At 31.3% G+C, this 57,671-nt stretch carries 53 protein-coding genes and 2 pseudogenes (2 of these 55 only partly in view); 11 read left to right on the forward strand and 44 right to left on the reverse strand.

The features are described 5' to 3' along the window. The 6 genes from QMG30_RS01135 to QMG30_RS01160 form a co-directional block, all read right to left on the reverse strand. Positions 1–369, reverse strand: partial view of a DUF4236 domain-containing protein gene (locus QMG30_RS01135; RefSeq protein WP_281811368.1) — the 5' portion only. The gene continues 576 nt to the left of window position 1, outside the view; the window shows 369 of its 945 coding nt (coding positions 1–369); its start codon is at positions 367–369; its stop codon lies off the left edge, out of view. A 346-nt stretch (positions 370–715) separates the two neighbouring features. After that, positions 716–1,903, reverse strand: coding sequence for a 4Fe-4S dicluster domain-containing protein (locus tag QMG30_RS01140; protein WP_281811370.1), 1,188 nt, complete (start codon positions 1,901–1,903; stop codon positions 716–718). 24 nt (positions 1,904–1,927) lie between these two features. After that, entirely contained in the window at positions 1,928–2,377 is a 450-nt protein-coding gene (locus QMG30_RS01145) for a MarR family winged helix-turn-helix transcriptional regulator (RefSeq protein ID WP_281811372.1), read from the reverse strand. Between the two features lie 267 nt (positions 2,378–2,644). Then, positions 2,645–3,196: a flavodoxin family protein gene (locus QMG30_RS01150; protein ID WP_281811374.1), complete on the reverse strand. Its 552-nt coding sequence runs from the start codon at positions 3,194–3,196 to the stop codon at positions 2,645–2,647. A 264-nt stretch (positions 3,197–3,460) separates the two neighbouring features. Next, a complete protein-coding gene (locus tag QMG30_RS01155; protein ID WP_281811376.1) occupies positions 3,461–4,411 on the reverse strand; it encodes a 2-hydroxyacid dehydrogenase in 951 nt (316 codons plus the stop codon). A gap of 187 nt (positions 4,412–4,598) precedes the next feature. After that, positions 4,599–5,150: a TetR/AcrR family transcriptional regulator gene (locus QMG30_RS01160; protein WP_281811378.1), complete on the reverse strand. Its 552-nt coding sequence runs from the start codon at positions 5,148–5,150 to the stop codon at positions 4,599–4,601. 156 nt (positions 5,151–5,306) lie between these two features. Between QMG30_RS01160 and QMG30_RS01165 the strand changes: the two genes are divergently transcribed. Beyond that, on the forward strand, positions 5,307–6,197 hold the full coding sequence (locus tag QMG30_RS01165; protein WP_281811381.1) for an alpha/beta hydrolase: 891 nt from the start codon (positions 5,307–5,309) through the stop codon (positions 6,195–6,197). A 160-nt stretch (positions 6,198–6,357) separates the two neighbouring features. Here QMG30_RS01165 and QMG30_RS01170 read toward each other — a convergent pair whose 3' ends face one another. Both QMG30_RS01170 and QMG30_RS01175 read right to left on the reverse strand, forming a co-directional pair. Continuing rightward, positions 6,358–7,344 carry a serine hydrolase domain-containing protein gene (locus QMG30_RS01170; protein ID WP_281811382.1) on the reverse strand — a complete coding sequence of 329 codons (987 nt, stop codon included), beginning with the start codon at positions 7,342–7,344 and terminating at the stop codon, positions 6,358–6,360. A 96-nt stretch (positions 7,345–7,440) separates the two neighbouring features. Beyond that, entirely contained in the window at positions 7,441–8,274 is an 834-nt protein-coding gene (locus QMG30_RS01175) for a MerR family transcriptional regulator (RefSeq protein ID WP_281811384.1), read from the reverse strand. Between the two features lie 261 nt (positions 8,275–8,535). On the opposite strand from QMG30_RS01175, the gene QMG30_RS01180 reads away from it, so the two are divergent. After that, positions 8,536–10,488, forward strand: a complete 1,953-nt coding sequence (locus tag QMG30_RS01180) for an oxidoreductase (RefSeq protein WP_281811386.1) — start codon at positions 8,536–8,538, stop codon at positions 10,486–10,488. A gap of 43 nt (positions 10,489–10,531) precedes the next feature. Here the strand turns inward: QMG30_RS01180 and QMG30_RS01185 are convergent, their stop codons facing one another. From QMG30_RS01185 to pcp, 4 genes are all read right to left on the reverse strand, one after another. After that, positions 10,532–11,410, reverse strand: coding sequence for a LysR family transcriptional regulator (locus QMG30_RS01185; RefSeq protein WP_281811388.1), 879 nt, complete (start codon positions 11,408–11,410; stop codon positions 10,532–10,534). A 162-nt stretch (positions 11,411–11,572) separates the two neighbouring features. Then, positions 11,573–12,325, reverse strand: a complete 753-nt coding sequence (locus QMG30_RS01190) for an EFR1 family ferrodoxin (RefSeq protein ID WP_281811390.1) — start codon at positions 12,323–12,325, stop codon at positions 11,573–11,575. Positions 12,326–12,524: 199 nt separating this feature from the next. Beyond that, positions 12,525–13,256, reverse strand: coding sequence for a helix-turn-helix domain-containing protein (locus QMG30_RS01195; protein ID WP_281811392.1), 732 nt, complete (start codon positions 13,254–13,256; stop codon positions 12,525–12,527). 24 nt (positions 13,257–13,280) lie between these two features. Continuing rightward, positions 13,281–13,922 (reverse strand): pyroglutamyl-peptidase I, encoded by a 642-nt coding sequence (gene pcp, locus QMG30_RS01200; RefSeq protein ID WP_281811394.1) that lies wholly within the window; start codon positions 13,920–13,922, stop codon positions 13,281–13,283. A 241-nt stretch (positions 13,923–14,163) separates the two neighbouring features. On the opposite strand from pcp, the gene QMG30_RS01205 reads away from it, so the two are divergent. Beyond that, a complete protein-coding gene (locus QMG30_RS01205) occupies positions 14,164–15,345 on the forward strand; it encodes a S8/S53 family peptidase (RefSeq protein WP_281811396.1) in 1,182 nt (393 codons plus the stop codon). A 194-nt stretch (positions 15,346–15,539) separates the two neighbouring features. Here QMG30_RS01205 and QMG30_RS01210 read toward each other — a convergent pair. From QMG30_RS01210 to QMG30_RS01250, 9 genes and pseudogenes are all read right to left on the reverse strand, one after another. Then, positions 15,540–16,130 (reverse strand): annotated as a pseudogene (locus QMG30_RS01210) (ATP-binding cassette domain-containing protein); the annotation flags it as partial. Positions 16,131–16,219: 89 nt separating this feature from the next. Further along, positions 16,220–16,825, reverse strand: a complete 606-nt coding sequence (locus tag QMG30_RS01215) for an MptD family putative ECF transporter S component (protein WP_281811398.1) — start codon at positions 16,823–16,825, stop codon at positions 16,220–16,222. Further along, positions 16,822–18,318 (reverse strand): ABC transporter ATP-binding protein, encoded by a 1,497-nt coding sequence (locus QMG30_RS01220; RefSeq protein ID WP_281811400.1) that lies wholly within the window; start codon positions 18,316–18,318, stop codon positions 16,822–16,824. Before QMG30_RS01220 ends, QMG30_RS01215 begins: the two co-directional genes overlap by 4 nt. A 26-nt stretch (positions 18,319–18,344) precedes the next feature. Then, complete coding sequence (locus QMG30_RS01225; protein ID WP_281811402.1) at positions 18,345–19,073, reverse strand: energy-coupling factor transporter transmembrane component T family protein; 729 nt, start codon at positions 19,071–19,073, stop codon at positions 18,345–18,347. A gap of 88 nt (positions 19,074–19,161) precedes the next feature. Continuing rightward, positions 19,162–20,910 (reverse strand): ABC transporter ATP-binding protein, encoded by a 1,749-nt coding sequence (locus QMG30_RS01230; protein WP_281811404.1) that lies wholly within the window; start codon positions 20,908–20,910, stop codon positions 19,162–19,164. After that, positions 20,903–22,705, reverse strand: a complete 1,803-nt coding sequence (locus QMG30_RS01235; protein ID WP_281811406.1) for an ABC transporter ATP-binding protein — start codon at positions 22,703–22,705, stop codon at positions 20,903–20,905. Before QMG30_RS01235 ends, QMG30_RS01230 begins: the two co-directional genes overlap by 8 nt. Positions 22,706–23,103: 398 nt before the next feature. Continuing rightward, complete coding sequence (locus QMG30_RS01240; RefSeq protein ID WP_281811408.1) at positions 23,104–24,654, reverse strand: ABC-F family ATP-binding cassette domain-containing protein; 1,551 nt, start codon at positions 24,652–24,654, stop codon at positions 23,104–23,106. Between the two features lie 446 nt (positions 24,655–25,100). After that, positions 25,101–25,649, reverse strand: a complete 549-nt coding sequence (locus QMG30_RS01245; protein WP_281811410.1) for a TetR/AcrR family transcriptional regulator — start codon at positions 25,647–25,649, stop codon at positions 25,101–25,103. A gap of 13 nt (positions 25,650–25,662) precedes the next feature. Next, on the reverse strand, positions 25,663–26,865 hold the full coding sequence (locus QMG30_RS01250; RefSeq protein WP_281811412.1) for an MFS transporter: 1,203 nt from the start codon (positions 26,863–26,865) through the stop codon (positions 25,663–25,665). A 241-nt stretch (positions 26,866–27,106) separates the two neighbouring features. Here QMG30_RS01250 and QMG30_RS01255 point away from each other — a divergent pair, with 241 nt between their 5' ends. Both QMG30_RS01255 and QMG30_RS01260 read left to right on the forward strand, forming a co-directional pair. Beyond that, positions 27,107–27,673 (forward strand): biotin transporter BioY, encoded by a 567-nt coding sequence (locus QMG30_RS01255; RefSeq protein WP_281811414.1) that lies wholly within the window; start codon positions 27,107–27,109, stop codon positions 27,671–27,673. A 2-nt stretch (positions 27,674–27,675) separates the two neighbouring features. Continuing rightward, positions 27,676–28,101 carry a DUF1284 domain-containing protein gene (locus QMG30_RS01260; RefSeq protein WP_281811416.1) on the forward strand — a complete coding sequence of 142 codons (426 nt, stop codon included), beginning with the start codon at positions 27,676–27,678 and terminating at the stop codon, positions 28,099–28,101. A 75-nt stretch (positions 28,102–28,176) separates the two neighbouring features. Here QMG30_RS01260 and QMG30_RS01265 read toward each other — a convergent pair whose 3' ends face one another. The 3 genes from QMG30_RS01265 to QMG30_RS01275 form a co-directional block, all read right to left on the reverse strand. Beyond that, positions 28,177–28,965 carry an alpha/beta fold hydrolase gene (locus QMG30_RS01265; RefSeq protein ID WP_281811418.1) on the reverse strand — a complete coding sequence of 263 codons (789 nt, stop codon included), beginning with the start codon at positions 28,963–28,965 and terminating at the stop codon, positions 28,177–28,179. A 38-nt stretch (positions 28,966–29,003) separates the two neighbouring features. After that, a complete protein-coding gene (locus tag QMG30_RS01270; RefSeq protein WP_281811420.1) occupies positions 29,004–29,528 on the reverse strand; it encodes a helix-turn-helix domain-containing protein in 525 nt (174 codons plus the stop codon). A gap of 213 nt (positions 29,529–29,741) precedes the next feature. After that, on the reverse strand, positions 29,742–30,611 hold the full coding sequence (locus QMG30_RS01275) for an AraC family transcriptional regulator (RefSeq protein WP_281811423.1): 870 nt from the start codon (positions 30,609–30,611) through the stop codon (positions 29,742–29,744). 306 nt (positions 30,612–30,917) lie between these two features. Here QMG30_RS01275 and QMG30_RS01280 point away from each other — a divergent pair, with 306 nt between their 5' ends. The 6 genes from QMG30_RS01280 to QMG30_RS01305 all read left to right on the forward strand — a co-directional run bounded on the left by QMG30_RS01280 (position 30,918) and on the right by QMG30_RS01305 (position 37,552). Then, entirely contained in the window at positions 30,918–31,040 is a 123-nt protein-coding gene (locus QMG30_RS01280; protein WP_281811425.1) for a hypothetical protein, read from the forward strand. Beyond that, positions 31,037–31,720: a response regulator transcription factor gene (locus tag QMG30_RS01285; RefSeq protein WP_281811427.1), complete on the forward strand. Its 684-nt coding sequence runs from the start codon at positions 31,037–31,039 to the stop codon at positions 31,718–31,720. Before QMG30_RS01280 ends, QMG30_RS01285 begins: the two co-directional genes overlap by 4 nt. After that, on the forward strand, positions 31,710–32,738 hold the full coding sequence (locus QMG30_RS01290) for a sensor histidine kinase (RefSeq protein WP_281811429.1): 1,029 nt from the start codon (positions 31,710–31,712) through the stop codon (positions 32,736–32,738). Before QMG30_RS01285 ends, QMG30_RS01290 begins: the two co-directional genes overlap by 11 nt. A gap of 44 nt (positions 32,739–32,782) precedes the next feature. Beyond that, positions 32,783–33,469 carry an ABC transporter ATP-binding protein gene (locus tag QMG30_RS01295; protein WP_281811431.1) on the forward strand — a complete coding sequence of 229 codons (687 nt, stop codon included), beginning with the start codon at positions 32,783–32,785 and terminating at the stop codon, positions 33,467–33,469. Then, positions 33,466–36,054, forward strand: a complete 2,589-nt coding sequence (locus QMG30_RS01300) for an ABC transporter permease (RefSeq protein ID WP_281811433.1) — start codon at positions 33,466–33,468, stop codon at positions 36,052–36,054. The genes QMG30_RS01295 and QMG30_RS01300 overlap by 4 nt, the downstream gene beginning before the upstream one ends. Before the next feature lie 736 nt (positions 36,055–36,790). After that, on the forward strand, positions 36,791–37,552 hold the full coding sequence (locus QMG30_RS01305) for a carbohydrate-binding protein (RefSeq protein WP_281811435.1): 762 nt from the start codon (positions 36,791–36,793) through the stop codon (positions 37,550–37,552). 350 nt (positions 37,553–37,902) lie between these two features. Here the strand turns inward: QMG30_RS01305 and QMG30_RS01310 are convergent, their stop codons facing one another. The 20 genes and pseudogenes from QMG30_RS01310 to QMG30_RS01400 all read right to left on the reverse strand — a co-directional run. Then, positions 37,903–38,532, reverse strand: a complete 630-nt coding sequence (locus QMG30_RS01310) for an ATP-binding protein (RefSeq protein ID WP_281811437.1) — start codon at positions 38,530–38,532, stop codon at positions 37,903–37,905. A 505-nt stretch (positions 38,533–39,037) separates the two neighbouring features. Beyond that, positions 39,038–41,158, reverse strand: coding sequence for a M56 family metallopeptidase (locus tag QMG30_RS01315; RefSeq protein WP_281811439.1), 2,121 nt, complete (start codon positions 41,156–41,158; stop codon positions 39,038–39,040). Between the two features lie 29 nt (positions 41,159–41,187). Then, positions 41,188–41,574 (reverse strand): BlaI/MecI/CopY family transcriptional regulator, encoded by a 387-nt coding sequence (locus QMG30_RS01320; protein WP_281811441.1) that lies wholly within the window; start codon positions 41,572–41,574, stop codon positions 41,188–41,190. Between the two features lie 350 nt (positions 41,575–41,924). Next, entirely contained in the window at positions 41,925–46,766 is a 4,842-nt protein-coding gene (locus QMG30_RS01325) for a DUF4132 domain-containing protein (protein WP_281811444.1), read from the reverse strand. After that, the gene (locus tag QMG30_RS01330) at positions 46,766–47,173 is read right to left on the reverse strand and encodes a hypothetical protein (protein ID WP_281811446.1); all 408 of its coding nucleotides are present in this window, start codon (positions 47,171–47,173) and stop codon (positions 46,766–46,768) included. The genes QMG30_RS01325 and QMG30_RS01330 overlap by 1 nt, the downstream gene beginning before the upstream one ends. A gap of 210 nt (positions 47,174–47,383) precedes the next feature. Next, positions 47,384–47,618: pseudogene (locus tag QMG30_RS25135) on the reverse strand (recombinase family protein); the annotation flags it as partial. A 195-nt stretch (positions 47,619–47,813) separates the two neighbouring features. Next, positions 47,814–47,954 (reverse strand): hypothetical protein, encoded by a 141-nt coding sequence (locus tag QMG30_RS01340; RefSeq protein ID WP_281811448.1) that lies wholly within the window; start codon positions 47,952–47,954, stop codon positions 47,814–47,816. 154 nt (positions 47,955–48,108) lie between these two features. Further along, the gene (locus QMG30_RS01345) at positions 48,109–49,818 is read right to left on the reverse strand and encodes an ABC transporter ATP-binding protein (protein ID WP_281811450.1); all 1,710 of its coding nucleotides are present in this window, start codon (positions 49,816–49,818) and stop codon (positions 48,109–48,111) included. Further along, complete coding sequence (locus tag QMG30_RS01350) at positions 49,811–51,550, reverse strand: ABC transporter ATP-binding protein (RefSeq protein WP_281811453.1); 1,740 nt, start codon at positions 51,548–51,550, stop codon at positions 49,811–49,813. Before QMG30_RS01350 ends, QMG30_RS01345 begins: the two co-directional genes overlap by 8 nt. Positions 51,551–51,701: 151 nt before the next feature. Beyond that, complete coding sequence (locus QMG30_RS01355) at positions 51,702–52,274, reverse strand: TetR/AcrR family transcriptional regulator (RefSeq protein WP_281811455.1); 573 nt, start codon at positions 52,272–52,274, stop codon at positions 51,702–51,704. 709 nt (positions 52,275–52,983) lie between these two features. Then, complete coding sequence (locus tag QMG30_RS01360; RefSeq protein WP_281811457.1) at positions 52,984–53,349, reverse strand: hypothetical protein; 366 nt, start codon at positions 53,347–53,349, stop codon at positions 52,984–52,986. A 186-nt stretch (positions 53,350–53,535) separates the two neighbouring features. After that, on the reverse strand, positions 53,536–53,673 hold the full coding sequence (locus QMG30_RS01365) for a hypothetical protein (RefSeq protein WP_281811459.1): 138 nt from the start codon (positions 53,671–53,673) through the stop codon (positions 53,536–53,538). A 131-nt stretch (positions 53,674–53,804) separates the two neighbouring features. Then, positions 53,805–54,053 (reverse strand): TIGR04076 family protein, encoded by a 249-nt coding sequence (locus QMG30_RS01370; protein WP_281811461.1) that lies wholly within the window; start codon positions 54,051–54,053, stop codon positions 53,805–53,807. 111 nt (positions 54,054–54,164) lie between these two features. After that, on the reverse strand, positions 54,165–54,662 hold the full coding sequence (locus QMG30_RS01375) for a DUF2569 family protein (RefSeq protein ID WP_281811463.1): 498 nt from the start codon (positions 54,660–54,662) through the stop codon (positions 54,165–54,167). 164 nt (positions 54,663–54,826) lie between these two features. After that, the gene (locus QMG30_RS25025; protein ID WP_330680626.1) at positions 54,827–55,114 is read right to left on the reverse strand and encodes a DNA adenine methylase; all 288 of its coding nucleotides are present in this window, start codon (positions 55,112–55,114) and stop codon (positions 54,827–54,829) included. Positions 55,115–55,118: 4 nt separating this feature from the next. Continuing rightward, positions 55,119–55,583 carry a DNA adenine methylase gene (locus tag QMG30_RS25030; protein ID WP_330680627.1) on the reverse strand — a complete coding sequence of 155 codons (465 nt, stop codon included), beginning with the start codon at positions 55,581–55,583 and terminating at the stop codon, positions 55,119–55,121. A 78-nt stretch (positions 55,584–55,661) separates the two neighbouring features. Beyond that, positions 55,662–55,976: a hypothetical protein gene (locus tag QMG30_RS01385; protein ID WP_281811465.1), complete on the reverse strand. Its 315-nt coding sequence runs from the start codon at positions 55,974–55,976 to the stop codon at positions 55,662–55,664. A gap of 1 nt (position 55,977) precedes the next feature. Beyond that, positions 55,978–56,823, reverse strand: coding sequence for an ORF6N domain-containing protein (locus QMG30_RS01390; protein WP_281811467.1), 846 nt, complete (start codon positions 56,821–56,823; stop codon positions 55,978–55,980). Between the two features lie 290 nt (positions 56,824–57,113). After that, entirely contained in the window at positions 57,114–57,419 is a 306-nt protein-coding gene (locus tag QMG30_RS01395) for a phage holin family protein (RefSeq protein ID WP_281811469.1), read from the reverse strand. Between the two features lie 65 nt (positions 57,420–57,484). Further along, positions 57,485–57,671 carry the end of a hypothetical protein gene (locus tag QMG30_RS01400; RefSeq protein ID WP_281811471.1) on the reverse strand. Its footprint extends 638 nt past the window's final position, so 187 of the gene's 825 nt are visible here — the last part of the coding sequence; its start codon lies off the right edge, out of view; its stop codon occupies positions 57,485–57,487.

The raw sequence follows: 57,671 nt of genomic DNA on the forward strand, positions 1-57,671 counted from the left end.
ATATATATGGATAAGAATTTTAATTAGAATCCCAATCAAAGGTGCTATAATAAATACTGGTTGTATAATTAAAACAATAAAAAGCAATAAAAAATTACTTAATCTATTTAATCTTAGAATTCTACTTATTTTATCTATTAATTCTTGATATTCCTTATCATTGAATTGTTTAATATTAGCACTATTTATATCAACAATCTCACCAGCTAAAATATTGGTATTGTATCTATAATTTTTTTTTAGTTTATTCCTATTTTCTTCATTATATGAAACCCCTGAAATTGCCCAACTATATCCAACACCTGACTTGCTCATATTAATATGAAAACCACCCCCTAAATCTATATTTTTTCTATGTTTAGATAACATAAAGCTCTCTCCTTTGATTATTAATTATTTAATGCAATAAACATAATTAATATATAATTATTACATTTATTATAAATAAATCCATTTATAATTTTATACTTGTTTTCTACAATTTTCAACAAAATATTATTATATGTTATAAAAATCTATTAATTATAATATTTTGAAATTATTTATAGTTTAGTTGAATCAAAAATAGCCTCCTATATCTAACTATAGAAAGCTTTTTTTACATTTTATAAGTTTATAAATTCTTAGAAAGTAATATCTGACAAACTATATTCATACATTATATCTTTGTATTCATAATACTGCATAAGATAATATAAGATAATATTAAACAAATTTATTTCACAGGATAAGTTTTATAATAATTCCTTTTCCCATATTTTTCTCTATGCTGTCTCAAGATTTCATCCATCACATCTGGATTACCTTTCATTTCATTTACTAAATCCTGATTAACACCTTGTGAAAAAGGACAAGCACTCATACATACTCCACAGTCATTTTTTACTTTCATCCACATTCCCATGCATTTTGCTTCATCATGTTTCCAATATGTACCTTCCTCCGTAATTGTAGCATCAGTTCTGCAAATAGCCTTACTTGGACAATTATCTGCACAGATACCACAACGTCCGCAAAACTCTTGCAAACCAAAACCCATTGGACCATCTTCAATTAAAGGCATATTTGTCCATACAGCAGCAAGTTTCATTCTATTGCCGTATTTTGGGTTGACTACCATATTGCTTCTTCCCAGTTCACCGATACCAGCTTCCAGAGATAACTGGGTGATTGGAGAATAATACTTCAAATAGTTGTCAGGTAAAGCATGATAACCTAATGATTTCAGATATGATGTTAATTGTGCGCTTACCATTGTTGATTTTGCATATGTTTGTGTAGAAGCAATCATCCCATGAAACTTTGGAGAGTTATTCAACAAATTCAGATTCATGGCACTTCCCAATACGATGGCATACTTATAGTCATCTCTTATTTCAGAATCGTCGCCATTAGGAATTCCCATCATATTCCCACGTTGTGAATAAGAAGAATTTTTGCCTATTTGGGCTATTCCAACAACGTCTGCACCATATTGAATTGCTACGTCTTTTAATAATATACTTGCGATTGCTGGTTCTAATTCGACTTTTTCTTTAGCTACCTTCTTTTTTATAGCAGCTTTATTTGCTTTAGCCGAATCTCTGAATAGAGGATTATTTATTTTTGAAGTTGCTATTTCTATGGGAATAGTCTTTTTATCACCAAAATCACCATTTTCCATACTCATAGTATTGATACCGAATTTTGATGCCAATTTCATTAGTGTCCTCATTCTTTTCATTTTTTTCTTGTTTTTTTCATCATTACTTCCCATTCCCATGTTCTTGTTCATTTCACTTCTTAGATGAGTATCAACTTCTTCATATTGAGGAAATTCTTTATAGAAATCTTCATATTCTTTTGTTCCTTCTATTAATCCTACTCTAGAGAATATTGTTTCTCTTTCATCAAATGCAACCATTCAATCACCATCCTTAATTGACCATTAATCATTTTCTGATACTTGCTCATGTTCTAATGTTATATGATATATTCTTTTCATGATTCTTATATGTTCTTTCGCGTCATGTTCTCCCAATTCAGCTAATACCTTAGAAATATGTTCTACAGCATATTCCTTGGCTCTAAGCCCTGTCTTTCTGCCTTTTTCCGTAATATAAACAATAATTCTACGACGGTCTTTAGTATCCATTTTACGGATAATACAACCTTTATCCTCAAGTTTGTTCAATATATTTGCCACCCTAGCTGTTGATACACCAATGAATTGTGCCAACTTACTTGGGGTAACACCATCTTCAACTTCAATCAAATAACCTATTACACTTTTTTCACCACGTATTTGATCTGTATTGATGTTGTTTATGTGTTTAGGTACTCTAGATAACTTAAACTGATACTCTACCAACTTCTCAGCATATTTTTTGTAATCCATAATATAATCAGCTCCTGTCCACATTCTCTAACATTATTAATAATTAACACTGTTAGCTTTAATTATAATTAACACTGTCATTAATGTCAAGAATTTAAATTAAGACAGCAAAAAAACATAGCACCTCTTATTGAATAAAAGTACTATGTTTATAATTAATTGTAAAAGTGCTATATGGATTTCTATATTTTATAGATAGTAATGTTTAATATTTTATTATATAAAATATAATGATTTCTTGTAAATTATAAATTTAATGTATAATAACTACACATGTAATATTCCCTTAACCATACTATCGACTCTCTTGAGATCATCTTCATTTGGTCTTCCTGTAATATCTCCCATGCGTCCCATTTTGTTGAACTTAGTATAGAAGCTGTTCTCACTGTTGAACTGTCCTTCAAAAAACCATTCGGTGATAACTTCATATCCCAGATGGTCAAGTAATTGCCCAAGAAATTCGGGTACAGAAGTAGCTTCATTTTTACCAGTGTGAGGACCAGCGAATGTGCAATATGTCACAGCTTTTTTATTGACTCTCCTTGGTGCATAAGGCTTGATGTCTCCACTTTTTACATATTTCTTTTGCATTTCCTTCCATAAATCAATCATATCTTGAGGTGGTAACCATATGTAGACACCTGTGCCGATAAATACAAAATCATACTTTAAAAAATCTATAGTATCTTTGTCTATATTTTTAGTCACTTCAATGGTATCAATCTCATGACCTTCATCTTTAACTGTTTTATCAATTTGTAAGGCTATCTTTTTAGTATTTCCTGTAACTGAGAAAAATAAATTTAACACCTTCATATTATCATACTCCTTCTTGATATATATAGGTTCATATGGAACCTATAAACCTATATTAATGAATTATACGTTGAAGTGTATTATATCACTATTTAATTGTGTAAAATGTATCCTCAGATACTTAATTGAAAATATAATAAAATATTATGACCCAACTTTAATAAAGTTGTCTATCTAATTATTATTCCTTAGTGCTATTGGAATCATTTAATATCTCAATACCATTTCTAATTTTATCTAATGATGAGTCCATGTAACATCTCCTTACATTATATTTTGTGGTTGCCCCTTCATCCAAGATTCGATATTATCAAAACAGATTATCGCTCTCTTTACCAATGCTTCCTTTGTAGCAAAAGCAACATGTGGAGTGACTATGGTATTAGGTGTGTCAAATAAAGGGTAATTACTAGGAATTGGTGGCTCAACTTCAAATACGTCAATTCCTGCTCCAGCAATTTTCTCTTCCTTTAATGCCTTAGCTAATGCAGTATTATCAATAATTGGTCCTCTCGCTGTATTGATGAAAATAGCATCTGGTTTCATCATATCAAAATGCTTCTTACTAATCATTCCTTTTGTATTTTCATTAAGAGGTAAATGTAAAGATACTATATCACTCTTGCTCATTACTTCTTCCAATGACATGTACCTAACGCCTTTTTCTTTCAAATGCTCTTTTTCCGTTCTGCTATAAGCCAAAACATCACAACCAAAAGCCATACCTATTTCAATAACCTTTTCCCCAATGGCTCCAGTACCTATAATACCTAATTTTTTTCCTGCCAGTTCAAATCCAATTAATCCCGCTTTGGTTCCAGCTACTCTAGTAACTTTGTCACAGGTGACTATGCGTCGATATAATCCCAACATTAAGCCATAAGCTAATTCTGCAACAGCATCCGTAGAATATCCTGCACAATTAGACACCAGAATGTTATTATTCTTACAATAATCCATATCCACATGATCTACACCCGTAAAAGCTACAGAGATCATTTTTAGATTCTTACACTCCCTTAGAACTGATTCACGAAAAGGCAAGTTGGTCAATATAACAACATCTGCATCTCTAGCCCTTTCAATTAGAACTTCTGTCTCTTCCCTTCTATCATGGTACTGAATAAACTCATGTCCTCCATCTTCAATGAATTTTGATAGACCTTCCAATTTTTCCTGTACAACTCCCAATGGTTCAATTAATACTATTTTCACTTTTTTATCCTCACTTTCATATCTTTTTAATATAAGTTATAATACTTTGCTAATACCAACATTTTCAAATTATTTCTCTAGAATATTTTCTCAATTGTTTTCGTTCTCTATATTATAACATCTCTATTGCAATCTTTTGAATAGATATATGTAAATGCCTCTTCTCCACCTCCATATGCCCATTATATTATAGTTTTCTATATATTATTTTTTCCACTATTGTCGCCATTTGTTCTGGAGTTTCACGTTGTTCTTTTTCCATCCATATAGTCGTAATGCTCCAGTATCCACCCATATTGAAATGATGAGCATAATATAAACTGTCCTGTCGCTTCATGGTATCCTCTATTTCTTCTAGTAATACATGGTCTACCAAAATAGCTACATATGCTAAGAATTCAGGCAATCTATCTCCAACAAAATATAGCATATCAGATTTTCGTAGCAGCTTAAGAAAATCCAAATGCTGGTTCCAGAATTCAAAATAAGATACACTAACAGAATATAGCGTCATCTCATCTTTTTCACGTATCTTTTGAGCAAAATCTTTTAATATTACATTACAATAAAGAATTAATATATCATCTTTATTTCTGAAATGCCTATAAAACGTTCTACGTCCTATATGTGCTTTTGAAGCAATATCAACAATAGTTATTTTCCTATATTTTCTCTTATACATTAAAGTTAGTAACGCATTCATAATCCACTCTTGTGTTTGAGTGACTGTAATCTCCATCATATCTACTCCTCATGGCACATTTTTTGAATAATGTGCCTATATTTACTGATTTATTGTAAAAAATATCTTTTAGTATTATACTACATTAAAAGCATATGGCACAAGTGTGTCATAGATATTATGTTGCTATAAAAAATCGTAGGAGGTTCATCTATGTTAAAAACAAATATGAAGGAAGAATTTGAAAAATACAATACTCTGATGCCAATAAAACATGCACATATTGATAACGAAGATTTTCCCTATCGCTATTATAGAAATGTTAACCCAGCAAAGGATATTACGTTAGTTTTTCTAGCTGGTGGAACTGGTCTAGCTGATTCATTCTTTTTATTGTTCAGTTCATTTGCAGATAAATATAATTTACTGATATTCAATTATCCGAAAGCATTTAATACCAATGCCAAACTAGCTGATGCTTTTGCAGAGTTACTCATGCAATTGGATATACATAATGTTTACTTAGTAGGACAATCCTATGGTGGACTATTTGCTCAAGTAATGGCAAAAAGACATCCTGAATCATTGAAGGGTCTGATTTTATCTGGTACATGCTCTATGTATAATGACCTGACATACAAAGGAATTGCTAATATAATTAAATTCATCAGTCCAAAAAAACTTAAGAAAAACCTAAGAAAAGACAGACTCGTTCCTAATATATTGCTACCACCGTTTTTAAAACTAGTATTCAAGAAAGTATCTTCTCAATACAAAACTGCCCAAAACTTTAACCCTGTTATTGATTTATTAAGAGACTCTATCAATAAAGAATATTGGTATCACATGGATTTATTACTAGGAGACTTGATGAATGTATATGGTACACATAAACCAGCTGACTTCAAATCTTTTCAAAATGAAGTAATGCTTATTTTTTCAGAACAGGATACTTTCTTCTGTGACGAGCTTAGAGAGGCTTTGATACGATTGATGCCAAAATCTACAGTTGTTAATAATATAGATGGCGGGCACCTTGCTTTAATGATCAACCCAGAAAACTATATTGATATGATTAATACATTTATCTATGAGAGAAATTAGTTCTATATATGAGTTTGTGTTTATGCTAGCTATAGATTAAAAAAGTAAAGGTGTAATTGTGTAATCAATACCTTTACTTTAAATATGTAGAATATCTGTTTTCAAACAATATTTCTTATGCATTTTCTTGATGATAGAGTATATATAACCTTATTCACTATTAACGATTTTCAAATATGGGTTCAATATGTTCTTTTATAAGTTCTAAACTATCTTTTACATCTTGTCTAAAAAATGCAGCAATAGAAACCACTATTTTTTTCTTGGCATTGAAATAAATCACATTTCCTCCATCTCCCATAGCTGCACAGGCATGTTCATCATCATCAATAATCCACCATAAATATCCATAGGAAAGATTCATTTCTTCCCATCGGCTATGCTCCTTCATACTCTCGTCGATCCATGCTACCGATACAATTTGCCTTCCATTCCACATTCCCCTATTTTGATACAATTGCCCTATCTTAGCCATATCCAAAGGAGAAAGAGTAAGTCCCCATCCTCCTGTATTCACTCCATTTGAATCAGCAACCCAGCCACTGATGTCATTAGCTTGATTAAATGCTAGTTGTTCTTCTTTGCTATGAAAAACCACATTATCCTCAACAGTTATTCCCAGTGGTGAAAATAAATTTTCTGTTGCGAAATCAAGCACAGATTGCCCAGTTGATTTTATAAGGATGCCCGATAGAATATCTGGTCCAATGAGAGGAGTATATTTAAATTTTCCTATCTCTCCCTTACCTCCTAATAGATCAAGAGTAAATTTTACCCAATCATCACTAGTGAAATATTTTATGTAGGGTACAGAAGAATTATATTTGTAAGGAGCTGTCATTGTCATCAGATTCTTAAGTGTAACATTCTGTATTGTTTTTTCTCCTCTTTTGACTATGTAATCAGGAAAGAAATCCAATACTTTCTGGTTGATACTTTTGATATACCCTTTATCCATGGCAATCCCCATCAATATTGAAACGATGCTTTTTGTTACTGAGTAAACATGTAACCGGCTAGTATTATTACAGTCATTAAAGTACTTCTCATACAGTGTTTTACCATCTTTTAGTACAACCATACCTGCAATATTATTATGCTCATTGTTTATTTTCTTTTCCAACTCTTTTACTATTTCTTGATTCATATAATCTTCTCCTTTATAAGTTATTGTCTTTTCAACTCCATCATATTTCTTAGTTCCTATTCTAATATGAAAGTTGAGTAATCGTAGCTTATTAGTCTAGTTATTTGACACTTTCTTTTTGACAGGATAGTATATTTCAGTTATGAGTTCACTCTCTTTTTGAACTTGTGAAGGGTCAGTTACATACACTTCATAGAGGGCGTTGTCAGATTCATATCCTTCCTTTTCTGCCCATTCACGTTGTTTAGTATATACAGAAGATAAGTTAGAATAAGAGCCATACAGAACTGTCTTCAAACATAGTCCTGGGTTAAAATCTCTTGTACCTGTAACATACTCTTTTACCGGAATGGCAAATTCTGTGTCCAAACCGAATGGAGTAAATTCTGGGCTATGAAAAAGTACCATTGGTGGGGCAAACATGGTTAGTTTATCATTATTAATTTTTTTGAATAAATCAGTAAAACAATTACCATATTCTTCAGCAAATTCATATTCAAGAACCATTTTTCGGATAGATAAAAGATACATCTTAGGTACTTCCACAAGCCTAACATCGATATCCTCAAGATATGACATCATTGATTTTCCTTGTTTCAGATTTGATATATCATCATTCAGTTGGTCTAGATTTCTTTTAATATCCTGTACTTGTTTCTCCATTTCTTTTCTCTTCTTGGTAAGAACTAAATAAAGCTTTTCATCCATTGATTCTTCGGATTCCAGGATTGTTTTGATTTCTTCCAAAGAAAATTTGTATGATTTTAGTCGGTTGATAAACAACATGGTTTCTAATTGTTCAATGGAATAATATCTATAGCCATTTTCAGGATTGATTTCAACAGGCATGATTAACCCTATTTCTGCATAATAACGAAGGGTTTTAGTAGATACCTTGCATATATTCGAAAACTCTCCAATAGATAACATAGATTATCCTCCTTTCAGCGTATCCTGTATGTTTACCATTATCTTACACCTTGCCCTAAGGGTAAAGTCAAGGGAGGATTTTATCTTTTAAAATCTGCAACTACTTATGCTAGGTGGACACTACAAATTTTAGTTGTGGACTGAACAAATTTTTTCTGTTTTATTAAGGCTTTTAAATCAAGTATAATTTAGTTAATGATTTGTGTCAAAAATTTAACAAACTATTTATAGGTGTAAAATAACTTAAAGGAGATGCTAAGTATGCCTAAATTCAATAATTATCCAAATATATTCAAACCATTACAAGTCGGTAATATGACAATTAAAAATCGTATTACATTCACTCCACTTGTTTCTTGTCATGCGGATGCGGAAGGAAGAGTTACAACAGAACTCGTTGATTTTCTTGGAGCTCAAGCTAGAACTGGTGCTTCCGTTGTAACAATTGGAGCCACAGCAATTGATGCTGAAAAAGCAGAAGATTTTCTAGGTGCATTATCAATTACAAGAGATAAAGATATCATGGGACTTTCGCGACTTGCAGAAGAAGTGCATAGATTTGGCTGTAAATTATCAGTAGAGCTCAATCATGCTGGACGTGCTGCACATACAGATTTGCTTGTAGGAGATGCCTTAGCACCATCAAATATTCCTCTTCAAGGAAAAGCTAGATATATAAAAGAGTTAACTCAAAGAGACATTGATGACATTATTAATAAATTCTCTGACTGTGCATACAGATGTATGGTTTCAGGATTTGATATGGTAATGCTACATGGTGCACATGGTAATCTTATTGCTCAATTCCTCTCACCATTAAGCAATAAACGTACTGACTGGTATGGAGGCAGTCTTGAAAATCGTATGAGATTCCCACTCGAAATAATCAAAGCCATCAGAGCAAAATGTGGAAACAAGATTGCAATAGATTTTCGTATTAGTGCAGATGAATGTACACCTGGTGGTATGAAGGTTGACGAAGTTATTGAATTTCTTAAGGTAGCTCAAGAAGATCTAGATATGGTTCATATATCAAGAGGATTAATTGTAGACTTGAACTATGCTAAGTATACGTTACCAACTTACTTATCTGAGCATTGTGTAAATGCTGAAAACTCAGCTAAGGTAAAGGCTGCTCTTGATATACCAGTATGTGTAGTTGGAGCTGTCACTACTCTTGAAGAAGCTGAAGAAATTCTAGAAAAGGGACAGGCTGATGTTATTGGTATGGCACGTGCACTTTTAGTTGATGGTGAAACTGTAACCAAAGGCTATAGAGGTGAAAGTAATAAAATCAGACCTTGTATGCGTTGCTACAATTGTATAAAATCAATTTTTCCAGGTTGGCCAGTCCGTTGTAGTCTAAATCCAGTTGTAGGTCGTGAAACAAAATACAGGACAATCCAAAAATCAGATAAGAAAAAAAATGTTATGATTGTTGGAGGTGGTGTGGCAGGAATGATGGCTGCGGAAACTGCTGTAAAACGTGGACATGATGTTACTATTTATGATAAAGCTAATCGTCTTGGCGGGCTACTTCATGAGGCAAGCATATTACCATTCAAGAGAGATTTAAAGAGATATCTTGATTGGCAAGTAAAGAATATAGAGAACTGTGGTGCCAAGATAATTTTAAATACAGAAGTAACTAAAGAAATAGTTGAACAGGTTAACCCTGATGCCCTTGTAGTATGTACAGGATCTACACCAATAATTCCACCAATAGATGGAATTGATGGAAAAAATGTAATTTCAGTGTTTGAAGCTGATAAAGGTAATGTAGAAATAGGAGAAGAAGTAGTTATCTGTGGTGGTGGACTTTCTGGATGTGAAAGCGCATTAGCTCTAGCACAAAAAGGTAAAAAAGTAACTGTTGTTGATATGATGCCAGTTGAATCATTGTGTAGCGAAAACTTTATAGTTAACAAAATAGACTTATTTGATTTACTAAAAGAACACAATGTTAAATTGATCGGTAATGTTAAAGTTGAGAAAATCAATGAAAACGGTGTTGATATAATTGATAGAAATTGGAAGAGAAGCATGGTAAAGGCCGATACTGTAGTAATTGCTCTAGGAATGAAACCTACAGTTGAATCAGTAAATGAATTAAATTCATTAATTCCTGAAACATATGTTGTTGGCGATTGTGCCACTGTTAAGGATATTCACAATGCTATTCACTCAGCTTTCAATGTTGCAGTAGAGATTTAACCACAATTGAAGGAACCAAGAATACTATAGAATTCTTGGTCCTTCAACCTTTTTTTATTATATAGTCTATCAATTTTTTCACAATCTTAGATACTGGTTTATCTTTCTTCAACAAGAAACCATATTCCCAAATGAAAGTCTTATCTTCAAAAGGTATTGCTACAACATTATTGTATCTAGTTTCTAACCAAACGTGTTCTGCACAAATCAGCATACCTCTATTCTCACTTACAAGAGCTGTCATAACTTCAATTTCATTAGTCTTAAAGATAAAATTTGGTGAAATATTGTGCTGTCTGAATTTTTCAACCTGATAGTGATATAATTGCAATCTTTCATCACATGTAATTAATGGCTCGTTTTTTAATTTCTTGATATTGACTGTTTTCAATTTGGCAAAATCATTATCTTTATTTACCAACAGCATAAGTGGTTCTGATTTGATAGATATAAAATCAATATTATTTGAGTAAACTGGTTTAATGCTAATTGCAGTATCTATGTTTTCATTTAAAACCATATCTTTGCATAATTCATCAAGATAATCCATTGTTTCAACCTTGATATCAGTATAATCATTCATGAAATCTATAAATATCATCGGTGACAATGAGCGCAATACCCCTAAAGATATACCAATAGAGATTGTCCCCTTATTGATATCAAAATGTGAGTAAATATCATCGCAAACGGAATCATATTGCTTTAAGAGAGTATCTACTTTTTCATATAAGTACAATCCGTCATTAGTTAGTTCTACACCCGTAGGTGTTCTATTGAAAAGCTTGGTCTTTAATCTCTTTTCAAGGTTTTTGATTGAGGTACTTAACGCTTGTTGAGAGATATATAAGGATTTTGCTGCTTTTGATATATTCTTATATTTACATACGGACGTAAAATATTTAAAATCTTTGATTTCCAATAGTATACCCCTTTCCATTGCACTTATTATAATACATTCAATACAGTATTATTTTCATATCTCTACTGATTTATAATACCATCAATCCAGTTTTATTTACACATATTTTTTCTACATTAATTATCCCTAGCTTAAGTATATTACAACTTTTATATTCATCAACTACAATTTCACATTAGGATTCAAGTATCGTTTTCTTTTTTTCGTCTTACCTTTGTAATCAATTGCTTTGTTTGGACAACTTTGAATACAGGACGCACATAATTCACAATGATGATTCCAACTTGGTTTACCCTTGACCATTGTGATATTATCTACTGGACATCTCTCTGCACACAAACCACATCCAATGCAATTGTTATCCACTGTAAAATATTTATCTGCTTCATGGAACTCATTGATATGTTTGTAAAAACTATTATAAAACAGACGGTCTATAACGGCATGACTTTTCTCTATCTTAGATTCTTTTCTTGTTTTTACACAATCATATATGTCAACAATTCTCTTAGACTCTTTTTCAAATAACTTCTCCTGCACTTTTTTGCTCTTAGCTCCGTAACCAAAGATATAATTGCCAGGCATATTAATTAAAAATCCTGCTGATAGTTTCAATCCCTTTTCTTTCAATATATGCTCACACTGGTCAAGTGCTTTACCTGGAAGTCCTCCATAATTAGCAATAGCATATATATACGTATTCTCCGAAACATCCAACTTACATAAAAAATCACAGATAACCAGTGGTAGCCCCCAATAATATACTGGGAAAACAATTCCTAGTGTTTTTGTATCAATTTTTTCTCCTGAATATTTTGCAATCTTATGTACTGAACATTGACTGAGCTTCTCGTTCAAATCATTGGCAATCTGCAAACTGTTACCAGTACCTGTAAAATAATATATCTTATTCATATTATACCTCCAACATTTCTTTCACTATTATCCTTAGATTTTATTGGTTGAATCATTGTTATTATAGTATCTGTTTTCTATCCTTAAACCATCCTGCATTACATTTTTAACTCATAGCTTTTTGATTCTATTAATATAAAATCTGCTTGGACATGTTTATTCTAATACAAATAGATATATAATTACTTTCAATTAGTTGCTATTTTTTCATTGTCTTATACACATCTCTTAGAGATATACCAAACATTCTCTTACAAGTTGATGCACAATGTGATGAGCCGCCAAATCCTGCTAACATACATGCTTCAGTGATATTCATACCTTCACAATAGTATTTATAAGTTTTACGAAACTTTTCAAATGCCAGATAACTATGTAATGTCATACCTGTCTGTTCCCTGAATAGGTGGGATAACCTACTCTTTGACAAATATACCTTATTGCTCAAATCTTCAACTATTGTTTTTTCAATAGTTTCTAATCCATTAATGTAAGATATGATTTTCTTAACTCTTTCTTCATAACAATAATCATATGAATTATCTATCCCACAGTAATGGAGCAATATTGAATCAAGTTTTTGTGTATTGTCCTTATTGTTTACATATTCCTTTATTACTCTATCTACAATATCATCATCTATGACCTCATAAGGATTTCCCTTAAGATATTTTTCCTTTATAGGTACAGCATATCTGCTTATATCAGTAAATATAAATACAATTGAACCTTCCTCATTTGTTTTTCCTGTATGTATAACATTTGAATCAATACAGATTCCACGACACTTGACATTTTCATTTTCAATCAACCATTCCATCTCATCACCTAAAGAAATGATTATATGTGAAGCAAGATGTTTGTGGCGTTCTGGATTTTTATAATCTGCTAATATTATCATAGGATTACAGAATTTAATGATTTCTGACATTCTTTTATCCCCTTAATTATCATTTTAATGTAATGTTCCAGCTGTATATATTATATCCCTATCATTTTCTATGATTATTTTAATTGCGAGTTCTATAGACTTAATCATCATATCCAAACTCATAGATGGCATATTTTTCTTATCCAACACTTGTTCAGGCAAATACGGTACATGTATAAATCCTCCTCTGATATTTGGATATTTAGTATCTATCAAATACATAAGACCATACATTAGATTGTTACATACGAATGTTCCTGCTGTATATGAGAGTGTTGCTGGTATATTGTTTTCCTTCAATCCTTTTAAAATAGCTTTTACTGGCAATGTTGAAAAATATCCAATTTTGCCATCTACTTTTATAGGCTCATCAATTGGTTGCTTTCCTTCGTTATCTTGAATTCTAGCTTCGTTCAAGTTAAGGGCAAAACGTTCAATTCTTATGGCACATTCACCACCAGCCTGTCCAATACAGATTACGATATCTGGTTGCTCTTTTTCTATAATACTTTCTAGAATGTCTATTGATTTATTGAAAACAGTAGGTATCTCTTTTTTTATAATCTCACATTCACATATAACATCAGACATCTGTCTTATTAGTTCATAAGATGGATTAATACTCTCTTCTCCAAATGGATCAAACCCTGTGATTAATACTTTCATAGTTCATCTCCTTTACGTAGTTATTCTATCATATAATTATAAAACTGTGTTGAAATTCATTTATTTAAGAGTTCTGTTTTGTTACATCAACTAATAAAATAGAATAAGCAAAATTCATCTCTAATATTTTTATTATCTCAAGACATTTCAATGTTTTATATTCAATTGACAGTATATACTTATAAATGTATAATTTAATTAATAAAAATTAGCAATATTGCTAATATAAGGGAGGTTAAATATGAAGAAATACATATCCATTTTATTAGTTCTATGTATGAGTTTTTGTTTTGGATGCACACCCGTCCAAGAATCTTCTGAACATGGACAAGATGAAAAGGTGATAATTTGCCCTAATTTACCTGAACCTTTAATTTATGACAGAGAAAATATTGATAGCATTGAAGAAGTGAGAGATGAAATTTCAGGCAGATATGAATTCAGAGGATATGATTTATCTAAACTTGCTGTTAGCTACAATAATATTTTGTTTTCTGTATTTGATACTAATACAAAATGGCCTGAAGATTTTCAAACGAATGTAGATATAGATAAAATAATAGAATATGGCAAAAATCCTGGTTTAGATATCAAAAAACTACATGAAAAAGGTCTAACTGGAAAAGATATCAATGTTGCCGTTATAGATACTAGACTTCTCCTAGATCATTGTGAATATGAAGACCGATTAGTATATTATGAAGAAATGTATAAAATGAGTGGTCCTGCACATTATCATGGTACACCAATAACATCTATTCTAGCTGGTAAAAATGTAGGAATTCTTCCAGAAGCTAACATATATTATTTCGCTTATACTGATGGTATTATTGATTATGAAGAAGCTTATTTACATCTAAGTAATGCCATAAGAAAAATTATAGAAATCAATACCAACCTACCTGATGAACAGAAAATAAAAGTAGTTTCCATTTCTTCCGGATGGGATAACGAAACTGAGAATGGTAAAAAAGTTACTGAAGCTATTGAATTGGCAAAGAAAGAGGGACTATTCGTAATATCTGCAAAATTATTAGATACTCATAATTATTATTATGACGGTGCTCTAAGAGAACCTTTATCAAATCCTGATTCATTTGATTCATATAAATTAAAAGATTATATATTTCCATTTTATCAAGATAAAAAAGGTATATTGTTGATACCAATGGATGCCAGATATGTTGCAAGTGCCACAGGTAATGAAGATTATGTTATGTATACTAGAGGTGCATGGAGTATGGTTGTACCTTATATTAGCGGATTATATGCATTGGCATGTCAAGTCAACGAAAACATTACACCTGATGAATTCTGGACACAAGCAATTCTAACTGGTGATCTTATGGATGGAGGGAAAGCTAATAACCAGGTTCTAGTTAATCCTACTAAGCTATTTGAGGCTATTAAAAAATTGAATTAATATATAAATATAACAAAAGTAAAGGTAAAAAATAATACCTTTACTTTTTTACGTAGCATATTCTAACTGTTTATTAAGATGAATATCATTATTATATCTAATTAACATTTCTTATTTATAACTTTTTGATTTACCCTTTATTCTTTCTCTAATTCTTTTCTTTTATCAGCTAACTGACTTAAGTAATTTGAGATTTATTTTTCAACTAACACTCTTGAACAATTTATTATAAAGTGAATTCCTTTCTGATTTTTATTATGCTTTCCACTGTCCACAACTTTTCCAGAATCAATTAAATATATTTCATCACTTTCTACAATTGAAGCTATTTTATGACTGATGAAAATTACTATTGCATTTTTACTAACTTCTTTAAAAATAGATACTACATTTTTTTCAGATTGTCCGTCCAAATTTGCTGTCACTTCATCACATACATATATTTTAGTATTTCTTAGTAATGCACGAACAAGACTCAGTTTTTGCTTTTGCCCACTAGAAAGAGTAAAAGCTCCTTCTCCAATTACTGTTTCATATTTTTCAGGAAGTGTATTTATATAATCGTCTATACCAACTTTTTTGCACAAATCAATGATTTCTTCATCGGTTGCATTTTCATTCCCCAATTTCATGTTATTGAATATAGTATCATCAAAGAAAAAATCTTCTTTTTGAATGTAAGTTATATTCTCTCTTAAATATTCTTTTGATACATCCTTATAATCTCTCTGATTTATTTTCAATTCTACAGCATCAATATCATACAATTTTATCAATAATTTGGCAAAAGTACTTTTCTAAAATGAAAGTTGCTTCTTTTTAACACAATAAGTAAACTAAAAATCATCAATTCCAAGCTTATGTAAGAAATCGATTACCTAGCAATACCTGCTTTCAGAAAATGCTTATGCAACATTTTTCTACCCCACAAGCAACCTAATACAGATGTAATTATAGTTAACACACTTAATATTATCATTAACTCTGGAGTCATGATTTCTATACATTTTTGTGCGACTGGTAGAGATTGACTGCCTTTCTGTGCATATAATTTAATGTATTCTTCTTGCATATATAGGAAAGGATAATATTCACCAAGTGCCAATCCCAACATATAGCATGAATATCCTATCGCAATAGATACGAATTTCTTTCTACCTAATATGTTATAGATTATCTCTCCTATTATTCCTCCTGCTAAAGTTGTTATAAACATACTACCACCAGGTGCCATATTAAATAGTACAAGTCCTAACAGTGCACTACTTATTATGAATATACCTCTCATGGGTGCTTTAGTTATCATCAACATGAAAATCAATCCACCAATGGTAGATAGAATTAGAGGCAGTATTATTAAAATAGGTGGGAAAAATCCTACTGTACACGCTATAGCTCCAAACACTACTATAAGTAGAGCATTAAATATACCTATTGTTATCAAATCTTTTACTTTACTATTGTTTTTGGTATTACTCATGCCAAATTCTCCTTTATGTAATTATTTTTTTCGTTATTCATATTACGAAAGGTAATAGTTTTATCTTCGTTCAATCTGAGTATCTTATTGAATGTAATGCTTGCGAATTCTTCATCGTGGGTAATAACAAATATGCATCTATTACCATTTGATATTTTTTTTATTGCACTACTAACTTGTTTCATGTTAGCTGCGTCTAATCCACTTGTTGGTTCATCAAAAAATAGTAATCTTGAATCTTTCATACACGCCATAGCTATCGCTAATCTTTGTTTTTGCCCACCTGAAAGTGATGCTGGATGTCTATCAATGTATTTTAATAGATTAAAAAACTCCAAGTATTTTCTTGCTTTATCTCTTATTTCTTCTGAATCTTTTAATCCGATGATCATTTCCTCCAATACACTAGGAGCGAATAGCTGATAATCTACATCCTGCATTACATAAGTTGAATTCTTGATTCTTACACGTTTTGATGTCTTCTTATTATCTATGTATATTTCACCTTTATTAGGTTTTTCAAGTCCCATCAGAATTTTTAATAATGTACTTTTACCAGCTCCATTTTTACCTATTATTCCTATAATATCCCCGCCATAAGTATTAAATGAGATATTATCTAATATGTTCTTTCCTCCTCTATATTTAAAAGATAAATTCATTGCTTTCAGTATAGGAGGATTAGTATTTCTTGTATCTTGACTATTTCTATATTTAATTATATCTATAGGGCTTATATTTAATTGTCTAAGATCATTTTTAGCGAGCCATAGTGGTGATTTTTTTATAAAATCTTTCCCATCTATTATTTCCTTAATCTTACCCTCTTCCATATATACAACTCTATCAGCTAGGTTTTTAAGATAATTAAGTCTATGTTCTGATATTATTATAGTGTGTCCTTTTTCTTTTAATTTCTTCAATATCTCGCCTAGTTGCTTAGTCCCTTCGTAATCTAGATTAGAAGAAGGTTCATCAAGTACATATATAAAAGCTCCAAGAGTATATACAGATGCAATAGCAATTTTTTGTTTTTCACCACTTGATAAATTAAGTAGACTCTTATTGATTAAATTATTAAGCTTAAGATCATAAACTGATTTCTTTATGTTCTCTTGAATGATCTCACAATCAATTCCATAATTCTCACTTGAAAATGGAATTTCGGTTTTAACATGCAAAGTAAAAAATTGTGAGCGAGGATCTTGGAAAACGGATCCTACTTCACGGGATATCTCTCTTATTGAGTCCTTAATTAAATCATGTTCCCATACCTTAGCGTTACCTTGAAATTCTCCTTTATAGAAATTAGAAATCAACCCATTAACACATCTTGTTAAGGTAGTTTTTCCACATCCACTTTTTCCTGTAAGTACAATGAATTCTCCTTCTTCTATTGTAAGATTAATATCTGATAATGCTTTTTCGTTACTACCTTCATATTTGAAATACAAATGTCTATAGTCAATAACTGTTTTTGTATTTTTTAACATAATATACTCCTTAATAATTTCATTCTTTAATTGAAAAACAAATAATTCTTATCAATAAAAACAATTAAAGCCGCTAAACATATGAAAGCGATACAATAACATCCATCAATAAAATCAAATCTTACTTTTGTAGTGCAAGTACGTTTATTATTGAGGTCTAATCCTTTGCAAAGAGTGGCTGCTGATAATTCATCAGCAATCTTAGCACTTCTAATCAATAATGGCATCATAAAATTTTCAATCATTTTGACTGGATGCATTATAAACCCTATAACAGAAGTATTTAGTCCTCTCATTTTAAGACTAATTCTTACATTACTTATCTCTTCAGTAATCGTTGGTATATACCTATACACAACTGCTAATGGAATAATAAATATTTTTGGTATTTTCATATGTTCTAATGCAGTAATCATTTCATTCATATGATTTTTATTAAACATAACAAAGCAAACCATATATATAGGTATTACATGTAATAATAAGATAATTATCATTGATATAATCATACTAATATAATAGGTCGAGATTAAGGTTAATGCTTTTCTTGCAACTATTAATACATTATAGACCACAAAAAAACGAATAGCTTTCTTCTGCATTTTCTGGCATAACATTAATATATCCACAATAAGGAAAAGTACATATAGCATTGTTAATTGAAAAAGCATACAACTTAATACAGATACCACGATAACCAAAAATATTAAAACACGAGGGTCCGGTTTTGATGTCTTAAAGTCTAATATATTCATTGAATCAACCTTTATCTATTATTTTTAGTCTCAACTTTCCTTAATGGATATTGGGAAAGTTAAGATTAATTAATATATTATTATCTAGTTAAACAATACTCCATCCTTCTGCTTTCTCACGTATTGACAAGAAATTTTTATATATACCCTCCTCTTTTAATAATTGGTCGTGACTTCCTTTTTGTACTATTTCTCCATTATCTACAACTAAAATCTGATCTGCATTTTGAATTGTTGCTAATCTATGAGCTATTGTAATCATAGTTTTCCCTTCTACAAGTGAACTTATCGCTCTTTGAATTTCATATTCGTTTTCCGGGTCGACACTTGCAGTGGCTTCATCTAATATTACTATAGGAGCATCTTTCAATATAGCTCTTGCAATGGAAATCCTTTGCTTTTCTCCACCTGATAATGTTGAACCAGCATCCCCTATCATTGTGTCATATTTGTCTGGTAAACTCATAATAAAATCATGGCACCTAGCTTTTTTAGCAGCTTTTATGATATCTTTTTTACTTGCATTCGGATTACCGAATCTAATATTGTTATATATTGTGTCATGGAACAAATACACGTTTTGAAATACCATGCTAATATTTTCTAAAAGACCGTCACACTTCATGTTTTTAATGTTTTGTCCACCTATCAATATTTTCCCATCATTAACATCATAAAATCTTGCTATTAAATTACATATGGTCGTTTTACCACTACCAGAAGCTCCTATAATAGCTGTAGTAGATTTCTGAGGAATATTAAAAGAAACATTCTTTAATATCTCATTTTTATCATAAGCGAAACTAACATTCTCAAATTCTATATCATATGAGGATAGTTCTTTATTTACTCCCTTCTCATCTATATATTCAGCACTGTTGATTTTATCTAGTTTATCCATTGTCTCATCAATAAGTTCTAATACATGTGTAGCATTATTGATTACTTCAACATTACCAAAAATAACAAAGGAGAACATAATCATCATAATCATTGTTGGCATATCCATTGTTCCCTTATTAGCCATTAAAGCTGATACACAGATAATAGCTATAGAGGCAATCTTTAGAGATAAAACATGAAAACTATTGAATACAATGAATTCTTTCTCTATTTTAATATTGATATCTTTACTTTTTTTATAAGCATCTTCTATACCTTTTCTTGAAACACCTTCTTGCTTAAAAGCTTTTACAATTGGTATTCCTCTCAGATATTCTATTGTAGAAGCAATCATTGATTCTTGAGCATATTGATGCTCTGGTGCATTTTTATCACTTTTATTTCCTAATAGTTTCAAGAAGAATGCTGATAGCAAAACACCAGCAAAACATATTAATCCAATCTCAACCTTATAGAATAATAAACACAATATCATAGTAAAAACACAAATGTATCCGTTAACTACAGTATCAATCATTTTCATTCCGTACATTTCTACAAACGAAAGATCTGTCGTTACAGATGCTGCTATTTCTCCCGCATTATGATTGTCAAAAAATCCTAATGATACTCTTTTTAATATATTACCTATCTCTATCCTTTGGTCTGCTGTAACTTCATATGCAACACTTTCTTGAGATTTTGCCTTTAGATAAGAAAACAAAAATCTCCCTAGTAGAGCAATAATCATGAAGCCTAATAAATACAGAACATAATCTGTTGTCAATTTTTTTGTTCCATTCATATCTTCAATAACAAGATTTAATCCAATGGCAGTTCCCATAATTGGCATTGCTATGAATAATGAGTTGAAGAAAGAATATACAAATCCTTTATATATACGTTTTTTTCTGTCTCCTGTCCATCTAATTATTCTTTTTATTGTTCTAAACACTTAATTGCACCTCACTATCACTTGATTTGTTACTACTGGCAGCCCAATGTTTACTTCCAATATGTGCGTCCCACATGTTTTTATATAAACTTGACTTACTTAATAGCTCTTCATGCTCACCAATATCTCTGATCTTTCCATTATTCAATATCACGATTTTATCTGCATTCTTTATTGTTGATAGCCTGTGAGCAATTACCAATAACGTCTTACCTTTTGTCAATTCCGCTATTGATTTTTGAATTTTATCTTCATTTTCTGGATCAGTAAAAGCTGTTGCTTCATCAAGTATAACTATAGGAGAATTCTTCAATATAGCTCTTGCAATAGCGATTCTTTGTTTTTCTCCACCTGAGAGTTTACCTCCTGCTTCACCAGCAGTAGTATCATACTTGTTATCCAGTTTTTCAATAAATTCATGACAACAAGCTGCTTTTGAAGCTCTAATTACTTCTTCATCAGATGCATTAATATTACCCAATCTGATATTTTCCATTAATGAGCAATTGAATAGAAAATTATCTTGCGTTACATAACTTATTGAATCCATTAGCTGATCTATAGGAATGTCTTTGATATTAACACCATCTATTTTGATTTCTCCTTCACTTACATCCCAGAACCTCACCAGCATTCTAGCTATTGTTGATTTTCCGCTACCTGAAGCTCCAACAAAAGCTATAAATTGCCCCTCTTTTATATTCAAATTAATATCTATTAAAGCACTTTTATCATCGTTTTTAACTTCATTGTCGTTATCATAAGAAAAAGTTACATTGTTGAATTGTATGTTATATGAGTTCAGTTTTTTCTTCTTTGATGCGTTTGGTAATTCATCTATACCAACATATTCATATGCATCTCTTAACGCAAATTGTATAGATTTCAGATCATTTACAAGTACGGTAAAATTAGTAAGTGCACCAACGATACCAAGAGATAATAACAAGCACATTGTCAAATCAGCTGGATTTAGTGAACCTTTAATATATAGATATAAACCTACTGGTAATGTTCCTAATAGTGAAGTTGGTAAAGCAGAACTTGCGAAATTAATTAACTTCCAAGTACTTTTAAACCAATCCAATGTGTAATTTTTAAATTCATTAACCGCTTTTTCAAATTTTTCATATGATTTAGCTGATTGGTTAAATGCTTTTATCACTTGAATTCCTTCTATATACTCTACTATAACACTGTTGACATGATTACTTGATTTCATGTAATCATCGTATTTTTCATTATACGTTTTCATTACAATACCATAAGCTATACCTCCAATAAAAACTGAAATCAACGATGCTAGTGCCATTCGCCAATCTATAATTATAAGATATATTAGGACACATATAGATAATATAAGATTAGAAAGACTCTCTGGTATCATATGTGCTAACGGGATTTCTATAGTTTCAACTCTATCAACTATTGTATTTTTTATTTTACCCGCTGATTCATTAAGCACTACTCCTAATGGTACTTTCATTAATTTATCACATATAGATAATCTAATGCTCTGTAATATTCTATATGCAGATATGTGTGACAATACAGTAGAAAAACTATGGAATGCTACCTTGGTTACATAACCAGCCAAACCTATTCCCGACCAATATATTATGTTATCAGTAGTCTGGTTTCCATCAAAGAATAACATGAAAATACGATACACTGCTATATAAGGAACAATTCCTCCAAATACACTTATTACAGCAAAGAAAACCGATATTACTAACTTGAATTTACATTCTTTTGCATAAAATGAAACGATACTTAACCAATTTTTTTTCTTCATTCATATCCCTCTATTTTTATTTATTTGAATATTATGTACCTATTACCTGAATTGCTAGTAAGATATTTATTTATTGATAGTATGCATAGTTAATCCTTATGTGCAATTACCTCCTTATTTTATTAAAATTATATATCAATATAACTCGCTAAATTTCATATTGATACACTACTTATAAATCATAATATTTCATAACAAGTATAATACAAATGATAATGATAGTCAATATTAATTATTAGAATGTTTTATTATCATATAATAATCATACTTGCTTCTATAAGCAAATATAATAATTTCAATATGATCTTCTTTTACATATAGAAAGACAGCTTCAGTTAAGAAACTGTCTTATATTCTTGGATTATGTTTCTATACAAAATCTCGTAGTACCATATCTTCTAGTTGTTTTTAATTTTTTGTTGTTTGTTACAAGCTACAGCATATACTTTGTCTACTAGATCTTCATAGAAAGATTTTTCATGAGATACTACGATAACTGATCCATTAAAATTAAATAGAGCTTCTTTTAAACTAATCTTGGTATCTTTATCCAAGTGGTTAGTGGGTTCATCTAGAATCAAAATATTTGCTTCTTTCAGAGTCATAATGCAAAGTTTAACTTTCGACTGTTCTCCTCCACTTAGAGTTTTGATAGGCTGTGTTAAATCTTCCGCTCCTATTCCGCATTTACTCAATTCTCTCCTTATCTCTTCTGTTTTCATATCCGGATAATTCAAGCCCACTATTTCTAAAGCATTCATATCTTGATTTTCCCAATTAAGGTCTTGCTCGTAATAGGAGACTTTCGTATCTTTCGAGAACACTATATCTCCTGAGATTGGATCTAATACTCCTACAATGGTTTTTAAAAGAGTAGATTTACCGATTCCATTAAATCCAGTAATTGCGATTTTATCTCCACTATTTAATTTTAGATTCAATTTAGGTAGAAGTGAATAATCATAGCCTACCTCAAGATCCATAAGCTCAATTTTCCTAAAAGCCAAATCTTGCCTGAAAGTAATCATTGGTTTTTTCTTACTATTGGGTTTTGAGAGTCTTTCTACTCTATCTAGTTGTTTTTGCCTACCTCTCGCCATTTTACAATTAACCCCTGCTTTGTTTTTTCTTATATAGCTTTCAGTTCTTTTAATATATTCCTGTTGAGAATTATAGTTTCTAATGTAGTTATTTCTATATTCTTCCTTAAGCTTCAGAAATCTTTCATAGTTACCATAGTATTTTCTTATCTTGGTGAATTCTATATCCAGAATACAATTAGTTATTTCATTCAAAAATTCCAGATTGTGAGAAACTACTATATAAGCTCCCTGAAATTCTTTCAGGTATTCACTTAACCAAAGGATGTGGTCATAATCTAAGAAATTGGTTGGTTCGTCTAATAATAATACATCAAATTGTTCTAGTAATAGTCTAGCCAGAATAACTTTCGTCTGCTGACCTCCACTCAGATTTTCTAGTTTTGTATTGACTCCAAAAGAATTGATTCCCAGTCCTAAAACAATTCTATCGATTTTACTTTCAATAGAATAGAAATGTCTATATTCTAGTTCATCTTGAATGTCCCCTATCTCCTTCATTAAATTTTCCTTATAATTTTCTGAAAGTTCTTCGTATAAATTGTTCAATGTTTCTTCTAATTGAAATAACTCTTTGAATGATGTTTTCAAATATTCATAAACAGTAATATTCCCTTCTGATTTCAAATATTGGTCTATATATCCTATTTTAATATTTTTCTGCCATATGACACTTCCAATGTCAGGTAGTTCCTTGTCAAGGAGTATACTTAACAAGGTTGATTTACCTGATCCATTATCTCCTACAAGTCCCATATGTTCTCCTTTATATAATTCAAAACTTCCTTCTTCAAATAATATCTTTTCTCCATAAGACATAGATATGTCTTTTACTTCTAATAAACTCATAAAATCACTCCTAAAAAAAAGAGGCCTTCAGCCTCTAAAAATATACAACAAAACAAAAGAGGCTATGCCTCGTTCCGCATAGCGGATTTGTCGTTAGGAAAGTTTCCTTAGCGCATATGAAAACGCTCCTATTTCATATGCTTAAAAGTAGGACTTTCCTATAACAAAAAAAAGGCTTCATTGAGCCTTTATATTAGCATTAAAGATTTATACGAAAAATAAGCATGGGTTTCCATACTATCATTCAAAAAATTATTAATTCCTAACTGTAGGCTCTGAATAATAGGTATTTTAATTTCTTAAAAATATTCAGAGCCTCATTTTTTAATTATTGGTTTTGCTTCCAATGTCCTCATATTAAACACATCCTTATATAAAAGATTATAATATAAGTCAATATTTAAGTCAATGACAATTATTTGAATATTCAATAGACCCTTGGTACTTCATTTTAATATTCCATATAATAGAATCTTGATTACTTCATTCATTGCATCTTTTAGAGTTAAGTTATTATCACTTAAAAATTTATAATCAAGAAAGGTATTGCTAACACTTTCAAGAGTTGTACTGATGAGATGAAGATTTATATCATTCTTAATCATTCCATCATCTATTGATTTTTTTAATACATCTTCTATAATGTTTATCTTAAAAGTCTTTAATTCCTGTATTTTCTCCCATTGCTTATAATAAAACTTATGAATCTCATCTAATATACTAACTGGTAATTTATACTTATGATATGAATAGATGATTGAATGTAATTTATCCTCAAGTAAATCTGATTCTTCAAGAGCATTCAAAGTATACTTTTTATCACTTTCTATTATTGTATTGATATATTCCAATATAATGTCTTCTTTGCTTTTATAATATTTATAGATAGTTTTTTTACTGATTTTCAGTTCCGAAGCAATTTCATCCATAGTGAACTTTCTTAATCCATATATCTGTATTTTTTCGACTGCCATTTTCATTATTGTTTCTTTCACATTGATTACCCCCCTATTGAATTTTTACTCTTCTATTAGATTTATTTTCGGTTAATAATGTTGCCAAGACACCTATAATAGAAATAGCGATAATTAAATACAACTCAATATCATTATGGCTACTCCATAATATACCTGTAATTACAGAACCTACAAAAGATCCTATATATTGGAAACTATTTATTATACCATTTGCTGTACCTCTATAACTATTTTCAGCAATATCATTTGCTATAGTGGGAACGATTGTAGCGATTAAAATGTATCCCGTCATGAATAATATACTTCCTATCAATATTGAAACGAATGATTTACTGTTAAAATAAAAGCATATCCCTATACCACTTAAAACAAATGCCAATTTGATTAAATTCAATCCATATCCTTTTGAAACTAATTTAATAGATTTTTTCATAAATATTATAGCAATAATGACAGCAGGCATAAAGATTTTCCACATACCACTTGTCCCAACTAATTCATCAAGATATATTGGAACTATGTAAAATACTGCTACCATTATATAATTATTTATGAATCCTGCAAAATTCAGTCCCAAAAAACATTTATTCTTCAATAAAATTCTAATACCTGCTAGAATACTAGTCTTAGTTTCATTATTACTAGATGAATCGCTATTGATTCCAGATGTATCCTTTAAGAATAGCAATATAATCATCCAAACCACAAAAATAAGTATTGAACAAACTAAAAACATTTCACTTACTGATAAATAATTATTTATTATAGGACCTAACGCAAATGCTGATGCAGCAGCAAATCCAATAATCATACCTAGGAAACTGAACGCTTGTGGTCTTTTCTCACTATCTATTCTACTGCTGACCCATGAATATCCTGTTGCAAGAACTGCTCCACTACCTTGTAAAGCTCTTGCAAAAATAAGCAAATAAATATTTTCTGAAAGGAAAGCGATGAATAATCCGATTATAACTTGCAAAAGACCTATTAATATTACTGGTTTATTACCTAACTTATCACTCCATATGCCAAATGGAACTTGAAAAATAGCTTGAGTCAGTCCAAATATCCCTAATGCAACTCCTATCAAGATTGAATTACTATAAGCCAACGTCTTACCATATGTAGATATAAAAGGCATTACCATTGTCATAGTCATCTGCCTTATTCCTAAAGCTAAACTGATAGTAATCAAAAATAATAATTCTTTCTTTTCAAATGTTTCTTTCGTCATGTTAAAGCCTTCTTTCATGTAGAAAACTATTATAGTGTTATTAGTTTCCTAGTAATTATAGTGCTCTATTTAATTTCTGTCAATAGAATATTTTATAACTACACAAGTATTCTTTAATGAAATAAACTATATCTAAAAATAAAATATCTTAATCTCAATTGTCAACCTATATTTAAAATTAGTTGACGTACAATAAGTTAGAGGGTATACTATCATTATGAATATATAGGAGGGATTATTCATGAATACTAAAGAATTAATTTTAGCAGCTTTATTTGCAGCAATTACTGGTATACTTTCAATATTTCAGATTCCATTACCTACGCCTGTTCCTTTTACATTGCAAGTATTAGCGGTAACTGTCTCAGGAGTTATTTTAGGAAGCAAAATAGGTGCTTTGTCTCAATTGACATATGTATTATTAGGTCTGGTAGGAATTCCAATCTTCGCTGGAGGAAGTGCAGGTGTTGGGGTTCTAGTAGGACCTACAGGTGGTTTCTTAATTGGTTTCATTATTTCTTCATTTGTTATAGGGAAAATTACAGAAAAAACTTTACCTCTTATACATAATGGGTCATCAAGATATATTACTATCTTATTTGCAATGATATTCGGTCTAATAATTATTCATTGTTGTGGAGTTATTCAATTCTCAGTTCAACAAAATGTATCTTTAGGTCAAGCTTTCGGTGTCGCATCAGCTCCATTTATAATTTTTGATCTAATAAAAGTAGTTTTTGGATCAATTGTTGCATATTTTGCGAGAGATGGCTTAGTTAAAGCAAATTTATTACAAGTACAGGTGTAATTATGCGAATCAGAGGACATCATCTTATTTGTAATTTAGGTTACAAAGGTAAAGGATACGACGAACGTTTTACCTCAGTCATGAGTAATGTTATGTACCTAATAAAAATGAATCCGGATCTAAATGTTAGAGTCATTGATGATATTGATATTCTGTGTAGCGCTTGTCCTAATAGAAAAGGGGAAAAATATTGTACTAATAAAGATACTGAAGCAAATAAACGTATAAAACAAATGGACCACTTGGTTTTGGATATTCTTGATATACAACCTTACTCTTTACATAATTGGACCGAATTGCAAAAGAAGATTGCATTAGATTTTAAGTTAGAGCACTTGAATAAATTGTGTAAAAATTGTGAATGGAGACAATTAGGATATTGTAGACAGGGACTTTTAGATTTGAAAGAGAAATATAACCTGGTATAACCAGTTTATAGGAAAACCTTCTTGGTGAAATTATAAGCCAAGGAGGTTTTGTTTATGAAATATAAAGTATACTTTCTAATAATCTGATTTAGGTACACTTTCAAAAAAATCCTCTGCAAGTTCCAGCCATTCTTCAGGTAAATATACTGCAAGATACCCATGACCATACTCCTTTGCTTCATAGATTTTACAGTTTCTTAAGTAGGATTGAAAAAGCTTGGCAGATTTTTTTACACATTTCATTTCTTTTTCTCCATACCAATACATAACATCCGCCTGACACTCTCTTAAACTATCCTTGATGGAATAATTCATATAGGTACGATACATTGCATATAAAGTTTCTTTTCTCAGTCTTGGCATGTCCTGTAAATATAATTCCTGTATTTCCTTAGGGTAAAGCATTTTTTGTGGTAACTTTTTAGACATAGCAGCAAGTTGAAATTTACAAGCTTTTTCACTGAATAAAAATCTTCTAAAAAGCTTAACGGTTGTAATACAAAACCTTTTTACATTTGGCACAGGATAGCAGACAGAACCATCAATTATTGCCTTTTGCGCTAAATCTGCTTTGCGAGAAAGTAATTCTATAACAATTTGACCTCCCATTGATACACCACACAACGCGAATAACTTTCCGTTACATTTTTTCTCAATATAACTCAATAGCTTATCGGCAGTATCCTCAGTTGAAATATAATCGGTTGCGAATTCCTCTCCATGTCCATCCATAGTTGGTAATATAACATGGTACTTTTCCGATAGTTTTCGTGCCTGTCTTAGATAATTCCACCATGCATTTCCACCACCATGAATCAGCATGATATGTTGGTTTTCAGGATTTCCGAATTCATGGAATTTCATGTTAACACATCCTTTCTAAAGATTACCATATATTTGTATTATTCTATGCCTACCTTGATCTTATCTACAGGGAAACTTGAAATCATTGATAGCTTCCGTAATTTTCTCTCTGGTGTCATTTTATTTTTAATATACATTTCAAGAATATCTTTAATTTCTTTTAGCAGTACATCGTATTCCTCATCTGTAACTGCTATAAGTGCAGTGTTGAAAAAAACCTTATCTTGAACACAATCTGTATCAGATTTACTTAAATAAAATTGGAGTTCTTGTAAAAGCTCCATAAAAAATCCAGTAGCAAGCTTAGATGGATTGTCATGTTCTAATATGTTGTTTTGCTTATTCATGGCATAAACCTTTTCTATGGTATTTCTTACCCTTTTTTCCTCCACTACTTGAATAAGACCATTCTCATCTAAAAGCTTCATATGATGATAAATAGTAGCTCTTGGGATATCAGTAAGTGTTTCCATAATCGATGAAACAGTTGTCCTTTCGTTTGATAAAATAAATTGTAGTATTCTGAGCCTGGCAGGATTCAGTATCAATTTTTCAATGTTCATTTGATTTCCTCTCCTTTAACTATTGCATTCTATTTTTTTATTATAGTCTAATTTTTTAGATTGTCAATATATTTAATCATTTCTTTTAACTTCAAACAAACAGATCATATTTTTTTCCAACATAAAACAAGGTGACTTCTCTTATAATAAGTCACCTTGCTTACAAATAATCTTGAAATCATTGACTGATATCAATTTCTATGACAACTATAATTAGATGCATGCTTTTTTCTCAATAGGAATCCATATTTCACAAAAGCAGTCTTTTTCTGTGTTACTAGAATATAATTCAAAATCAGTGTCATCCAGCATACTATATTCTGAACCAGGTAGAAACTCTTTAAATATTCTATCCCATGTTTCCCCAATACAATCGGGAGTCTCTCCTATACATCTAAATACTGCCCATAGAGTAGGTTTTACCTTCCATATGGTATATCCGTCAGGTACATCACTTCCATTGAATTCCATACCTATTCCGTACTTAAAGTATTTACTGTCTTTTGTTATTGGTGCACAAACACCATATACATCATGTAGATCAGTATTTTCTTTTAGCACGTCAAATGTACCATTCTCACCACATTTCTTCCAAAAATCTGGAATTTCTGTATTACCTTCTTCTGAAATGATTTCGTTTCTAAACTCTGTAACCTTAGTCAGCAGACAAAATTTTTCTCTCTTTTCTATCCTGTAATCCATGATAGTGCCTCCTTCAAATTTAATTTTAATAAGAAGGCGATTGAAAGATTTTAATTTCACACCTGCACGTCTAGCGACATTAGGAGAAACTCCGTGAAATCTTGTGAATGCTTTTGAAAAACTTTCTGGAGAATTATACCCATATTTTAATGCAATATCAATTACTTTTTGATCAGACATTGAAATATCCTGCCCTGACATGGATAATCTTCTATTTCTTATATACTCATTTGCTGACATTCCTGTAGTTAAAGTAAATATTCTATGAAAATGATATTTTGACATATATAAATACTTTGCAACATCTTCATAAGTTATTGGTTCTAGTAAGTGTTCTTCCATATAATCGATTGATTTTTGCAAGTTTTGAATAAAATCCATTTTTATCACCCTCCATGTAAAATAATACTAGAATCAGGCAACTATTTCCTATCCTATCTTGCTTATATTTGTCTGTATAACTGCCTCCTGAATAATTTGTACTCTCTGTTTTAATTATATATTAGTTTTTGCCTATTTAAAAGAGCTTCCCATACTCTCAACATATCTGCAATTATTACTCCAAAGATGTATTAAAAAGAATACCCATGGCATAGTTCATCCTCTACGCCCTTATATATAAGTCATAAGAATCAGTTGTATATTTCTGACAAAAGAAATATAATAATGGCATTGGAGTAATTGAAAATGGATTATGTAACGACAAAAGAAGTCGTGAATATTTGGAAAACCACAGACATGATGATAGTGTATCATTACTCTGATAGACGATATAATAGCAGTAAAGTTAAGGATGGTGGTAATATATGAAACGGATATTTTTAGTTGAGGACGATAAGGCAATCGCCAGAAATCTTATGCTCTTGCTCCGCTCAGAAGGATTTACAGTCACTCACTCCCCTACTCGGAGTGAAGCACTTGCTACACTTGCCAATAATATATTTGATTTGGCGTTGATTGATATTTCTTTACCTGATGGGAACGGTTTTACAGTTTGTACAGAAATTAAAGGAGCGCAAGGTATCCCCGTTATCTTTCTGACAGCTTCCGGTGATGAAGCAAGTGTTGTTACTGGGCTGAACATGGGGGCAGACGACTACATTACCAAGCCTTTTCGTCCCCGTGAGTTGATTGCACGAATTGGAACCGCCTTGCGAAAAAACGGACGTTCTGGATGTGATTTCAGAATTGAAGGAATTCATGTGGACACGGCAAGTGGCATTGTGAAAAAAAATGGTAAAGAGGTATTTCTTTCAGCATTAGAATACCGCTTATTACTGGTGTTTATCAATAACCCAAAAAGTATTATTACAAGGGGCAGACTACTTGATGAATTGTGGGACTCGGCAGGCGAGTTTGTCAATGATAATACTCTCACCGTGTACATCAAACGCTTAAGGGAGAAAATAGAGAATGATCCAACACACCCACAAATCATTCTGACTGTTCGCGGTACAGGGTATAGATTGGGGTATGAGTATGCTTCGTAATAGAGAGTTTCGGCAGTTTGCCATTTTGTTCTTCTTAATGGACACTACCGCTATAATAGTGGGATTTGCAATAAACAAGGAGGCTGGAATCCTTGCTATCGTTTTTACCACCGCAATCGGCATAGTGTTTTTCTTGTTTACCAAAGCCAGATATAAAAGTATTGCGAGTATTTCAAATCAAATCGACCTTGTGCTTCATAATGCTGACCGTCTGTATATTGGTGATTCGGACGAAGGCGAACTTTCCATTTTACATAGCGAAGTAACAAAAATGACCTTGCGGATTCGGGAACAGAACGACGCGCTGAAAAAAGAAAAAGAACATCTTGCCGATTCGTTGGCCGACATAGCCCACCAACTGAGAACCCCACTCACCTCAGCTAATCTTATTCTGTCATTGTTAGCGAAAAACCCTGATGAAAACGACCGGAAAGCATTCCTACGGGAAACAGAAGAATTGCTTGTACAGATGGATTGGCTGATTACCTCCCTATTGAAATTATCACGTTTGGATGCAGGTATTGTAGTGTTCCAAAGTGAACAGATAGATGTGAACAAGCTGATATGTACCGCAATTCGCCCCTTCCTAATCCCAATGGAGCTACACGGTATTCAATTGCAGATAGACGTACCAAAAGAGGTAATTATTCAAGGGGATTCTGGTTGGCTTTCGGAAGGAATACAAAATATTATTAAAAACTGTATTGAAAGCGCAGGAGAAAACGGTAAAATTAAGATTATCTGTACGCACAACCCATTGTTTACCGAGATCAGAATCCAAGACAACGGCACTGGCTTCAAAAAAGAAGATTTACCCTGCCTATTTGACAGATTTTATCGTGGGAAAAATTCAAACGCTACAGGATATGGAATCGGATTGGCTCTCTGCAAAATGATCATAACACGTCAGGACGGTACGATTACCGCAAAAAATCATCCTCAAGGCGGCGCAGTATTTACCATTCGTTTCCCCAAAGTGACTAATCTCTCACCTGAAAGTCACAGAGATGTAAGCTGAAGGTTCTATTATATGGGTAAACCATTAGAAAGGAGACTCACATAATGGAGTTTTTAAAAATTGATAATCTATGCAAAATATACGGCAAGGGCGAAAACGAAGTTACCGCTCTTGACCATGTTTCTCTTACAATTGAAAATGGAGATTTTACCGCCATCATTGGTTCATCTGGCTCTGGCAAATCCACTTTGCTCCACATTATCGGAGGTGTGGATGTACCCACAAGTGGAAAGGTATACTTGGACGGACAGGATATATATGCCCAAACCAATGAAAAACTAGCCATTTTCCGTAGGCGACAGGTAGGACTGATCTACCAGTTTCACAACCTCATCCCTACTCTGAATGTGGTGGAAAATATCACCTTGCCTATACTGATGGACAAGCGGAAGGTCAACAAGGAACGGTTAGATGATTTATTGGAACTTCTTGGATTGCAAGACCGAAAAACGCATTTACCCAATCAACTTTCGGGTGGTCAGCAACAGCGAGTTTCCATTGGACGTGCTTTGATGAATGCCCCAGCGGTCATGCTTGCCGACGAACCCACAGGTAGTCTTGACAGCAAAAATGGACATGAAATAGTCAATCTGCTGAAATTAAGCCATAAAAAATATCAGCAGACTCTTATTGTTGTTACACATGACGAAAATATTGCCCTGCAAGCTGACAGAATTATTGGCATATCAGACGGAAAAGTAGTGCGAGATGAAAGGGTGAATCGTTCATGAACATTTTCAACAAAGTTACCCTGCAAGGCATGAAAAAAAGCCATACCCGAACAATTGTAACTGTTATCGGAGTTATACTATCCGCCGCCATGATTACGGCAATCGCTACCTTTGGAACTTCTCTGTTGAATTTTCTGATAAATGGTTCTACTGCTAGATACGGGAGTTGGCACGTTGAGTTTTTGGATGTTAATTCCTCTTTCGTGGAGGCTCGAACCCATGATAATGGAGTTTCAAACACCGCTACATTTGAAAATATTGGCTATGCTACGCTTGACGGCGGTAAAAGCCCAGAAAAGCCCTATCTTTTCATCGCTGGATTCAACAATGAAACTTTTGATACCTTACCCATTAGTCTGATTTCCGGCAGGTTGCCTGAAAATAGTAATGAGATTCTCGTCCCATCCCATGTAGCGATAAAGGGCGGCGTTAAACTCAAGGTGGGTGACACCCTTTCACTTGCTGTTGGAAACCGAATATTGGAAAACAAGAATCTGAGTCAACACGACCCATATCAGTCCGAGGAAGAATCGGAAGTGGGCAAAGAAGTTCTTATGCCAGAAGAAGAGAAAACCTACACAGTTGTGGGTATATGTGAAAGACCTGGTTTTGAGGAACATTCCGCACCAGGATACACGTTGATAACAAAAACAGATACTCAAGACCAAGTTAATAGTTTCAGCATATTTGTTACACTAAAAAACCCACGACAAGTAAAGGCTTACGCAATCAGTAAAGCCAAAACAGGCACTTATGTCTTTAATGATTATGTGCTACGCTTTATGGGCGTTTCTGACAATAACCTTTTCAACGCGCTTATGTACACCGTTGATGGAATTTTGATTGCCATAATAATGATAGGTTCGATATTTCTTATTTATAACTCATTCAACATTTCTCTTAACGAACGTACACGCCAATTCGGAATTCTCTCATCAGTGGGCGCAACGGCAAGACAACTACGAAATTCCGTACTATTTGAGGGCCTTTGCATTGGCGCAATTGGTATACCGATTGGTGTTGTAGTCGGCATAGGCAGTACCGGGCTTGTAATTCCTATTGTTGCAGGGAATATGAAGAGTCTTCTGTACAGCACCGTACCTTTAACCTTGTCGGTGTCTGTCCCCGCAATTGTTGTGGCAACGGTGGTAAGTTTGATTACTATTTTGATTTCAGCCTATATTCCGGCTAGGAAAGCCGCAAACACCCCCGTGATGGAGAGTATTCGCCAGACCAATGAGGTTCAAACGGAATCAAAAGCCGTGAGAACGTCAAAACTCTCACAGCGTATTTACGGTTTGGAGGGAACACTAGCCCTCAAGAATTTCAAGCGGAACAAAAAGCGTTATCGCAGCATCGTATTATCGCTTACTTTAAGTGTTGTTTTATTTGTATCTGGAAATGCTTTTGGAACAACTCTAAAACGACTTTCACAACAATATATAATGGACATGGAACATGACATTCTTTTTACCACTGAGGACATAGATGACAGTGAAATGTTCCCACTTTACGATAAACTGAAAAACATAGATGGGGTTTACGAAAGCACTCACCAAACGGTTTTATCCTATTCATGCTCGGTCAATACAAATGATTTTTCAGACAGTTACCGTGAATACGCAGGTTTAGCTACATCCGACCAAACAGTTGATCTGCCAATGGACATCCAGTTTATCGAAAACAGCAAATATCTGGATTTTATAAAAGATTTGGGATTGTCCCCGGAAGAATATACTGGACAGAATGCAAAAATGATTGCAGTTGCTAAAAAACGTGCTAACAAGAAAGACGGGTCCAGTGAGCTACTTGATATGTTTGCTAAGAATTCTATGAATTTTAGTGTAGCTCCCCAAGCAAATGACAAACCAATGAATGAACAAGGACAAAGCATAAATATTACATTTGTCGACACATACCCATTGGATCCACCACCAAAGAACTCTTCCCAGGTGAAGCCATACGTTTTTATGGTGGTCGCTCCCTATTCACTCAAAGAAAAGTTTGAAACCCAGGATACCCATGGTGAAACATGCCTAGCCTTTTTGTCAAAGGATCCTTCAAAATCGATAGCTGAAATGGAATCGATTATTAAGGATACAGGAATTACGTCTGTATATACCCTGTACAATCTGCACGAAATAGTTGAACAATACCGCAGTATAACATTTGTCATTGATGTTTTCACCTATGTTTTTGTCCTTATGATTTCGCTGATTGCGGTTGCCAATGTGTTCAACACTATTTCCACGAATATCAGGCTACGCAGGCGTGAGCTTGCTATGCTCCGCTCAATCGGTATGTCCGACAAAGATTTCAATAAGATGATGCGTTTCGAGTGTGTATTTTATGGCATGAGGACATTGCTATTCGGGCTTCCAATAGCTGGAATCATCTCATGGCTGATTTACCTAGGATTGCTGGCAGTAGAAAGGATGGACAACTTCCATTTTGTATTCCCTTGGGGCAGTATGGCAATCAGCGTGTTGAGCGTATTCTTTATTGTATTCATTACAATGCTGTATGCTGTCAGTAAGATAAAGAAAGAGAATATTATTGACGCACTTAGGGATGATATGACTTGATTTAGACAATGGAAATACAAATTCATCATATAGAAGTTATATAAATTTTATTGGTATATCTAATTTCACTTATAGATATATGTTAGCTAGTTACATTCACAGCATTATTTATGAGAGTGTAAACTTATCTCCAAATTAGCAGGTTTTTATCATAAGTTGAAGGCATGAATAGTAGATTCCTAGTATTCATGCCTACTTTAATTATGAAAAATATTTAGGCTTATACTAAAACCTATGACTATACAAGTCCTTTGGCTATAAAATATTAGAGGTATGTCCTCAAGTTTATTTTATCATATTTACTTCAGGTGAAAAATATAATCTATAGCTCTTATAGATTTATAAACATTTTTCATGATTGATAGTGTAATTAACTCCTTCTTTCTTCGGATATCACTCATCAAATAGAAGTACTTAATCAGAATTAATTTCCAATACAAAAGCAAACAATTATGTATAATAATAAATATATTCAAAATAATTCTAACCAGAAATCTTACAAGTTTCATTTCTATATAAATATGTTTTAGTACAATATTTCATCTACTCCCTCTTTATTATTGATTGTACAAATATAAACATAGTATATATTACTAATTTTAATTAAGTTACTATGTTTTCTATATTGTTATAATTAATTATATTAATTTAATTTTTATACATTATATGTATTGACATTCTATTTATTATAAATTATAATACTTTTTGGTCAAATTATTTTTATAGGAGGTATTATATGAAATTATTCAGAAATTCATTATGTTTTATGATATGTTTTATCATAACTGCTACTATGGTTTTAATTACAGGCGCTACCAACGTACAAGCCTCAGAAGAACCAGTCCAATTATGTCATGCAAGATACTGTATCTTTTCAGCTGACGGTTCAACAGGTCATTATGAAGGTAATATTGCAGTTAAAAATCTAGACCCTAATAAAAAAGTTACTGTTCATTATTGTTATAACTATAATCAAAACAATTGGAAAGATGTATCTGCAAAATACGTTAAGACAACTTCAGATGGTTACGAAATCTGGCATTTCGAGACACCTTGTTATTATTATGCTCCTTGTATTTTTGCTATAAAATGTGAATCCAATGGTCAAATTTATTGGGATAATAATAATGGGAATAATTATACTGTAACAAGAGATGTCCTTCTTGCTAAAGATTCAATATTAAATCTAAATAACCAATATAATGCTAATCAAACATATGATAGAATCGAATCAATTAATGGATATATTGCATTAAAGAATTTATCATCAGAAAAAAACGTTAGAGTTAGAATTACTGAAGATAATTGGCAGACTTATACAGATATTGATGCTGAATATCATTCTTCTCAAGGAAACAGTAATATAGAATATTGGTATTATGACTATGAAACAAAGACTACTCCAAAAAATGTACAATTCGCTGTATATTACGAAGTAAATGGAATTACATATTGGGATAATAATGGTGGTTCTAATTATTTTCTAGGTTTCAGATAATAAACCTAATATATAATATCTTTGGGATTATATCCACTATCTTCCCAATTATCTAAATGCAAAAAGCAAGAGACTCTATACTATCATAGAGTCCCTTAGCTATGTACAGAATTAATGTCTACGATTAGAACATCCCTGTACTTCTATTTTCTCCGCCTATATACTTGCAAAAAATCTTCACTGCAATGACTCTCAGTTCGGCATTCAATCTCAAAGTTCATTCTCTTTCCTTCTACTTGTAGCAAAAGATACTATAGCCAATTTTACAGCAGAATAGTATGTCTCATTCATTATTTTATCACCATTTGTTTATTGATTAATATAATTCTATTTCAATTAGCAGTTCGTATTCATTTCTTTACTATTTTCCAATATCCACCTTTGTTTGAACCTATCCGATTAATTAATCCTCTTTTCTTTAAAGAATCAATAGTTCTTTTTACTGTTGCTTCAGAAATACTATATACTTTACTTATTTTAGGCTTGCTTATCTTTGGATTTCTTGTAATTGCATTCATTATTGTTTGCTCTGTGTTTGATAAATTTATCAGCTCATTTATCGGCTCATTTATCGGCTCATAAGTTTCAGCACTATTTTTAACAGTAACTCTTGTCATAAAAGCAACTTTTTCATATTTAGGTGCTGTCAATCCAATTGCTTCCATTTCAATAAACATCCTGTCTACACCTTCACCAAATTCTTTTACATAGGTATGGTCTTTTAAAAAGCCTGCTATCTTTGGATTTCTTGAAAAATGAATATTCCTCATATTGTCTAGCCTTACCAATCCGGGTAATGTTCCAGGGCTTTCTACTACTAGTATATCATCAAACATTTTTATTTGTATATCAGTTCCTTTAATACTGTAATCACGATGACAAACTACATTTACTATAATTTCCTTCCACACGAATTCTGGGTATTCAGATTTTGTATAGAACTTACCATCATTACCTAGTTTGGTAAATTCCTTTAACAAAGTCTAATGATTTTTGTAACATTTCCAATATTATCCCTTCAAATATTGTGTTTAATAACATTCATTCTAGTACCTGTTTTTTCAATAAAACCTTAATACTTAATAAATCTTACTCTTGCCCTTGGAAAGTGATGTTGTGGATTTTTACCAAATAAGAGAATTGCTTCACCGCTTATTATATGCCTATTATCAGTTTTAGTTATGAATTTCTTATCCTTAAACCCACAATCCTCTGTATAACTCACACCTACCTTAGTTCAGTACTGGTTAACATATCAATTCAGCACCTATTTTGATATCAATACGCACTGTAATTTCTGTATTAAACATCTTATTTCTCAAATTAGATTACTGAATAATGGAATTAAAGTACCATCTTCGGTGTTCTGGACTTTCACCATATAGATTATCCTGCTAGTCGCACACAAAAAACAGCTGATTTTCAGCTGTTTTTAAAATTTTATTTTATTGATAATCTTTTTGATCCAAAAAACAAAACATTTATTTACTCTAAGTTCTTAGCCCTTAGAACTGTTTTTTCTATATAACTCTCATTGAGATATAATTCATCTACTGTTTTGGCTTTCATGAAATTTCTTATTATATCTTCATGAAGTGCTTTTTCTGTTTCAGTTTCCTTCCTAATATAAACTGTATAATAGATATCACCTTCTTGCCAATAATAATAGTTTGTTCTATAGGTTACAAAATCTCCACTATGTGTCTCTTCTATATTAAGCACTTTTTTTCCATCAATTTCTAACCAGTGTGTTTTATGATTTACTCTCTCGTTATCTTTAATATATCCATTTACCAAATAATCTTTATATTCTTGTGGAGCATTTTTAGATTGCGTAAAATCTACTCCATATAAATAATGAAACTTAATGAAATCCTTAGTAAAACACCCATCACATAACTTTTTACTTGGAACATCTTCCGATAGCTTGTAATTATATCCAAATACTGACCTTGCTTTCCATAAATCTTCTATATCGTAAATATTTTCACTGTTTTTATAGTGCATTGCTGTATAATCTATATTTTTGACATCACTCGGCTTTTTCAATGATGATATTATTTGTTCTGCTTCTTCTATAGTTATAGAATCTCTTCCTCTTGATAAAACTAACATATAATAAGCATCTTCGTGATTAAATGCAAAATAAGTATTTGTATATGTTAAATCATCAGGTATATCTTTAATCTCAATTTTTTCACCTTTTACTTCTCCAATTTGCATCTGCTCTCTACTTAATACATTAAACTCTGAACTAATATCCTCTTTAGCTATGTATAATCTTATAAGACTGGGTCTTATTTCAGGTTCTTTTACAAATGTTAACAGAACCCGAGAGGGATCTTGCAATGAAAATAATGTTACTGACCAATCATAATCGTATGGCATATAATCAGGAACCTGGAATTCAAAATCTACATCGTTAATTAGTTTTTCTAGATTAATATAACTCTTATATTCTTCATAAACAATAAATTCTTTTTTTTCTTTATATTTCTCACTATCAACCTGTTCATGATTTTGCTTAGCATGAATAGGATTAGTTAATAAGAGTGCAGCAACTAATATACCGCTTATTATAGTTAAAACCGTAGTCTTATTACCATATTTAAATTCTTTTATCATTTCTATTCTCCTTTTTACATTTTTCTTGGTTGCAAAAGCACATGAATGCCCTAGAAAATTTTGCTTCACTAAAAATAGACGTGAAATATTTATGATAGTCATACCATAAGATATTGCTGAATTTTCCCCTAAAAAATTCAAAAGATAATTATCACAAGCTAATTCAGTATCTAGTTTTACTTTTCTATTGATTATCCACATAAATGGATTGAACCAATGAATTGAAGTTGCAATAATCCATAAAACATTCAAGATCAAATCTTTTCGTTTATAATGTACAAGTTCATGTAATATAATATGTTTTAGCTGTTCTTCATTTATGCTTTCATCAATAGTTCTTGGCAAACATATTTTAGGCTTAATCACCCCTGTGATAAAGGGATAATTAAAATCTCCAATGCATACTTTTACCTCTTTTTTTATACCTATCATCTGTTTGCAACCATTAACAAGTTTATCCTGTCTTATAGTTGTACTAGATGACCTGATTTTCATATTCATCTTATAATAAATACTTATTGCCATGATTATTATACTGCTACAACCTATAATCCAAATTATTGATAATACATTTAAAACTAAATGTCTACTATTTTCTTTTTTTATATCGGAGATATTTTCAGCGTGCTGTTGGTTATATATTGATTGTGAATATAGCTTCATGTCATCATCATGATTTTCTTGTTGCTGATATTCTATATTATTATTATCATCTTCTATTTCCGTTTCAATTTCTGATTGAATGAAGTTTGTATTATAAATAGCATTTGTTTTAGGAAAATAGTTATATATACTAAAAGTACTTTCTGGCATGATAGGTATTATGAATCTAACAAGTACAATAATCCATAATATCTGATTGAATTTAATACTAAGTTTTTTACCAAAAAGATATTTAATGCATAATACTATACCAGCAGTAAAGCTAGCTATTAAAGATGTCAGCAATATAGTTATAAATACATCCATTAAAATTTTCATAGCATTTGCTCCTTTAATATAGGAATAAACTATTCTCTATCATTTTTTTCTTTTCTCTCTATAAGTAATTGCTGTAATTTATCAAGCTCTTCTTCTGTCAAATTCTCATCTTCAATGAAATGATAAAACAGACGATCAACAGCGCCATTATACATACGTTGCAAGAATGTTCTGTTCTCAGCTTTTATATAAGTTTCCTTTGTAAGTATAGGGTAATAAAAAAAAGTGCGTCCACTTCGTTTGTATCCTATTACTTCTTTTTTTAACAAGCGATTGATAAAGGTTCTAATCGTTCCTGAACTCCAAGTCATCTTCTCTGATAGTTCTTTAATGATTGTCTCTGATGTAATTGGATTATCATCCCATATAAGCTTCATTACCTCTAATTCAGCATCAGATATATTTGGAATACACATTAATAATACCTCCTTTTTGATTTACATATGTAAATACACTATTAATATACACCTGTAAATATATTTTGTCAAGTAATCGTTGATAACTTTTATTCTTAATTTTTAGCCATCCAATAATTATTATTTTCCATTACTTATATTATATTTCAAAGGTCATTAGACCAATATTTTCTATATGTTATAGAATTACTTACTGTAAATATGTAGAAAAATTCCAACATAAAAATGTAAGAATTATGCATTTTCATGTTGGAAACTTTTATTCATTATCATGTTGATATTTACAATGTGTACTTCCTTCTATGTATCTATACACAGTGCACAATTTTTGACCTTCCCTTAGAACTAAACTATCCTCTCAAGTGTATCAATACACTAGGGTCCTTAATCTTATCATCTTTTGCCAGCATTAAAACTTTACTTATTATCTCAGCAGTTTTTGGATCTTCATCTACAAACGGTAAAAATATGTGACCACGTTGTTGTGAATGCACTGGAAATACCGGAAGCATTCCTTTTCCTTCCATGGAAATTATTCCTGACCCTAAATGAATTGAATAATTTCCATACGTTCCTTGAACAACTATATGATGTTTCTCAATTCTATAATTCGTCACTTTGAATAGACTTAAATTATATTCTAAAATTCGTGTTCTCATTTCTATAGTAGAGTGGTTCATCATAACATCAACTCCACCAACATATGCCACACTTACAACAAGATCCAAATCACGCATAACCTCTGAAAAAATCACATTAGAAAGCTCATTCATATCCTTCGTCTTGCCCGTTTTATTATCCACAAAAAATACTTTCTCTAAAGTTGGACTCTCAATACGTGCCGGTGTATACCAATCTGCATAACAGTATAAGTCAATACGCAGATCATGGATATGGTTGATTTTCTCGAATCCATCATAATCATTAATAACCCAATCTCGAGACTTGAGCAAACCATAAGTCTGTTTTGGCTCCACCTGATATCCAGCAAACCTATTTGTAAAACCATCATTTATTTTCTCTTCGTCTGTCATCACATAAACTTCTCTAAACACCTGTTTAAAAGACTGTTGAATCTCTTGTTCCATAATAAAGTTTTGCCAGTCTGGCCAAGTTTTATCTTCAAGTAATGTAACAGGATGGGTTATAATTAATTCATCATCTCCAGATAACTCAATCTCACCATCAAGTGTCATCAACTTATCACATTCTAAGTCACTTAGGAATCCACATGATTTGCCACAACTCCATAATACCTTATCTATTACATGACTAATAATTGGATGTTTCTTAAGTTTTATCAGTTCATCATATCTAAATCTAACTTCATCAATCATTGCAGTTTCAAAAGATTTTTTTGTTCTGCTATACTGCTCTTTAAGTTCCTTTTTAACTAACTTAAGTTTTTTAACATATTCATTCTTATTATATTTCGCTGGTACTTTTTTTAGCATCTTACCATTTTTTTCTACAGCTATATTTGGATTCTCTGGCTTAGTAACATCAATCCATACTTTTATCTCTTCTATCTCTCTAGGGTCAAAAAACTCACTCATTTCTGAAGCCATTTCTATTTCCATAGCCCAGATAAATCTATTTACATCGCCATAACCAAAAATTCTTGAAAGGTTCTGAATAGCAATATTCGCTTTTGAAAGCTCACTTGCCTTTCTTTGGGCTCCAAACTGCTTACTTTCTTTAATAAATGCCTGCAGTCTTTTATATCGTCTAACTGTATCCTTATTCTTGTCCTTTAGTGGTAAAAGACCATATGCTAGAACCATATCCTGATTTCGTTTATCATTTATTCTTTCAAGAACTTCTTCCTCATCAAGTCTACCTAGAACTGCATCAGCAAAATATTGTGCTCTTTTATGATTTCCTCCAGAAGTAATATACTTTGAACAATCATAAAGCAAGGAAAAATTCTTTTCACCGAGTTCCATATAACTTTCTTTAAACCACTTAATATCCATTTGACCACGATTAAGATCATCAAAATCAAGATCCGTATAGCGTCTTATCATTTTTTGATCTTCTTCATCAAAACGATCTTTCATATGTGCTTTAAAATAATAAGCAGCCTTCTTCATACCTTTTATTCCTAAATAATTTGTAATATAGTCAATAAACTTCAAGTTATACATACCTGCTTCTAAAAGTTTTTTATCACTAATTTTATATTCCTTAACTAGACGATTAAATAACTCTTGAGTATCACTTTCAAGGGGTTCACAGTAATAAATAATATGAGAAAATGTGTTCTTCTTACCACCTTCTACCCATGAGTAGCCTCGAAGAAATGGCATTTTACCCATTTTGTAAATTGCCTTTAAGTATACTTCTATTCCATAAAATGATTTAGCTGCATTAATGGAACCTGAATACAATGTATCCTTTTCTGTACGTTCCAACTCTATTTCAAGCATAGAACTAATACTTTTATTATAGATTTCAAGTTCTAACTCACTAGCCTTTTTCCTTCGTGCTTTATCATTTACATGATTAATAATTCTTATGGAGTTTGTTGTTTTGAAGTAATCTCCAAATTCCTTGAAATCAAAAAACTCCTTGAATATATAGTCAGACTGAAGATAACCCAATTCAACAAACTTAAATAGATACTCATAACCAAAAGTCAAATAATTTTCTCGATTATTCTTATCAGAATGCATCATTAACTGAAAGACCAATTCCCCTCGTTCTCTAAAGTTATTTTCATTTAGGGTATAGTCTATTAAACTTTTTTCAAACCCTGTACCATTCTTTCTATTGAATAGTACTTTTTCATCAAGTACTGTCATATATGCATATGCATTTAAGAAAAAGAAAGAATAATCAGTCTCGACAAATGTTCCATTATCTTTTTTGTAATAACTCAACATATTCAAAGTACTAATACAACTAGTCAAATAGTATTCTCTCTTTTTTGGATCTAAGTTATTTAAATATTTTTTTATCACCTTAAGTTTTGGATAATATTTCTTAGCTGTTAATTTCTCAAACATATCTTTATTCATCTTCACCGAATACTCGTCACCCATTACATTTCTATACAGCAATCCTAGATAAAACTTAAACAACTCAATTTCTTCGCATTGAACTATGGTATCTAGCTGAAGTAATTCTTCATAGAAAAAGTAGTCTACATAACTAATATCCCCTTTACTGCCATACGGTCTATTTAATCTAAAACTATTAAAGTAACCATATCCGAACTTTTCAATTTCAATACTTCCATTGTATTGTTTAACTTCAACCTCTTTACCAATAACTGAATCATATATTGCTACTACACCTTTAATGAATTTCAGCATATTCTTCTCGTCTGGTTCAAGGTATTTTTTAATTAATTTTTTATCATATGTAATTTTCTTCAAAGTTGGTTCGTAATTTTCATCATATATTGCTCTAACTTCCTTAAGTTGAACTTGCTTACCTTTTAGAATTGAGACTTCTTCAGCAAATTCTACATCAAAATCAAGTTCCTCGATTGCTTCCTCGACTAAATTATATTTCTCATGTTTTAAAATCCGTTCTTTGTTTTCTACCAAAATACTTAACCCGCCACTTCTTTTTTGGTAATTCTTATCACGTACCAATTCCAAACTACAGTTTATAACTATCTCTGTATCTGCTTTTTGAAACAAAGTTGCTACATATTTTCTTGTATCACTTCGTTTACTTTTCATAAAATCAGCTAACAGCTTATATTCTTCTGGTGTTAGTGTAATATTTTCCTCTGTGATTTTATTAAAAGCAAATCTTCGATGATTCTCTGTGTTTGATCCGATTAGTTTAATAACTTCACGTCGTACAAAAGGATGTTTCATGTCATCAATTTTACGGATGTAACTAATTCTATTCAGGTGCTTATAAGCGTACTCGTAACAATCATGAATTTCATCGCAAAGACCAATCATATAATTAATAGTATCATCGAGCTGCACTGATTGTTTTGCTTCTTCATCAAGTATTCCATAGCTTCCCACATTTTTCTTCATCATATCTAGTCGTTCTGATAATTTAATGATAAACTCTCTTTTTTGCTCATCAGAATCAAAAATAATCTGATCACCGACCGTTGTCAAGATAATTCCTAGAATTTTATTATCATCAATATTTTCAAGCAAGTTAACAATATATTCAAAATGGATTTTCATATTACACTTACGAATGAACAGCATCATTACTGCCTTCTTGTAATTCTTAGCGTCAAGAAAATTTTTATCTATGTATTCAAGAGCACTTTCAAGTCTTTCAGTCGCTATTGCATACAAACCGATATACAGATCAAGTGTTGAATCCGATTGAAGATACATCTCTAATTGGTTATCTACTAGGCAGCTATATATACCTTGTTCAAGAATTTTTGCTTTTTTATCATCAACCATACCCTCAATACCTGTATAACACATAAAAGCTCTTTTAACTGATGAAAAACGAATGAGGTTTTGGTCATGAATATGTCTTAAAAAACGTTTATAAACACTCAGCTTTGAAAAGTCAATAGCTTCAACTATCGACTGTCGTAGCCCCTCTGATCTTGTTGCACTTGATAGAACATCCATTACCATATCATGGGCCTTATCACTATCAGATAACAACATCCCTCTAATAATATTATCTGAAAAACGAATCAGACCTTCATTGTCATAAATCATCTTTGATAACGCATCTAAAATCTTATCATCTTCATTTATTGCAGCCCCATAATATGCTGCCTCAATAAAATCAATTCTTGCTCCTTCTTCAAAATATTGCTTACCACTTAAATATTCCACAACATCAAAGTTGAGTCTTTGTAAATAGACGCATGACAATGCAAAACTGCAGATTCCCTTAATCTCAACATAGTAGTTGCTTGATTTATAACTCCTCACATTTCCATATTTATAAAACATAACTCGGTCTTCCAGCATTTCAATGAATCTATCAAATATTTTTTTATGCTTCTTATCCATAAGTTCATAATAAAACTTTATTACTGAATTATCATATACTTCTTCCTTGTTTCTAGGATAATTCGCAACCAACTCTACATTACGCTCAATAACCCATTCTTCAACGTTATGGAGATGAGTAATATCCATTATCTGAATATCGTAACGTAGTTGTTTTGAGATTCGTGATGCTTCTTTTATCAATTGAGCAAACATCTCTTTACTATAATCACTATAACTCTGATACATTAAAAATACCTCCCACTTAGCATTGTCAGCCTAACAAAACTTATCTCATCCCCATCATTTATTATCAACTTGTCTTCCAATCTCTCTACCTGTTCATCATTAATAAACATCACAAATAGCTCATCTACAAAAGCTTGCAATGCAATTGCTACTGCTTCATTACGATCAACTCTATCATGTTCCCGGTACTTGAACCCGAACGATACTTTACCGCTGTCTACCATTTGATTAATATCTTCCTGCGACAAAACCTTGAACTCATTAGCCTCATATCTTTCGATCTCTCGATTAACAAAAAAACTAATTAATGCAGGTACATTCTCTATATCTTTATCTTCTACCTCAACCTCAAGCTTATTAAATCCACGAGTTTTCCCTATCGCCTTTATAACTACAAATACTTTCATATTCATTTTCTCCTTTATTCATCAAACACTTATGATATCTATTACATTATCTACTTCTTTTACTGCTTTAAAATCTATTAGTATAAACGATTTTGTGATACTATTAAATCTCTAGAACCCAGAATCTAACGATTAGACCTGGGTTCTTTTTTAAACAATATCCACATCGAAGCATAAAACCTTGGTTTTTAACGTCAACTTCGTGAATATTACTATTGTTTTTTTAATATTCCTACTATTGTTTCGACTTGCTACCTTATAGAGTTTATCAAAATAAATCAATACCTTATATATATTATCTCCAGTGAGCTTTTTAGCTTCAATGGTTTCTTTCTTTACCTTTGCATCAATACACTGTGATTCTAATTACTCGATCTTATCGTACATACCGATAAAGCCTATCGTCTAAATCTTGTTTTCTTCACTTATAACGCTTATCATCAACAAGCTGATAGCCATACGGAGCAAATCCTTTGTTCCATTTACCTTCTCTTGCCTTCTGAATACGACGTATAAATGTAAACTTTAACTTTTTCTTTTGACATAGCATTACCCTGAATATTTATTCTCTATATATTCATTATTTTCCACTATGGTTTGGACAATCTCAAGATTATTATACTACTTTTAAGTGCATTTCTCAATCCATGTTTTTGCTATGCCAACTCTCAGTTACATCTCTTTCTTCTCTATGTTTTTCATTCACTGGCTCTGGATTAGGTAGATTATCCAAATCTAAAACACCAGCATATATACTAATCAAATTTGCTATTAAATCCATTTAAACCAATAACCTAATAGCTCGTCCACATTCCATACTAAAATTGAGATTATTTAGGAACAAATTCTCCTTTTTGGATTTCAAGGTTTATGTTTTTTAGCTCTTTCCTCCCATCTTCCCATTCCTATGAAACATCTTTTTAACAAAATCATAACTACACCTCATACTGTGCTTTCCACAATTTTGTATAGTACCCTTCTGTTTCCAAAAGTTCCTTGTGCTTTCCTTTTTCAAGAAGTTTTCCTTTTTGAAATACAAGTATCTGGTCTGCTTTTTGAATGGTCTTTAAGTGATGGGCTACTACAAGCACTGTTCGATTTTTAGCAAGCTCTGTAATAGCATTTTGTATTAAAGATTCATTAACAGGGTCAACATTACTTGTCATTTCATCAAGAATTAAAATCGGTGCGTCTTTCAGGAATGCTCTTGCAATAGAAATTCTTTGCCTTTGCCCTCCGGATAATATTCCTCCGTTTTCCCCAATATCTGTTTCGTAAGCCTTTGGCAATGTCATAATAAAATCATGTATTCTTGCTTTCTTAGCAGCTTCAATTATTTCTTCTCTTGTTGCTCCTTTTTTTCCTACTCTGATATTTTCTTCAATAGTATTATCAAATAACTGAACATTTTGCATCACAATGCTGATACGATCTAAAAGGTCATCGTAAGGAATATCTTTTACATCAATCCCACCGATGGTAATACTTCCATTTTTTACATCATAAAATCTAAGAAGCAAGTTTGTGATGGTAGTTTTACCTGAGCCAGATTCCCCAACAAGAGCTGTCATTGTATTTCCATCAATGGAAAAACTTAAATTTTTCATTTTGAACTCATCTTTTTCGTATGAAAAATCTATTTTGTTAAATGCTATATCATTGTCTTTTGGAATAATTCCGTCGCTTCTTTCAGGTATAACATCTGCATACAAAATTCTTGAAAGTCTTTCATAACTATCTACTGCTGAAATATAATACATATAGTGTTGTTCCATAGAAGCAAATGGCTTGTAAAATTCCTTTGATATAACTGCGAAAATAATAAAGTGAAACACATCGAGGTTTCCTTTTATAACTAATACAACTCCTGAAACCAAAAGAACCAAATAGCCAAGATCAAGTAAAAAGCCAAATATGGATAGCTGCTTTGCCTTAAATCTTGAAGAAGCTTTGCTTGTTTCTCCAAACTTTTTTGTTTTATTCATCAGTTCATTATCTAAGCTTTTATTATTTGAAAAACTTTTTAATACAGGGATTCCTCTTACATACTCAACAAAAAGACTAACCATATCAAGGAGTGCTAAGTTGTTTTGATTTTCTATATTTTTAGACTGCTTGATAGTCATATATAGAAATACAAGTGCAATCGGAACAGACACAGCCATTATCAAAGCCAACTTAAAATTAAGACTTGCAAGTCCGATAAATACCACTACTCCTATTAGGAAATCTCCAAACATTCTTGACCACATATGCCCTACAACTAAAGACATATTATCGACATCATTATGCAAAATTGTATTGATTTCTCCCAGTCTTTCATTGGTATAAAACCCTAAACTGAATTTTTTCAGTTTTATAATCATACGTTCTCTGATTTGCTGCACAATATCAAAACCTGCACTATGTTTCTTCATATCTGCTACCATATTGCAAATTCCCTTGAATACAACCAACAGTGCGATCGCAATAAAATATTCATATAGACTCTCTATACTTGTTCCATCAAATATTTGAAAAAGTATAGAAAACACGATAACAATCATGGCTATGGAACTTAATCCATAAAGAGCAAAAAATACACTTGATATAATCAAATCCCTCTTGCCAGTTTTTGTGAGTAGTTTTAACATTTCTCTAAACATCTTCTATTACTACCTCTTTCAAATTCCATCTATCAACCTTGTTCTGTGCTTCAACCATATCCTTGTAAAAATCACATCTTTGCATTAGCTCCTCGTGATTGCCTGCATCAAGAACAAGCCCCTTATCCATAACAATAATTTGGTCAGAATCTCTTATCGTGTTTAAATGATGAGCAATTGTAATAACAGTCTTATCCTTGCTTAAATCATCAATCGCTTCGCCGATCAACCTTTCATTTTCGCTATCAACCGCAGCCATTGCTTCATCTAATATCAAAATAGGTGCATTTTTCAGTATCATTCTTGCAATAGAAATTCTTTGCTTTTCTCCACCTGATAACTTAACGCCCATTTCTCCCACTCGTGTTTCGTATCCTTTTGGTAGAGCCGCAATAAAATCATGGCATCTTGCCTTTTTTGCAGCTTCTATTACTTCTTCTTTTGTTGCTCCTACCTTTCCAATAGCTATATTTTCAAAGATACTTAAATCAAACAGAATAACTTCCTGTTGCACACTACCAATTAGTTCTGAAATATTTTCTTGACTGTAATTTTTTATATCTTTCCCATTTATCTCTATATGACCACTATCAGCATCCCAAAATCCCATTAACAAATTAGACACTGTACTCTTTCCACAACCACTTGCTCCAACAAAAGCATTCAAGCTATTTTTCTTAAAAACAAGATTTATATTTTTTAGCTGAAAGCTATCTTTTCCGTATGCAAAATTTACATTTTTAAAGTCTATATTTCCAAACTCCAACCCTTGCTCTGTTTTTTTATTCGGAAGTGAAACAGTTAAAACTTTTCCTATTGCCTTTAGTGCTTCTTTAAAAACGATAGAAAAATGTTGTAAAGTAGCAGTCTTGCTTATTGATGCTGTAAACGCTGAAGATAAAATGATTGCAAGTATAAATTTAGGTGTTGTAATATCTCCACGATAAAGAAATATACTTCCTAAAATCATTACAACAACCACCCCAATTTCCATGAATATGTCAATAAGTCCCATAGGGATTGTGATTGCTCCCATACTCTTTTTAACCCAGTAGATATATTCTCTTGCGGTTTTAAGTGTTCTTTCGCTTATCTCTTCCTCCTTTGCAAAAGCCTTTATGACCGAAATATTCTTAACATATTCCATCAATTCCTCACGCATCTGATTCTCATGGTTAAAATAAACAGCAAAGTTTTTATTCATTGATTTTTGTGAAAGAGCTTTCACCAAATACATTAGTGGCACTCCAGCAATCATTCCGATTGCAAGACGAAAGTCCACAAAAAACATTGCGATTAGAATAATAACCGGGAGAATTGTAACCGACATTATTTCAGGCAGACCATGAGCAAGGTAAACTTCAACCTGCTCCACATCATGCTGCACAATATTTGTAAGCTCTCCAGTATTGTGTTCCTTGAAAAATCCCAAACTTAGTTTTTTCAAATGATTTATAATATCCAGTCTAAGCTCAGTTAATTTCTCATATGCTTTTTCATGAGCAACTTTTGTTGCAAAATAATAGAACATTCCTTTTAATACAAAGGATACAAATATACCAAGAAAAACATATTTTGTTTTTTCTACATCTATATTTTCTGTAATTAAAGAACTAACCAAATAAACAAGCAACACTTGTGGTATTAAATCAAATACTATCTTTAATGCAAGCAGTGCATTGGATAATACATTTTTTCCAACCACTTTTTTTCGTAATTCTTTTTCAAGCACGAACATCGCTCCTTTCAAAATTGAATAATATTGAATTTTAATTCGTTATTTAAGTTTAAAGTAAGACTTTGCGATTACGCAAAGTCTATTTATTGGACTTAGGTATCTATAAAATTACATTCATTAGCATCGAACCTTATGGAACATTTAATTATAGGGATTCCACTCCTTTATAATAACATTTAGCTATAAGCTTCAACATTTCTTTAGCCCACTCCTCATTCTGATAATGCCTTGCTATTTCAAGAAGCCCCTCTGTAAAATTGCTGGCTAAAATATGAGAAAGCATTGGATCATATTCTTTTTTTGACTGCCTCTTTAGACCTACTTCAATATGCACCTGCATTTGTGCTATAAGTTTCTGTTTCGCTTCTGTATGCTTTGTTCCTGAGCTTTTATCCATTAAAATAATTAACTTCTTACGCTCTTTTAATAGTTCGTGTATGTAGCTCTCTCCTACCTCAACAAACCTCTCAGATGGCAAACCATTCTCTAAAGATTCTTCTTCATCAAAAGCTGACTCAAAGTTTAAATATACAGAACTAATTACTGCATCAAACAATACTTCTTTATTCTTGAAGTAAGTATAAATAAGTGCCACAGGTATTCCTGCTTCTTTTGCAATTTCTGTTAGCTTAGCACTTCTATAATCTTTTTTATAAAATACTTTCTCGGCTGCATCGAGTATTCTATTTCTGACTTCTTCTTTTAATACTTGTGCCATAGTATACCTCTTTTCACTTTAATACCGAATTTATATTTAATAATAAATCATAATTCAATATTTGTCAAGATGGATGTGGAAAAACAAGAGCATTCATAATATAAATAAAAATGAATACCCGCTTGACGCTTGATTTATAAATCATTCTTTTGTAGCAAGCACAGTACGTGTACGGACACTTATGCAAAATTGAACTGAAATAGCCACTAAAAAATACTGAATTCACTCATTCGAATTCAGTATTTTTTACTACCCATTTTCTTTTTTTGTAAACAAAAAACTTACTATTCTCTAACGTGTTTACACATACGAGGTCATATAGCAAATCTTATTTCCATACTCCTTTTTAGGTCTTTTTCGACGTAATTTTCGCTGTTTTTAGTAAAAGAATAAAAATCACAAAACTGCTGAAACACTAGTAATATCAAGGGTTGCGACAACATATTCTTACTACACACTCCACATGCACCGTTTGTTTCATTTATTTATTTAAATATATCTTATTATATTTTATAATATCTTATCTCGCTTTAAAATCAGCACTTTTAAAGGAAACTATTAGTTTAATTAAACTATATTGTATTTTATTATAATTTACTATAATCTATCTGTTGGTGGCAAAAAGGTGGCAATATTTTATTTGCCACCTTAATATGTACTAATCAGTGCTTTAGTTATGTCTTTTATTGTTGCTAAGTATAAACTTCTACTAAAATTCAACCTTTGAAACAAATTCTATAAATCCTTTACCTAGTTCAGTTGTCCTTGAAGTTACCATTCCATCACCACTCATCATAACCATTATTGATTCTGTATTAATAAATCCCTCATTATATAAATCATGTATAACTTTTTTTATAAATTGGTCATCTCCACGCAATTCAGGAAAAGCTCTTTTTACTAATTGTGAGATTGAACCCATGGACGGTACTTTTTCACCTTTATTTTCATACCAAATAATAGGATTATGTAATAAGTTTAATACCCTAATATGACAAGGCGTTAATTCCTCTATCATTCTAAAATAAATCATTGTAATATCATCATCAATATCTTTTTTTATAGCTACTCTCAATGTTGAGTTCCTAAGTGCATCAAGCTTTTCTTGTTGATGATTTCGTATGACTGCTTGAGAAGCATTTGTAAAATAAGTTATAAATAATTCATTGTCTGATAATGAAGTTACTTTAAATTCATCAATCTTACTTTCTAACTCTAGTAATTTTTCTGATATTTCAATAAGCCATTGCTCTTTTCTTTTTTATATAGGACTTGCAAAAACAGCTTCAAATATTTCTGCTAGCGCTCCTCCAGCTAGAGGTATAGTTGATAGACCTGCTTTTACTGTTAAGTGTAGTAAATCAGCTTTTGTCTTTTCAAAAATATCTTTATCATTCACTTCTACTCTCTCCTCATCTATTTTCTCTAAATAATGTACTAAATAATACTTTAGCCTAGTTAGCAAGAAAATAGTAATATTACTTACTCTTTAGGCAAATAGATGTCATTACAAAGCCTTATAGGTCATGATTAATCGCCAATCACTTCCCCCTTAATTAATACCCTTCCACTATCTGGACACCTACATTTGAATTTCTTTGCTCTAATTGTTCCATAATCCAAATCACCATTATTCAACAATGTATAGACATTAGGATATATACATTGCCATAATTCATGACATATAGGAGGACATATATCCTCAACAATATAAGTATCTCCTTTTTTATGATAATTACCTCTACACTTACTTTCTAAGATAGTTAATTTAACTTTCATTATAGCTCCCTCTTTCTTGCTGTAAACATAAAATAGTCATTATAATTAGAATTACACTAACCTAATTATAACTTTTGTATAGATAATTAATCCATCCTTAATGATGGTAGATTAGTTTAAAAAAGTATACTTTACTCGTTTTGACTTAACAAAATAAACTATCCACAGTACCCCCGTCATTAACCTGCCTACATACTGAGCAAGTTCAACGCCTGTGGTTTCTAATCCAATCATGTTACAAAATAGATGATCTAATCCCACAACTATGTTACTTCCAATAATTAGCGATATGGCTAATTTAGGATACAACCTTTTCTTTCTAAAAAGAAAAATCAAGATTATCACTATAAATAGGAAAATCAGTACATTTATCACCATTTCGTAATTTATTAACAAATATAACTCTGGATTATAATAATCACCTTTTTTTTCAGTTAATACCGCAACTGTACCATCAATATATAAGTTGTATATTTTAAAAATCATTAAAGCGGTTGAAAGTAGTGAAAATATATAACCTATTACAATCAGTACCAACCACCCACCAATACCTTGGGGTCCATCATTGGGGCATTGTTCGTCTATAAGTATTTCATTTGCTTGACTCATTTTTATCCTCCTTGACTTTATTCTTGCATTGCTTACTAATATTTGTAATAATAATATCAGATAATTTATTATTATTCAACAAAAAAAGACCTACCTTCAATTAAGAAAGTAAGTCCTACACCGTACTAAAGCTTATTTTAGTTAATAGTAAATCTATCTTTGAACTAATAGTTAGTTACTATTAATTCTTTATATTCCTGTTCTTTATCCTTAAACTTACTATGTAAATTATGAGGTCTTTTAACTTCTTTAATACTATAATCCTTATATAACTCTTTTATATACTCACAATCATTATAAGGCAATAAAAACTTACCCTTAACCTTCTCTAAAGATTTTCTAAGCCTTATATGGTCCTCTTCTGTAAATTGTACCTGATAGTATTTTTCAGTACCATAATAAGGTGGATCAAGATAGTAAAATGACTTAGGTTTATTATATGTTCGTATCAAATCTTCAAGCTCTATTCTCTATAACTACCTTAGATAGTCTTTCCTGTACTTTTTCAAGGTATTTAACCATTGTAGATACATCTTTCTTAACGCATCCATAACTATTTAATCTAGCACCATAGCTTGTCTTAATAACCATAAAGAAACGTGCTGCTCTTTGTATATCGGTCATACCTACAGTATTATAACTATCCTTAAATTCGTTAAATAATTCTCTTGAATTAAGAAAGAATTTTAATTCCCTTTCTACCTCTGGACAATGGTATTTTACACACTTAAATAAATTTACAAGGTCACTATTATAGTCATTATATATCTCTGTTTCTGCATGTCTTTCAGAATAGAATAATACCCATCCAGCGCCCCCAAAAACTTCTATATACCTATTAAACTCTGTTGCAGGAAATCTTTTTACTATTTCTTTTTTTAGGCTATTTTTACCACCCATCCAACTCATAAAACTTCTCATTGTATCACTCCTGTCTATTTCTAGTTAAATAAAAAACTTACTTCCACTCTAGGAAGTAAGCCTATATATAATTGATATTTAATTTATTAATTGTTTATATATGTAACTAACTTTATCACCATTCAATAAAACATTTATAGGTGTGCAATAAAATATTTCTTTAATATAATCCTTTGCAAGTTCTTGTTTCTTCTCAAAGGTATTTATCTGTAACTTTTTTAATTCTTGTTTTTGTTCTTCTGCCATTTCAATGTCTCCACAATCATCAATGGTAGAGTTAATCAATTCCTTCATATCTTCTACAATCATATCTATATCATTCTGTATAGGTTGCCACTTTTCAAGTTTGCTTTCAAATATCTGTTTATAATCGTTATTTATATCAGTCCACATATTAAGCTACCTCCAATGCATATTGCACATGATAGTTTTGACTATTGCCTCTTATTAGTGCCGGATAATTATTTTCTTTAAGCCAATTCTCTACCTTTTTAATAACCGAATCAGCATATTTATAAACTGTCCCCTGCCACTTTCCTTTACCTTCAAAGAATGCTTCTTTTTCATCTTCTGATATATCAAGCTGCTTAATTAATTGTGATATTGCTGTTGTTGCAGGTTTACCACTCTTAGACATTACCCCTAATCTTTTGGCTATTTGAGTTGTATCAAAGTATTGTTTCTCTGATTTAATTTCTATAGGCAATAATAGATTAGCTTTTTCTTTATATAGTGTTTTAAGAGTCAATGCTTTTATTCCTGGTGATAAATTTGCTTCGTCTATTACATTTGTTAATATTTCAGCTGCTTCATTTACTGTGCTTAGACTTTCTGATTTAATTTCTATATGCTCATTTCTGAATTCAAAATATTCATCCAATATCTGATCGTACTTTTCCCAAGATAAATCATCTTCAAATATCTTTATTAACTTAGCATATCCTCTTTCGGATAATAACCATAAATATTTCATTGCATTAAGTGCATTTTGTGTAAATAATCCGCTATCCCTCAGACGGATAGCGAAATTACTATCTTTCAAATCTATAATATCTATCCCTATTTTAAATCTTTTTATATTCTCGTTAATTCGTTCATTTACCTTATTCTGAGATTTATTATGTAATTTTGCAATAACCATTGCTAACATACACTTTTTCCCTTTTCCAAAACCACCCTCAATATGAGGAATTTCTATTCCACATACTTCTGTTTTTCCAACTAATTTTAGTTCATTCATCTATATCAACCCTTTCTAATTTGCACATATTAATTGTTCGGATATCCTTAAATTTAGTATAACATATGAATCTTTAATAATTATAAGGACTAAATAATTTTTGTGCATATTACCTACGCACTAAACATTGACAATAATTTACCAAATGAGTATTTAAGCATATTTCCAATTTACATATATTTACATCATTTTTTTGCACTTAACTAAACATTTTTTATAAAAATAGTCATTGTAATTTTTAACAAAATTTAGCCACTTATATTTTCTATAGTAAGTAGGCTAAATAAATACTAGTTATCCATCTTCCTCTTTTGAGTTAACTGTTTTATTATCTCATTACCAAATACAGCTATAGCAGCAATAATGACCGATTGTATTACAGCAGTTACAATTACTACTGGTGTAAACTTACCCTCTATCACTACACCCATATAAATAATGGTAATAAATAAGCTTACACCTAAAAGAATAATAGGTATAAGCCACTCTGCAGTAAATGCTGGTATTTTCTTTAGAAATAACCCTAAACAGTATAAAAATATAATTAATACAAATAACTCTGGTCTTATAAAACTAATTATTGAATTCCAATCCATGTTAATATCTCTCCTTTAAATTTATTATATAATCCTGAATCCTTTTATCTTAACTAAACAAGTCTTTACACTTGTTTTAATCCATACTTTTTAACTATATAATTCTCCATTCTACTTAGAAACACCATTAACTGCTCTTCTGTCACATTATTTTTAGGTCCTATACCATCATTAATACCTTCTTTTTTACAATGTTTCCATGATTCTTTAGCCCAAGATGATATATTTTCTTGATTTATTATTAGTTCTATG

The sequence above is a fragment of the Vallitalea longa genome, from assembly GCF_027923465.1.
GTDB classification, from domain to species: domain Bacteria; phylum Bacillota; class Clostridia; order Lachnospirales; family Vallitaleaceae; genus Vallitalea; species Vallitalea longa.

What these genes read in the sequence shown, in the direction of transcription:
- QMG30_RS01140 (WP_281811370.1), bottom strand. Translation starts at nt 1,903, where the DNA reads ATGGTTGCATTTGATGAAAGAGAAACAATATTCTCTAGAGTAGGATTA.
- QMG30_RS01145 (WP_281811372.1), bottom strand. Translation starts at nt 2,377, where the DNA reads ATGGATTACAAAAAATATGCTGAGAAGTTGGTAGAGTATCAGTTTAAG.
- QMG30_RS01150 (WP_281811374.1), bottom strand. Translation starts at nt 3,196, where the DNA reads ATGAAGGTGTTAAATTTATTTTTCTCAGTTACAGGAAATACTAAAAAG.
- QMG30_RS01160 (WP_281811378.1), bottom strand. Translation starts at nt 5,150, where the DNA reads ATGGAGATTACAGTCACTCAAACACAAGAGTGGATTATGAATGCGTTA.
- QMG30_RS01165 (WP_281811381.1), top strand. Translation starts at nt 5,307, where the DNA reads ATGTTAAAAACAAATATGAAGGAAGAATTTGAAAAATACAATACTCTG.
- QMG30_RS01170 (WP_281811382.1), bottom strand. Translation starts at nt 7,344, where the DNA reads ATGAATCAAGAAATAGTAAAAGAGTTGGAAAAGAAAATAAACAATGAG.
- QMG30_RS01175 (WP_281811384.1), bottom strand. Translation starts at nt 8,274, where the DNA reads ATGTTATCTATTGGAGAGTTTTCGAATATATGCAAGGTATCTACTAAA.
- QMG30_RS01180 (WP_281811386.1), top strand. Translation starts at nt 8,536, where the DNA reads ATGCCTAAATTCAATAATTATCCAAATATATTCAAACCATTACAAGTC.
- QMG30_RS01190 (WP_281811390.1), bottom strand. Translation starts at nt 12,325, where the DNA reads ATGAATAAGATATATTATTTTACAGGTACTGGTAACAGTTTGCAGATT.
- QMG30_RS01195 (WP_281811392.1), bottom strand. Translation starts at nt 13,256, where the DNA reads ATGTCAGAAATCATTAAATTCTGTAATCCTATGATAATATTAGCAGAT.
- pcp (WP_281811394.1), bottom strand. Translation starts at nt 13,922, where the DNA reads ATGAAAGTATTAATCACAGGGTTTGATCCATTTGGAGAAGAGAGTATT.
- QMG30_RS01205 (WP_281811396.1), top strand. Translation starts at nt 14,164, where the DNA reads ATGAAGAAATACATATCCATTTTATTAGTTCTATGTATGAGTTTTTGT.
- QMG30_RS01215 (WP_281811398.1), bottom strand. Translation starts at nt 16,825, where the DNA reads ATGAGTAATACCAAAAACAATAGTAAAGTAAAAGATTTGATAACAATA.
- QMG30_RS01220 (WP_281811400.1), bottom strand. Translation starts at nt 18,318, where the DNA reads ATGTTAAAAAATACAAAAACAGTTATTGACTATAGACATTTGTATTTC.
- QMG30_RS01225 (WP_281811402.1), bottom strand. Translation starts at nt 19,073, where the DNA reads ATGAATATATTAGACTTTAAGACATCAAAACCGGACCCTCGTGTTTTA.
- QMG30_RS01235 (WP_281811406.1), bottom strand. Translation starts at nt 22,705, where the DNA reads ATGAAGAAAAAAAATTGGTTAAGTATCGTTTCATTTTATGCAAAAGAA.
- QMG30_RS01240 (WP_281811408.1), bottom strand. Translation starts at nt 24,654, where the DNA reads ATGAGTTTATTAGAAGTAAAAGACATATCTATGTCTTATGGAGAAAAG.
- QMG30_RS01250 (WP_281811412.1), bottom strand. Translation starts at nt 26,865, where the DNA reads ATGACGAAAGAAACATTTGAAAAGAAAGAATTATTATTTTTGATTACT.
- QMG30_RS01255 (WP_281811414.1), top strand. Translation starts at nt 27,107, where the DNA reads ATGAATACTAAAGAATTAATTTTAGCAGCTTTATTTGCAGCAATTACT.
- QMG30_RS01260 (WP_281811416.1), top strand. Translation starts at nt 27,676, where the DNA reads ATGCGAATCAGAGGACATCATCTTATTTGTAATTTAGGTTACAAAGGT.
- QMG30_RS01265 (WP_281811418.1), bottom strand. Translation starts at nt 28,965, where the DNA reads ATGAAATTCCATGAATTCGGAAATCCTGAAAACCAACATATCATGCTG.
- QMG30_RS01270 (WP_281811420.1), bottom strand. Translation starts at nt 29,528, where the DNA reads ATGAACATTGAAAAATTGATACTGAATCCTGCCAGGCTCAGAATACTA.
- QMG30_RS01275 (WP_281811423.1), bottom strand. Translation starts at nt 30,611, where the DNA reads ATGGATTTTATTCAAAACTTGCAAAAATCAATCGATTATATGGAAGAA.
- QMG30_RS01280 (WP_281811425.1), top strand. Translation starts at nt 30,918, where the DNA reads ATGGATTATGTAACGACAAAAGAAGTCGTGAATATTTGGAAAACCACA.
- QMG30_RS01285 (WP_281811427.1), top strand. Translation starts at nt 31,037, where the DNA reads ATGAAACGGATATTTTTAGTTGAGGACGATAAGGCAATCGCCAGAAAT.
- QMG30_RS01290 (WP_281811429.1), top strand. Translation starts at nt 31,710, where the DNA reads ATGCTTCGTAATAGAGAGTTTCGGCAGTTTGCCATTTTGTTCTTCTTA.
- QMG30_RS01295 (WP_281811431.1), top strand. Translation starts at nt 32,783, where the DNA reads ATGGAGTTTTTAAAAATTGATAATCTATGCAAAATATACGGCAAGGGC.
- QMG30_RS01300 (WP_281811433.1), top strand. Translation starts at nt 33,466, where the DNA reads ATGAACATTTTCAACAAAGTTACCCTGCAAGGCATGAAAAAAAGCCAT.
- QMG30_RS01305 (WP_281811435.1), top strand. Translation starts at nt 36,791, where the DNA reads ATGAAATTATTCAGAAATTCATTATGTTTTATGATATGTTTTATCATA.
- QMG30_RS01315 (WP_281811439.1), bottom strand. Translation starts at nt 41,158, where the DNA reads ATGAAAATTTTAATGGATGTATTTATAACTATATTGCTGACATCTTTA.
- QMG30_RS01320 (WP_281811441.1), bottom strand. Translation starts at nt 41,574, where the DNA reads ATGTGTATTCCAAATATATCTGATGCTGAATTAGAGGTAATGAAGCTT.
- QMG30_RS01325 (WP_281811444.1), bottom strand. Translation starts at nt 46,766, where the DNA reads ATGTATCAGAGTTATAGTGATTATAGTAAAGAGATGTTTGCTCAATTG.
- QMG30_RS01330 (WP_281811446.1), bottom strand. Translation starts at nt 47,173, where the DNA reads ATGAAAGTATTTGTAGTTATAAAGGCGATAGGGAAAACTCGTGGATTT.
- QMG30_RS01340 (WP_281811448.1), bottom strand. Translation starts at nt 47,954, where the DNA reads ATGGATTTAATAGCAAATTTGATTAGTATATATGCTGGTGTTTTAGAT.
- QMG30_RS01345 (WP_281811450.1), bottom strand. Translation starts at nt 49,818, where the DNA reads ATGTTTAGAGAAATGTTAAAACTACTCACAAAAACTGGCAAGAGGGAT.
- QMG30_RS01355 (WP_281811455.1), bottom strand. Translation starts at nt 52,274, where the DNA reads ATGGCACAAGTATTAAAAGAAGAAGTCAGAAATAGAATACTCGATGCA.
- QMG30_RS01370 (WP_281811461.1), bottom strand. Translation starts at nt 54,053, where the DNA reads ATGAAAGTTAAATTAACTATCTTAGAAAGTAAGTGTAGAGGTAATTAT.
- QMG30_RS01375 (WP_281811463.1), bottom strand. Translation starts at nt 54,662, where the DNA reads ATGAGTCAAGCAAATGAAATACTTATAGACGAACAATGCCCCAATGAT.
- QMG30_RS25030 (WP_330680627.1), bottom strand. Translation starts at nt 55,583, where the DNA reads ATGAGAAGTTTTATGAGTTGGATGGGTGGTAAAAATAGCCTAAAAAAA.
- QMG30_RS01385 (WP_281811465.1), bottom strand. Translation starts at nt 55,976, where the DNA reads ATGTGGACTGATATAAATAACGATTATAAACAGATATTTGAAAGCAAA.
- QMG30_RS01390 (WP_281811467.1), bottom strand. Translation starts at nt 56,823, where the DNA reads ATGAATGAACTAAAATTAGTTGGAAAAACAGAAGTATGTGGAATAGAA.
- QMG30_RS01395 (WP_281811469.1), bottom strand. Translation starts at nt 57,419, where the DNA reads ATGGATTGGAATTCAATAATTAGTTTTATAAGACCAGAGTTATTTGTA.